Source organism: Actinomycetospora sp. CA-053990 (assembly GCF_050948445.1).
Lineage (GTDB): Bacteria > Actinomycetota > Actinomycetes > Mycobacteriales > Pseudonocardiaceae > Actinomycetospora > Actinomycetospora callitridis.
Map to the genome: position 1 here is coordinate 5,098,141 of NZ_CP192043.1, position 56,304 is coordinate 5,154,444.

At 75.3% G+C, this 56,304-nt stretch carries 53 protein-coding genes, 1 tRNA gene and 2 pseudogenes (2 of these 56 cut by a window edge); 13 read left to right on the forward strand and 43 right to left on the reverse strand.

The genetic code is table 11. The features are described 5' to 3' along the window. Positions 1–483, reverse strand: the start of a protein-coding gene (locus ACQPYN_RS26150; RefSeq protein ID WP_433029328.1) for a winged helix DNA-binding domain-containing protein. 612 nt of this gene lie to the left of the window's left edge; 483 of the gene's 1,095 nt are visible here — the first part of the coding sequence; the start codon lies at positions 481–483; its stop codon lies off the left edge, out of view. Positions 484–542: 59 nt separating this feature from the next. Here ACQPYN_RS26150 and ACQPYN_RS26155 point away from each other — a divergent pair, with 59 nt between their 5' ends. Then, the gene (locus ACQPYN_RS26155; RefSeq protein WP_433029330.1) at positions 543–1,985 is read left to right on the forward strand and encodes a GuaB1 family IMP dehydrogenase-related protein; all 1,443 of its coding nucleotides are present in this window, start codon (positions 543–545) and stop codon (positions 1,983–1,985) included. A gap of 162 nt (positions 1,986–2,147) precedes the next feature. Here the strand turns inward: ACQPYN_RS26155 and ACQPYN_RS26160 are convergent, their stop codons facing one another. From ACQPYN_RS26160 to ACQPYN_RS26170, 3 genes are all read right to left on the reverse strand, one after another. Then, positions 2,148–3,497 (reverse strand): PhoH family protein, encoded by a 1,350-nt coding sequence (locus ACQPYN_RS26160; RefSeq protein ID WP_433029332.1) that lies wholly within the window; start codon positions 3,495–3,497, stop codon positions 2,148–2,150. A gap of 396 nt (positions 3,498–3,893) precedes the next feature. Then, complete coding sequence (locus ACQPYN_RS26165; RefSeq protein WP_433029334.1) at positions 3,894–4,697, reverse strand: hypothetical protein; 804 nt, start codon at positions 4,695–4,697, stop codon at positions 3,894–3,896. Beyond that, the gene (locus ACQPYN_RS26170; RefSeq protein WP_433029336.1) at positions 4,670–5,236 is read right to left on the reverse strand and encodes a hypothetical protein; all 567 of its coding nucleotides are present in this window, start codon (positions 5,234–5,236) and stop codon (positions 4,670–4,672) included. The genes ACQPYN_RS26165 and ACQPYN_RS26170 overlap by 28 nt, the downstream gene beginning before the upstream one ends. Positions 5,237–5,568: 332 nt before the next feature. On the opposite strand from ACQPYN_RS26170, the gene ACQPYN_RS26175 reads away from it, so the two are divergent. Next, complete coding sequence (locus tag ACQPYN_RS26175) at positions 5,569–6,042, forward strand: hypothetical protein (RefSeq protein ID WP_433029338.1); 474 nt, start codon at positions 5,569–5,571, stop codon at positions 6,040–6,042. 122 nt (positions 6,043–6,164) lie between these two features. Here the strand turns inward: ACQPYN_RS26175 and ACQPYN_RS26180 are convergent, their stop codons facing one another. After that, positions 6,165–6,926: an isoprenyl transferase gene (locus tag ACQPYN_RS26180; RefSeq protein ID WP_433039049.1), complete on the reverse strand. Its 762-nt coding sequence runs from the start codon at positions 6,924–6,926 to the stop codon at positions 6,165–6,167. Positions 6,927–7,076: 150 nt separating this feature from the next. Here ACQPYN_RS26180 and trhA point away from each other — a divergent pair, with 150 nt between their 5' ends. Next, positions 7,077–7,763, forward strand: a complete 687-nt coding sequence (gene trhA, locus ACQPYN_RS26185; protein WP_433039051.1) for a PAQR family membrane homeostasis protein TrhA — start codon at positions 7,077–7,079, stop codon at positions 7,761–7,763. A gap of 15 nt (positions 7,764–7,778) precedes the next feature. Here trhA and ACQPYN_RS26190 read toward each other — a convergent pair whose 3' ends face one another. The 4 genes from ACQPYN_RS26190 to mca form a co-directional block, all read right to left on the reverse strand. After that, on the reverse strand, positions 7,779–8,465 hold the full coding sequence (locus ACQPYN_RS26190; RefSeq protein ID WP_433039053.1) for a hypothetical protein: 687 nt from the start codon (positions 8,463–8,465) through the stop codon (positions 7,779–7,781). Between the two features lie 191 nt (positions 8,466–8,656). Continuing rightward, a complete protein-coding gene (locus tag ACQPYN_RS26195; protein WP_433029340.1) occupies positions 8,657–10,681 on the reverse strand; it encodes a thioredoxin domain-containing protein in 2,025 nt (674 codons plus the stop codon). 26 nt (positions 10,682–10,707) lie between these two features. Further along, a complete protein-coding gene (locus ACQPYN_RS26200) occupies positions 10,708–11,028 on the reverse strand; it encodes a hypothetical protein (protein WP_433029342.1) in 321 nt (106 codons plus the stop codon). After that, positions 11,025–11,933, reverse strand: a complete 909-nt coding sequence (gene mca / locus ACQPYN_RS26205; RefSeq protein WP_433029344.1) for a mycothiol conjugate amidase Mca — start codon at positions 11,931–11,933, stop codon at positions 11,025–11,027. Before mca ends, ACQPYN_RS26200 begins: the two co-directional genes overlap by 4 nt. 379 nt (positions 11,934–12,312) lie before the next feature. Between mca and greA the strand changes: the two genes are divergently transcribed. Further along, entirely contained in the window at positions 12,313–12,807 is a 495-nt protein-coding gene (gene greA / locus ACQPYN_RS26210) for a transcription elongation factor GreA (RefSeq protein WP_433029346.1), read from the forward strand. A gap of 3 nt (positions 12,808–12,810) precedes the next feature. Here greA and ACQPYN_RS26215 read toward each other — a convergent pair whose 3' ends face one another. After that, entirely contained in the window at positions 12,811–14,010 is a 1,200-nt protein-coding gene (locus ACQPYN_RS26215) for a threonine ammonia-lyase (RefSeq protein WP_433029348.1), read from the reverse strand. 310 nt (positions 14,011–14,320) lie between these two features. Here ACQPYN_RS26215 and ACQPYN_RS26220 point away from each other — a divergent pair, with 310 nt between their 5' ends. Beyond that, entirely contained in the window at positions 14,321–14,620 is a 300-nt protein-coding gene (locus ACQPYN_RS26220; protein WP_433029350.1) for a hypothetical protein, read from the forward strand. A gap of 41 nt (positions 14,621–14,661) precedes the next feature. Beyond that, positions 14,662–15,105, forward strand: a complete 444-nt coding sequence (locus tag ACQPYN_RS26225) for a PPOX class F420-dependent oxidoreductase (RefSeq protein WP_433029352.1) — start codon at positions 14,662–14,664, stop codon at positions 15,103–15,105. 16 nt (positions 15,106–15,121) lie between these two features. Here the strand turns inward: ACQPYN_RS26225 and ACQPYN_RS26230 are convergent, their stop codons facing one another. Together ACQPYN_RS26230 and ACQPYN_RS26235 are read right to left on the reverse strand one after the other, a co-directional pair. Continuing rightward, positions 15,122–16,267: a cystathionine gamma-synthase gene (locus tag ACQPYN_RS26230; RefSeq protein WP_433039055.1), complete on the reverse strand. Its 1,146-nt coding sequence runs from the start codon at positions 16,265–16,267 to the stop codon at positions 15,122–15,124. A 25-nt stretch (positions 16,268–16,292) separates the two neighbouring features. Further along, on the reverse strand, positions 16,293–17,696 hold the full coding sequence (locus tag ACQPYN_RS26235) for a cystathionine beta-synthase (protein WP_433029354.1): 1,404 nt from the start codon (positions 17,694–17,696) through the stop codon (positions 16,293–16,295). Positions 17,697–17,817: 121 nt separating this feature from the next. On the opposite strand from ACQPYN_RS26235, the gene ACQPYN_RS26240 reads away from it, so the two are divergent. Continuing rightward, positions 17,818–19,062, forward strand: coding sequence for an acetyl-CoA C-acetyltransferase (locus tag ACQPYN_RS26240; RefSeq protein ID WP_433029356.1), 1,245 nt, complete (start codon positions 17,818–17,820; stop codon positions 19,060–19,062). Positions 19,063–19,126: 64 nt separating this feature from the next. Here ACQPYN_RS26240 and ACQPYN_RS26245 read toward each other — a convergent pair whose 3' ends face one another. Continuing rightward, entirely contained in the window at positions 19,127–19,945 is an 819-nt protein-coding gene (locus ACQPYN_RS26245) for a Bax inhibitor-1/YccA family protein (RefSeq protein ID WP_433029358.1), read from the reverse strand. 295 nt (positions 19,946–20,240) lie between these two features. On the opposite strand from ACQPYN_RS26245, the gene ACQPYN_RS26250 reads away from it, so the two are divergent. After that, positions 20,241–20,483: an antitoxin gene (locus ACQPYN_RS26250; RefSeq protein ID WP_433029360.1), complete on the forward strand. Its 243-nt coding sequence runs from the start codon at positions 20,241–20,243 to the stop codon at positions 20,481–20,483. A gap of 91 nt (positions 20,484–20,574) precedes the next feature. Here ACQPYN_RS26250 and ACQPYN_RS26255 read toward each other — a convergent pair whose 3' ends face one another. From ACQPYN_RS26255 to eno, 8 genes and pseudogenes are all read right to left on the reverse strand, one after another. Next, positions 20,575–22,830: a SpoIIE family protein phosphatase gene (locus tag ACQPYN_RS26255; protein WP_433029362.1), complete on the reverse strand. Its 2,256-nt coding sequence runs from the start codon at positions 22,828–22,830 to the stop codon at positions 20,575–20,577. A 148-nt stretch (positions 22,831–22,978) separates the two neighbouring features. Next, positions 22,979–23,839: a PIG-L deacetylase family protein gene (locus tag ACQPYN_RS26260; RefSeq protein WP_433029364.1), complete on the reverse strand. Its 861-nt coding sequence runs from the start codon at positions 23,837–23,839 to the stop codon at positions 22,979–22,981. Between the two features lie 253 nt (positions 23,840–24,092). Continuing rightward, positions 24,093–24,169, reverse strand: a tRNA-Leu gene (locus tag ACQPYN_RS26265). A gap of 114 nt (positions 24,170–24,283) precedes the next feature. Then, entirely contained in the window at positions 24,284–25,042 is a 759-nt protein-coding gene (locus ACQPYN_RS26270) for a uracil-DNA glycosylase (protein ID WP_433039056.1), read from the reverse strand. Positions 25,043–25,698: 656 nt separating this feature from the next. Beyond that, positions 25,699–26,673: an exopolyphosphatase gene (locus tag ACQPYN_RS26275; RefSeq protein ID WP_433029366.1), complete on the reverse strand. Its 975-nt coding sequence runs from the start codon at positions 26,671–26,673 to the stop codon at positions 25,699–25,701. A 442-nt stretch (positions 26,674–27,115) separates the two neighbouring features. Beyond that, on the reverse strand, positions 27,116–27,661 hold the full coding sequence (locus ACQPYN_RS26280) for a DUF501 domain-containing protein (RefSeq protein WP_433029367.1): 546 nt from the start codon (positions 27,659–27,661) through the stop codon (positions 27,116–27,118). A gap of 187 nt (positions 27,662–27,848) precedes the next feature. Beyond that, positions 27,849–28,019 (reverse strand): annotated as a pseudogene (locus ACQPYN_RS26285) (FtsB family cell division protein); the annotation flags it as partial. A gap of 364 nt (positions 28,020–28,383) precedes the next feature. After that, positions 28,384–29,670: a phosphopyruvate hydratase gene (gene eno, locus ACQPYN_RS26290; RefSeq protein WP_274193979.1), complete on the reverse strand. Its 1,287-nt coding sequence runs from the start codon at positions 29,668–29,670 to the stop codon at positions 28,384–28,386. Positions 29,671–29,848: 178 nt separating this feature from the next. Here eno and ACQPYN_RS26295 point away from each other — a divergent pair, with 178 nt between their 5' ends. Then, positions 29,849–30,286 (forward strand): tetratricopeptide repeat protein, encoded by a 438-nt coding sequence (locus ACQPYN_RS26295; RefSeq protein ID WP_433029369.1) that lies wholly within the window; start codon positions 29,849–29,851, stop codon positions 30,284–30,286. On the opposite strand, the gene ACQPYN_RS26300 is transcribed toward ACQPYN_RS26295, so the two are convergent. From ACQPYN_RS26300 to mfd, 7 genes are all read right to left on the reverse strand, one after another. After that, the gene (locus ACQPYN_RS26300; protein ID WP_433029371.1) at positions 30,283–31,206 is read right to left on the reverse strand and encodes a murein transglycosylase; all 924 of its coding nucleotides are present in this window, start codon (positions 31,204–31,206) and stop codon (positions 30,283–30,285) included. The genes ACQPYN_RS26295 and ACQPYN_RS26300 overlap by 4 nt on opposite strands. Before the next feature lie 50 nt (positions 31,207–31,256). Beyond that, positions 31,257–32,501, reverse strand: coding sequence for an iron uptake transporter deferrochelatase/peroxidase subunit (gene efeB, locus ACQPYN_RS26305; RefSeq protein WP_433029373.1), 1,245 nt, complete (start codon positions 32,499–32,501; stop codon positions 31,257–31,259). Positions 32,502–32,588: 87 nt separating this feature from the next. Continuing rightward, positions 32,589–33,728, reverse strand: coding sequence for an iron uptake system protein EfeO (efeO, locus tag ACQPYN_RS26310; protein ID WP_433029375.1), 1,140 nt, complete (start codon positions 33,726–33,728; stop codon positions 32,589–32,591). Between the two features lie 77 nt (positions 33,729–33,805). Then, on the reverse strand, positions 33,806–34,663 hold the full coding sequence (efeU, locus tag ACQPYN_RS26315; RefSeq protein WP_433029377.1) for an iron uptake transporter permease EfeU: 858 nt from the start codon (positions 34,661–34,663) through the stop codon (positions 33,806–33,808). Positions 34,664–34,798: 135 nt separating this feature from the next. Beyond that, positions 34,799–35,698 (reverse strand): MazG family protein, encoded by a 900-nt coding sequence (locus tag ACQPYN_RS26320; protein WP_433029379.1) that lies wholly within the window; start codon positions 35,696–35,698, stop codon positions 34,799–34,801. Continuing rightward, positions 35,695–36,708: a hypothetical protein gene (locus tag ACQPYN_RS26325; RefSeq protein ID WP_433029381.1), complete on the reverse strand. Its 1,014-nt coding sequence runs from the start codon at positions 36,706–36,708 to the stop codon at positions 35,695–35,697. The genes ACQPYN_RS26320 and ACQPYN_RS26325 overlap by 4 nt, the downstream gene beginning before the upstream one ends. Positions 36,709–36,858: 150 nt before the next feature. Further along, a complete protein-coding gene (gene mfd, locus ACQPYN_RS26330) occupies positions 36,859–40,599 on the reverse strand; it encodes a transcription-repair coupling factor (RefSeq protein WP_433029383.1) in 3,741 nt (1,246 codons plus the stop codon). A 424-nt stretch (positions 40,600–41,023) separates the two neighbouring features. Here mfd and ACQPYN_RS26335 point away from each other — a divergent pair, with 424 nt between their 5' ends. Both ACQPYN_RS26335 and ACQPYN_RS26340 read left to right on the forward strand, forming a co-directional pair. Next, positions 41,024–42,286 (forward strand): PQQ-dependent sugar dehydrogenase, encoded by a 1,263-nt coding sequence (locus ACQPYN_RS26335; protein ID WP_433029385.1) that lies wholly within the window; start codon positions 41,024–41,026, stop codon positions 42,284–42,286. Between the two features lie 351 nt (positions 42,287–42,637). Next, a complete protein-coding gene (locus ACQPYN_RS26340) occupies positions 42,638–43,558 on the forward strand; it encodes an endonuclease/exonuclease/phosphatase family protein (RefSeq protein ID WP_433029387.1) in 921 nt (306 codons plus the stop codon). Positions 43,559–43,583: 25 nt separating this feature from the next. Here ACQPYN_RS26340 and ACQPYN_RS26345 read toward each other — a convergent pair whose 3' ends face one another. Together ACQPYN_RS26345 and ACQPYN_RS26350 are read right to left on the reverse strand one after the other, a co-directional pair. Beyond that, complete coding sequence (locus ACQPYN_RS26345) at positions 43,584–44,102, reverse strand: hypothetical protein (RefSeq protein WP_433029389.1); 519 nt, start codon at positions 44,100–44,102, stop codon at positions 43,584–43,586. 335 nt (positions 44,103–44,437) lie between these two features. Beyond that, positions 44,438–45,391, reverse strand: coding sequence for an RDD family protein (locus ACQPYN_RS26350; RefSeq protein WP_433029391.1), 954 nt, complete (start codon positions 45,389–45,391; stop codon positions 44,438–44,440). A 371-nt stretch (positions 45,392–45,762) separates the two neighbouring features. Between ACQPYN_RS26350 and ACQPYN_RS26355 the strand changes: the two genes are divergently transcribed. Further along, positions 45,763–46,287: a hypothetical protein gene (locus ACQPYN_RS26355; protein ID WP_433029393.1), complete on the forward strand. Its 525-nt coding sequence runs from the start codon at positions 45,763–45,765 to the stop codon at positions 46,285–46,287. 22 nt (positions 46,288–46,309) lie between these two features. Here the strand turns inward: ACQPYN_RS26355 and ACQPYN_RS26360 are convergent, their stop codons facing one another. From ACQPYN_RS26360 to atpF, 6 genes are all read right to left on the reverse strand, one after another. Next, positions 46,310–46,690: a hypothetical protein gene (locus ACQPYN_RS26360; protein WP_433029395.1), complete on the reverse strand. Its 381-nt coding sequence runs from the start codon at positions 46,688–46,690 to the stop codon at positions 46,310–46,312. Positions 46,691–46,778: 88 nt separating this feature from the next. After that, positions 46,779–47,516 carry a hypothetical protein gene (locus ACQPYN_RS26365; protein WP_433029397.1) on the reverse strand — a complete coding sequence of 246 codons (738 nt, stop codon included), beginning with the start codon at positions 47,514–47,516 and terminating at the stop codon, positions 46,779–46,781. Between the two features lie 45 nt (positions 47,517–47,561). Beyond that, positions 47,562–48,479, reverse strand: a complete 918-nt coding sequence (locus ACQPYN_RS26370; RefSeq protein ID WP_433029399.1) for a 2-dehydropantoate 2-reductase — start codon at positions 48,477–48,479, stop codon at positions 47,562–47,564. A gap of 37 nt (positions 48,480–48,516) precedes the next feature. Further along, positions 48,517–49,104 (reverse strand): hypothetical protein, encoded by a 588-nt coding sequence (locus ACQPYN_RS26375; RefSeq protein WP_433029401.1) that lies wholly within the window; start codon positions 49,102–49,104, stop codon positions 48,517–48,519. A gap of 234 nt (positions 49,105–49,338) precedes the next feature. Continuing rightward, entirely contained in the window at positions 49,339–49,725 is a 387-nt protein-coding gene (locus ACQPYN_RS26380) for a hypothetical protein (protein WP_433029403.1), read from the reverse strand. 187 nt (positions 49,726–49,912) lie between these two features. Further along, positions 49,913–50,416, reverse strand: coding sequence for a F0F1 ATP synthase subunit B (gene atpF / locus ACQPYN_RS26385; RefSeq protein WP_433029405.1), 504 nt, complete (start codon positions 50,414–50,416; stop codon positions 49,913–49,915). Positions 50,417–50,586: 170 nt separating this feature from the next. Here atpF and ACQPYN_RS26390 point away from each other — a divergent pair, with 170 nt between their 5' ends. Next, entirely contained in the window at positions 50,587–51,045 is a 459-nt protein-coding gene (locus ACQPYN_RS26390) for a universal stress protein (RefSeq protein WP_433029407.1), read from the forward strand. Here the strand turns inward: ACQPYN_RS26390 and ACQPYN_RS26395 are convergent. The 7 genes and pseudogenes from ACQPYN_RS26395 to ACQPYN_RS26425 form a co-directional block, all read right to left on the reverse strand. Beyond that, entirely contained in the window at positions 51,042–51,938 is an 897-nt protein-coding gene (locus ACQPYN_RS26395; RefSeq protein WP_433029409.1) for a hypothetical protein, read from the reverse strand. The two genes, ACQPYN_RS26390 and ACQPYN_RS26395, sit on opposite strands and share 4 nt — an antisense overlap. A gap of 100 nt (positions 51,939–52,038) precedes the next feature. Then, complete coding sequence (locus ACQPYN_RS26400) at positions 52,039–52,446, reverse strand: SRPBCC family protein (protein WP_433029411.1); 408 nt, start codon at positions 52,444–52,446, stop codon at positions 52,039–52,041. Between the two features lie 43 nt (positions 52,447–52,489). Then, positions 52,490–53,767 carry a hypothetical protein gene (locus ACQPYN_RS26405; protein ID WP_433029413.1) on the reverse strand — a complete coding sequence of 426 codons (1,278 nt, stop codon included), beginning with the start codon at positions 53,765–53,767 and terminating at the stop codon, positions 52,490–52,492. 54 nt (positions 53,768–53,821) lie between these two features. Then, entirely contained in the window at positions 53,822–54,076 is a 255-nt protein-coding gene (locus ACQPYN_RS26410) for a hypothetical protein (protein ID WP_433029415.1), read from the reverse strand. A 192-nt stretch (positions 54,077–54,268) separates the two neighbouring features. Next, positions 54,269–54,718: a GMC oxidoreductase gene (locus ACQPYN_RS26415; RefSeq protein WP_433039058.1), complete on the reverse strand. Its 450-nt coding sequence runs from the start codon at positions 54,716–54,718 to the stop codon at positions 54,269–54,271. A gap of 206 nt (positions 54,719–54,924) precedes the next feature. After that, positions 54,925–55,932, reverse strand: a pseudogene (locus ACQPYN_RS26420) (GMC family oxidoreductase); the annotation flags it as partial. After that, positions 55,829–56,304: the final stretch of an LCP family protein gene (locus tag ACQPYN_RS26425; RefSeq protein WP_433029417.1), read on the reverse strand. It continues 595 nt past the right edge of the window; the window shows 476 of its 1,071 coding nt (coding positions 596–1,071); its start codon lies off the right edge, out of view; its stop codon occupies positions 55,829–55,831. The pseudogene ACQPYN_RS26420 and the gene ACQPYN_RS26425, both read right to left, overlap by 104 nt.

The window sequence follows — 56,304 nt, forward strand, 5'->3', positions numbered from 1 at the left end:
GACGAGCACGCTCACCGCCTCGCCGAGCACGCGCGGCGGCACGTCCGGCCACCGCTCGGCGAGCACGCGGCCGGCGGCGGGCAGCGTGCTCGGGTCCTGCGCGAGGAGCTCCCGCCCGGCCTCGGCCAGTGCCGCGAGGTCGACCCCGGCGAGCTCCGCGCGGTACACCCCGAGCAGGCGCTGGAGCAGCATCGCGTCGTGGCGCGACCGCCAGGCCACCGCGTCGTCGGCCGTCACGAGGTGGACGGTGCGGCGCATGAGGTGCGTGCGCACGACCCGGCGCTCGACGAGCAAGGTCGAGAGCTCCGCCGGGTCGAACCCCTGCAGCCGCGACCACAGCCCGGTGAACGGCTCCTGCGGCTCCTGGGCCTGCAGCCCGCCGAGGTGCGCGACCGCGTCGAGCGCCGGGAGGTCGGCGCGGGCGAGCAGGAACTGCCGGGCGAGCGCCGCCCGGTTCAGCGCGCGGGTCCCGAGGACGGTCACGCACGTCAGCCTCCCAGCCGCCCCCGACCGCCGCCCGTGACCGCGTAGCCTCGTGACACGTGCACTTCCTCGACGGCGAGCGCCCGCCCCACGACCTGACCTACGACGACGTCTTCCTCGTCCCGACGCGGTCCGACGTGGCCTCGCGCTTCGACGTCGACCTCTCGGTGGCCGACCCGTCGGGTGCCACGATCCCGGTCGTCGCCGCGAACATGACCTCGGTCAGCGGCCGCCGGATGGCCGAGACGCTGGCGCGCCGCGGCGGCCTCGCCGTCATCCCGCAGGACGTCGACCCGGCGGCGGTCGCCGACATCGTCGCGGGGGTCAAGTCGCGGCACACCGTGTGGGACACCCCTGTGGTGCTGCACCCCGGCGACGCGGTGGCGGACGCGCTCAACCTCGTCTCGAAGCGCGCGCACCGCACGGTGGCCGTGGTCGACGACGCGGGGCGCCCGGTCGGGGTGGTCGGGGAGTCGGCGTGCCACGGGGTCGACCGCTTCACCCGCCTCGCCGACGTCCTCTCCCCCGCGGTGTCCCTGCCGGTCGGCACTGCGCCGCGGGCGGTGTTCGACGCGCTGCAGGACCCGGCGTACGCGGGGGCGCCCGCCCTGGGTGTCGACGACGACGGTCGCCTCGCCGGCATCCTCACGCGCACCGGCGCGCTGCGCGCCGAGGTCTACCGGCCCGCGGTGGACGCCGACGGGCGGCTGCGGATCGCCGCCGCGCTCGGGGTCAACGGTGACGTGGCGACCCGCGTCAAGGAGCTGGGCGCGGCCGGCGTCGACGTGCTCGTCGTGGACACGGCGCACGGCCACCAGGAGAAGATGCTCGCCGCGCTGGCCGCCGCCCGCGAGGCCGCGCCGGACGCCGTGATCGCCGCCGGGAACGTCGTCACCCCCGAGGGCACGCGCGACCTGATCGCGGCGGGCGCGGACATCGTCAAGGTCGGGGTCGGCCCCGGAGCGATGTGCACGACGCGGATGGCGACGGGCGTCGGGCGCCCGCAGTTCTCCGCGGTCACCGTGTGCGCGGCCGCGGCGCGGGCCGCCGGCGGGCACGTCTGGGCCGACGGTGGGGTGCGCCACCCCCGCGACGTCGCGCTCGCCCTCGCCGCCGGCGCCTCGGCGGTCATGGTGGGCTCGTGGTTCGCGGGCACCTACGAGTCGCCCGGCGACCTGCTGCGCGACGAGCACGGCGCGGCGTACAAGGAGTCGTTCGGCATGGCGTCGAAGCGCGCCGTCACCGCCCGCACCCGCGGCGACTCGGCGTTCGACCGCGCCCGCAAGGGGCTGTTCGAGGAGGGCATCTCGTCCTCGCGCATGCAGCTCGACCCCCAGCGCCCGGGCGTGGAGGACCTGCTCGACAGCATCTGCGCGGGCGTGCGCTCGGCCTGCACCTACACCGGCGCCGCGTCGCTCGAGGAGTTCCACGAGCGCGCGACGCTCGGGGTGCAGTCCGCGTCCGGCTTCGCGGAGGGACACCCCCTGCCCAGTGGCTGGTAGACCGCGCGCCGTGTCGCGCGAAGGGCACCTTCGGCCGGATAGAGCGGCGAGGGTTCCCCTTCGCCGAGCACGGTGATCGTCACGCGGTACGCGCGAGGGGCACCGTCAGCCGGATAGAGCGGCCGACGGTGCCCTTCGCGCGAGAACGCGGACCGGGGCCGACTAGAGCCGCTCACCCTCCAGCATCTCGGTGACCAGCGCCGCGATCGGCGAGCGCTCGGAGCGGGTCAGCGTGACGTGGGCGAACAGCGGGTGGCCCTTGAGCTTCTCGATCACGGCGGCGATGCCGTCGTGGCGGCCCACCCGCAGGTTGTCGCGCTGGGCGACGTCGTGGGTGAGGACGACGCGCGAGTTGGTGCCCAGGCGCGAGAGCACCGTGAGCAGCACGTTGCGCTCCAGCGACTGGGCCTCGTCGACGATGACGAAGGCGTCGTGCAGCGACCGGCCGCGGATGTGGGTCAGCGGCAGGACCTCGAGCATCCCGCGCTCGATGACCTCCTCGACCACGTTGGAGGACACCAGCGCGCCGAGGGTGTCGAACACCGCCTGCGCCCAGGGCGCCATCTTCTCGTTCTCGCCGCCCGGCAGGTAGCCGAGGTCCTGGCCGCCGACGGCGTAGACCGGGCGGAAGACGACGACCTTGCGGTGCTGCTGGCGCTCGAGGACCGCCTCGAGTCCGGCGCACAGGGCCAGCGCCGACTTGCCGGTGCCCGCCCGGCCGCCCATGGAGACGATGCCGATGTCGGGGTCGGTGAGCAGGTCGATCGCGATGCGCTGCTCCGCCGAGCGGCCGTGCAGGCCGAAGACGTCGCGGTCACCGCGCACGACACGGACCTGCTTGTCCGGGGTGACCCGCCCGAGCGCGGACGAGCCCCCGCCGAGCAGCCGCAGCCCGGTGTGGCACGGCAGCTCGCGGGCCTCCTCGACGTCGGCGACACCGTCGGCGAAGAGGGAGGACACCTCGTCCGGGGTCGCGGCGACCTCGGCGGTACCCGTCCAGCCCGTCGTCGTGACGTCCTGGCCGTGGTACTCGTCGGCGGGCAGGCCCACCGAGGCCGCCTTGACCCGCAGCGGCATGTCCTTCGTGACGAGGGTGACCGGGTGCGACTCGGCCGCGAGGTTGAGCGCGCAGGCGAGGATCCGGGAGTCGTTCTCCGCCGTCCGGAACCCGGCCGGCAGCACCGACGGGTCGGAGTGGTTGAGCTCGACCCGCAGCGTCCCTCCCTCCGGCGTCATGGGGATCGGCTCGTCGAGACGGCCGTGACGGATGCGGAGGTCGTCGAGCAGACGCAGTGCCTCCCGCGCGAACCAGCCCAGCTCGGAGTGGTGGCGCTTGCCCTCGAGCTCGGAGATGACGACGAGCGGGAGGACCACCTCGTGCTCGGCGAACCGCGTGGGGGCCCACGGGTCCGAGAGGAGCACGGAGGTGTCGAGGACGTAACAGCGCGCGCCGTCGGCGGCCCCGGAGGGACCGGTGACGGGGGTGCTGGCGGTGGTGCTGGCGGTGCTCACGGAAGCGGGACGCTCGGCTGGTGCTGCGCTCACGACGACTCCCTCGAGCGGCCACGGCACCCGCGACCACTGTGTTCCTCGGCGGAACGGGTCGGCTAGTCCGGCGGCTCGACGGCGCGGTGGCGCGGCCCGGGGGCCGTCCTGCGCCATCGCGGGGCAGAACCGGGTGCCGGCCCTCCCCCGGGATCGGACCAGGGCGGTCGCGTCGCGCCGACCGCGAGCCCCGACGCCGTGCTGGCGCTGGTGCCGCGAGCGGTGGACGTCCCCGTCCCGCTCCGATCTGCCACTACCGGCCTCCCCGGACGCCCCGCATCCGGTGCGGGTCCGTCGGCGCGGACGCTACCGCCGGTAGCCGGTCGCTGTCGCGCGCCGAGCGTGACGAGTTGGTGACGTGGCTCACCGATTTCCCGGCGGCAGGCCTCGCCCGCCGACCGTTCGGCGCAGCCAGGGCGGCCAGGCGGCACGTCGCGGCGCAGGACGGGGCGCGGGCGTCGGGGGTCCGCCGCGCAGTTGCTCGGGGGCGGGCGGGTCGTCGAGGACGTGGGCGAGACGCGCTGTGACCGGATCCGGGCCGGACCCGGCGAGCCAGGGCCGCAGCAGCCGCGCGCCCTCGACGTAGGTGGTCGTGTGGGTGCGCCATCGCGGGTGCGCCAGGAACTCCAGCATCCGGCGCGCCCGGGCCTCGTCGACGAGCAGCCAGCGACGCAGGTGCGCGACGACCTCGGCGTCGGGCCGGTGCTCGGCGTGCAGCATGAGGGCGGCGTCCTGGCGCACCGGCGCCAGGCGGGCCATGACCTCCTCGACGGCCTCGCCGAGCGCGGCGCGCTCGAGGTCGGTCGGCACCCCCGCCGCCGCGAGCACCTCGGCGTTCCAGCGCCCCCAGCCCGGTCCGACCACCGCCTCGAGCCCGAGCTCGGCGGCGCCCTCGGCCACGAGGCTCTGCGGGGTGCGCGCGAGGAACACCTCGCGCTCGGGCCGTCCCCCGCCCGCCGCCCGGGCGGCCGCGACGCGGCAGTGCTCGGTGTGGTGGCCCGGGTAGGCCTCGTGGGCCACGAGCAGCGGCAGGTGGGTCACCCGGTGCCCGATGCCGCCGTTCACCGTGATCGTCGAGCGCCGCGGGCCCACCCAGCGGCTGAACCCGCTCCACGGGGCGGTGTCGACGACCTCGAGCGTCACGTCCTCGCCCGGCGGCAGCCCCACGGTGGCCGCGGTGCGCTCGCGCAGGGCCCGGACCGCGGCGGCGAGGGCGGTCTCCAGGTACTCGGGGGCGAGGCGATCGCCGTCGCGGAAGGCCGCCAGGCGCTCGGGGAGGGCGCCGGACCCCCGAGCAGCGCGTCGAGGTCCCGGTGGGCCTCGCGGTAGCGGTCGGGCTCGCCGCGGCCGATGCGCACGCCGTAGCTGCGCTCCACCTCGTCGACGAAGCCGATCTCGCGGCCGCCGGCCCGCTCCGCGAGCACCCGGCACGCGCGCAGCTGGGCGTCGAGGAACGCGGACCGGGCAGCGCAGCGGGAGCCCCCGCTGGGCAGCGCCTCGCGCAGGCGGCCCGTCTCCCGGGCGAGGTCGTCGGGGCGGGGCGCCGGCTCGGCCGCGACCCGCGCCGCCTCCGCGGGGTCGCCGAGATGGGCGTCGAGCACCCCGGGCACGACCCGGTCCAGGCGCAGCGCGAGGCGGACATAGGCCCTCGCGAGCCCGTCGAGACCCGCGCTCCCCGCCCCGTCGACGTCCGGGTCCGCGACCACCGGACGAGGCTACGCCGCGTGGCCGCGGGAGGCCTCGTCCGTCGGGTGCCGGGTCTTGATACGACAGGCGGGTGTCGAGGGCCGCGACGCACCGCCACTGAATGCCCTGCCGGCCGCGGAATGCGCGGCGGACGTGACCGGCGAATCACCCGGTCATCCCACTCAAGTCGCAGTCGGAATTGTCAATCACTCGATGGGGGTTCCGAGCTGGAAATGGCCTGCTCGGGGCGGCTAGCTTTTAGCCCATCAGCCGCACCGTCCGTGGGGCTGGAAGCCATTCGACGGGGACCCCGAATTCCCGCCGATGCCAACGAACGAAACTGGAGCACTGGATGCTGAAGAAGGCGGGAATCGTCGTCCTGGGCGCGACGGCGGGCATGCTCTCCCTCGCTCCGCTGGCCTCCGCCGGCGAGGCGCCCTCCCACGGCGGTGACCACGGCAACCACGGCCACCACCACGACCACGACGGCGACCGCGGCCACCGCGGTGGCGGTGGGGACTGCGACAAGACCGCGATCTCCTCGGGCAACCGGCTCGTCAGCCTCGACAACCTGGCGTCGAACCTCGACGCCGACAACATCAACGTCCTCTCGCAGGACAACTCGCGTGACAGCGACTGCGGCGACGGTGGCGGCCGCGGCGGGCACGACGGGCACGACGGGCACGGCCACGGCGGGCACGGCCGCGACGGCGGCGGCGACCGCACCGCGATCTCCTCGGGCGACCGTCTGATCAGCGCCGACAACATCCTGGCCAACGCCAGCCTGGACAACATCAACGTCCTCAGCACGGACAACTCGCGCTAGTCCACACGTCCGCGGACGATCCGTGCCCATCGGGGGATGGCACGGGTCGTCCGCGGTCGGGGGAACACGGGAACGGCCCCGGGAGCACTGCTCCCGGGGCCGTTCTCGCGCGCGCTCGCTGATCAGCCGCCCCAGCGACGATTCCGTCGGGAATAGTCGCGCAGGGCCCGCAGGAAATCGATGTGACGGAACTGCGGCCACAGGGCCTCGGTGAAATAGAATTCCGAGTACACGGACTGCCACATGAGGAACCCCGAGAGCCGCTGCTCACCGGAGGTGCGGATCACGAGGTCGGGATCCGGCTGGCCCGACGTGTAGAGGTGCTCGGCGATGTGGTCGACGTCGAGCACCTCGGCGAGCTCCTCGATCGACGTGCCGGCCTCGGCGTGGCGCAGCAGGAGCTTGCGCACGGCGTCGGCGATCTCCTGCCGCCCGCCGTAGCCGATGGCGACGTTGACCTCCATGCCATCGCGGCCCGCCGTGCCGTCCGCGGCCGCCTCGATGCGCTCGGCCAGCGGCCGGGGCAGGGCGTCGGGGTTGCCGACCACCCGCAGGCGCCACCGGCGGTCCGGGGCCGCGAGACCCTCCACCGCCGAGGCGATGATCTCGAGCAGCTGGTCGAGCTCCGCGGTCGGCCGGTCGAGGTTGTCGGTGGAGAGCAGGAACAGGGTGACGACCTCGACGCCGGCCTCCTGGCTCCAGTCCAGGAGCTCGACGATCTTGGCTGCTCCGACGCGGTGGCCGTCGCTGGGATCGGCCAGTCCCGCCTCCCGCGCCCACCGGCGGTTGCCGTCGAGGATGACCCCGATGTGACGCGGCGGCGCGCTCGTGGCTCCACGACGGCGCAGCCGCCGCTCGTAGAGCGAGTAGGCGACCTGGCGCAGATCGTCCCGGAGTGTCACGGCGGCCCACGGTAGTCGGTGCGCCCGGCGGCGTTGAGGCCCGTGACCGAGCGGTGACGGCCCGGGGACGGCCTCGCGACAGCACCGCGAACGCCGTCACACCGGCCTGGATCTCCAGGTTCCGGCCCTATCCTGGAGCCCGTGACCGTCACCGACCCCGATGCCGACCTGGTCCCGGTCAAGCCGCGGCTGCGCGGCTGGTTGCACCTGTGGTCGTTCGTGGTCGCGGTCGCGGCCGGGATCGTGCTGGTGTCCCTGGCCGGCGCGACCGTGTCGGCGGAGGCGGCCGTCGCCGTGGCCGTCTACTCGCTGACGGTGTGCGGCGTGTTCGGGGTCAGCGCGCTCTACCACCGGCGGACGTGGCACACGGAGCGCGCGCGGACGGTCATGAAGCGCCTCGACCACGCGATGATCTTCGTCTTCATCGCGGGCACCTACACGCCGTTCGCCGTGCTCGCCCTGCCCGAGCGCACCGGCCTGATCGTGCTGGCCGTCGTGTGGGCGGGCGCGCTGGGCGGCGTCGTCCTCAAGATCGCGTGGCCGCACGCCCCGCGGTGGGTCGGGGTGCCGTTCTACCTGGCCCTCGGCTGGGTCGCGGTCTTCGTGATCCCCGACCTGCTCCACCGCGGAGGCGTGGCGGCGCTCGTCCTGCTGCTCGTCGGCGGGGCGTTCTACAGCCTGGGCGCCGTCTTCTACGCCCTGCGCCGCCCCGTCGGCTGGCCGGACACCTTCGGCTTCCACGAGTTCTTCCACGCCGCGACGGTCATCGCCGCGGCCTGCCACTACGTGGCGATCTGGCTGGTGCTCTACGCGGGCTAGCGCGCCGCGCGGGTCCTAGCCCTGCGGGGGGATCGGGTCCCCGCCGCCGCCGTCGGGGTCCGGGCGGTCGTCCACGCCGCCGGCTCCCGGCGTCGCGGTGTCCTCGTCGTCGAGCACCGGGCCGCGGGTCCGCAGCTCGTCGACCGCGCTCATCGCGCCGCGCAGGTCGTCCAGCCACGTGCTGGCGTGCTCGCCGACCAGGGCCACCGCCCAGGCCAGCGCGTCCGACCGCGAGCGGGCCACGCCGGCGTCGACCAGCGTGTCGAGCACCAGGCGCTCGGACTGGCGCAGCCGCGTCATCACCGGCACCGAGAGGGTCGTGAACAGCTCCTCGACCTCGCCGATCCGCGCGCCCCAGGCCACCTTGCGCCCGTAGCGGTGCTCGGCCTGGCGCGCGACCTCCATGCGCTCCTCGCGGGTCTCCTCGCGGAACCGCTCGATGCGCCCGTGCGACGCCGCGGCGCGCGCGGCCTCGTCGGCGTCCGCGTCCAGGTTCGGCGCCGCCAGCTCACCGACCACGAGGATCTCCTCGCGGTCGACCGTCACGGTCGGCGTGCCCGCGAACCATCCGTCCGGGAGCCGGCCCGCGAGCCAGCCCGCGAGGTCGTCGGTGCCGGGCAGGTCCGTCGGGACCCGTCCGCCGCCGCGCCGTCCCGGACCGCCGCGCCCCGGCCGGCCCCGATGTCCTCCGCGTCCCACCATCATGACGCTCCTCCTCCACGTTCTTGCTGTGCTTACAGCATTACACAGCAACGCCGGAGTGGGTGCGTCGACGTGTTCGCCGGTGGCGAAGCGGGCCCGACGGCGTGATCAACGGGGACTTCGCGCGCGTAGAAGCAGCGAACAGCGCGTTCGCTGCAGAAACCGCGGGCCCCGGAGACCCCGGGCGCGCGTCAGCGGGCGAGCGCGGCGGCGAGGTCGTCGGCCGCGGTGCGGGGGCGGTCGCAGACGAAGCCGCGGCAGACGTAGGCGGCGGGCTCGCCGTCGACCAGGGGACGGTCGGCGAGCAGGGGCACGCCGTCGGCGTCGGGCTCGCCCGCGACGACCACCGAGCCGCCGGGGGCGTGGCGCCGGGCGGTGTCGGCGAGCCGGACACGCCCGGGGGCGTCCGCGGCCACCACGGCGACCTGGAGCGGCCCGTGGGCGGCGGCCTCGGCGACGCCCAGCCAGGAGCCGGCGAACCGCGAGTGCCGGGACAGCAGGGTGCCCACGGCGTCCACCGCGGCGTCGGCGAGCTCGCGGTAGCGCGCGGAGGCCTCCGGCTCGACGAGCACCGAGGCCGTGAGCAGCGCCCCCGCCAGCAGCGAGGACCCGCACGGCGTGGCGCCGTCGGTGATCTCGCGGGGGCGGGTCACGAGCGCCTCGGCGTCGTCGGCGGTGTCCCAGAAGCGGCCGGTGTACGCCCCGTCCTCGCCGACCTCGGCGAAGTGCGTCAGCGTCGTCTCGAGCAGCGACCGGGCCTCGTCGAGCCACCGCGCCTCGCCCGTGGCCTGGTGCAGCGCGAGCAGGGCCTCGACGAGGGCGGCGTGGTCCTCGAGCACCGCGGGGGCGTCGCCGACCTCGCCGTCCCGCGAGGTCCGGCGCAACCGCCCGTCGACGACGTGGGTGCGCAGCAGGAGCGCGACCGCGCGTCGCGCGGCGGCCAGCCACTCGCTGCGCCCGAGGGCCGCCGACGCCTCGACCAGCGCGGTGACGGCCAGCGCGTTCCACCCGGCCACGACCTTGTCGTCGCGCTCGGGCTGCGGGCGGCCGGCACGGGCGGCCAGCAGGGACCGGCGGACCGCCTGCCAGCGCCCCGGGTCGTCGGGATCGACGGGCATCCGCAGCGTGGAGCGGCCGTGCTCGAACGTGCCGACGGCCGTGACCCCGAGCAGCTCCGCGGCCCACACCCCGTCCTCGGCGCCCAGGACCTCGACGAGCTCGGCGGGGCTCCACACGTAGGTCGAGCCCTCCTCCCCCGCGGCGTCCGCGTCGAGCGCCGAGGCGAAGCCGCCCTGGGCGGTGCGCAGGTCGCGCAGCAGGAAGGCGGCCGTCATGTCGGTGACACGGGCGGCGGACGGGGACCCCGTCAGCCGGGCCAGGTGCGCGTAGACGCGCAGCAGCTGGGCGTTGTCGTAGAGCATCTTCTCGAAGTGCGGCACGGTCCACGTCGCGTCGACCGAGTAGCGGGCGAACCCGCCCGCGAGCTGGTCGAACAGCCCGCCGCGGGCCATCGCCTCGGCGGTGATGTCGGTCATCGCGAGGGCGTCGGAGCTGCCCGTGCGCTCGTGGTGGCGCAGCAGGAACTCCAGCACCGCCGACGGCGGGAACTTCGGCGCGCCCCCGAACCCGCCGTGCTGCTCGTCGAAGTCGCCGGTCAGCGCGACGACGGCCTCGGCGAGGGTGTCGGCGTCGACACCGGCGGGCGGCAGCGACCGGGACACCGACGCGAGACGCGCGGTGATCGCGCGGGCGGCGTCGCGCACCCGCTCGCCCTCGTCGCTCCACGCCCGCACCACGGCCCCGAGCAGCTGGGTGAACGACGGCATGCCCCCGTGCGGGCTCGCCGGGTAGTAGGTGCCGCAGTGGAACGGGTCGCCGTCGGGCGTGAGGAAGCAGGTCATCGGCCAGCCGCCCTGGCCGGTCATGGCCTGGGTGGCCTCCATGTAGACCGCGTCGACGTCCGGGCGCTCCTCGCGATCGACCTTGATCGCCACGAAGTGCGCGTTGACGTACGCCGCCACCTCGGCATCGGAGAACGACTCGTGCGCCATGACGTGGCACCAGTGGCACGCGGCGTACCCCACCGAGAGCAGGACCGGCACCTCGCGACGGCGCGCCTCGGCGAACGCCCCGGACGACCAGGGCTGCCAGTCGATGGGGTTGTCGGCGTGTTGGCGCAGGTAGGGGCTGGTGGAGCCGGCGAGCCGGTTGGCCATGACGGGATCCTCGCAGCCGCCGGGGATCAGGACGAACCGGTCCCCGGCGGATCCGCGGTCCGGTCGGTGCGCGGCGCCGTCGGCGCCACCGGGTCGTCGGGGTCCGCTGGACCGTCGTCGCCCTCGCGCGACTCGGGCGGCTCCGGGTCGAACGACGGCGGCACCTTGCGCAGCTGCTTGTTCATCGAGCGGATGAGCAGGGCCGTCGCCAGCCCGAGCAGCAGGATGACCACCAGCGCGATCGGCGACGTCTTGCCGAACTCCTCGCCGCGCTCGGACCCCGGCGGCGCGCCGGGCGGCGGCGCCGCCAGCGGCAGCACCGTCCACCACACGGCGAGGGGTGTCATGCGCCGACCCGCTCCCGGACGCCCGCGAACAGGTCGTCCCCGGGCTGCTCGTTGGTCTCCTCGGTGTCCACCAGGGAGCGTGCCAGCTCGTAGTCCTCGGTGGGCCACACACGCTGCTGCAGCTCCAGCGGCATCTGGAACCAGCGGCCGTTCGGGTCGATCTGCGTGGCGTGCGCCCGCAGCGCGTCGTCGCGGACTGCGAAGTACTCCGCGCACGTGACGCGCGTGGTCACCCGCTGGCCCGGGTCGGGCCGCGAGTCGTCCCAGCGGTCGAGCCACTCCGCCCACGGCGACTCGAGGCCCGCCTCGAGCAGGGCCTCGTGGAAGGCCTGGATGCGGGCCTTGGAGAAGCCGTGCGAGTAGTAGACCTTCAGCGGCTGCCACGGCTCACCCGCGAGCGGGAAGCGCTCCGGGTCGCCCGCGGCCTCGAACGCGGCCATCGAGACCTCGTGGCAGCGGATGTGGTCCGGGTGCGGGTAGCCGCCGTTCTCGTCGTAGGTGACGACGACGTGCGGCCGGAACTCGCGCATGACCCGCACGAGCGCCTCGGTGGGCACCTCGAGGGGCTCGAGCGCGAAGCAGCCCGGCGGCAGCGGGGGCTTCGGGTCGCCCTCGGGCAGCCCGGAGTCGACGAAACCGAGCCAGCGGTGCGACACACCCAGGATCGCCGCGGCCTTCGCCATCTCGGCACGCCGCGTGCCCGGCATGTCCGCGTTGACCTCGGGGGTGTCCATCGCCGGGTTGAGGATGCTGCCGGCCTCGCCACCCGTGCAGGTGACGACCATGACCTCCACGCCCTCGGCGACGTAGCGGGCACAGGAGGCGGCGCCCTTGCTGGCCTCGTCGTCGGGGTGGGCGTGCACCGTCATCAGCCGCAGCGGCTGGTCGGTAGGGAGTGCGCTCATCGTCTGTCCGGAGCCGTCCTCGTGCGTCGTTCTGGTGACCACCGTGGTGCAACACCCCGGTCGCCCCCCATCATCCCGGCCACCCCCGACAGCCCCGCCCGCGGACCCCGCGCCACCCCCTCTTGACAGAGAAAGCGCAGGTGGGCAAGGCCCTTCACGCGCACCCGATCCGCAGCGCGGCATCCTCGGACGGGTTCCGAGCGGCGCCCATCGTGTTACCGTGTGGCGACACGGCCCGCATGCCGCGGGTCGTGTTTTTCCGTCTGTGGCCCCCGGGCCGCGGCACCGTCCACCCTGGCGCGGTGCCAGCAAGGCCCGTGAGGAGAACAGGCCACCGACCCGCGTCGCGCGGGCCCGGACCTCCGAGGAGTTGATCACCGTGACCGAGACGCAGACGCAGGTGACCTGGCTGACCCAGGACGCCCACGACCGGCTGAAGGCCGAGCTCGACGACCTCGTCGCCCAGCGTCCGGTGATCGCGCAGAAGATCAACGCTGCGCGCGAGGAGGGCGACCTCAAGGAGAACGGCGGCTACCACGCCGCCCGCGAGGAGCAGGGCGTGATGGAGGCCCGCATCCGCCACCTCCAGGAGCTCCTGCACACCGCGAAGGTCGGCGAGACGCCCACCGAGAGCGGCACCGCCGTCCCGGGCACGGTGCTCACCGTCCGCTTCGAGGGCGACGACGACACCGAGACGTTCCTGCTCGGCTCGCGCGAGGAGGGCGCCCACGGCGACCTCGAGGTCTACTCGCCCAACTCCCCGCTCGGTTCGGCGCTGCTCGGCGCCAAGGCCGGCGAGACCGTGAGCTACGACCTGCCCGACGGCGGGTCGATGGAGGTCACGCTGGTCTCCGCGGAGCCCTACAGCTCCTGAGTCTCACTCCGGCGCCACCTCGTACCCGGCGCCGGCCAGGTCGTCCAGGATCGCCGCCGCGTGCTCGTGGCCCCGCGCCTCGAGCGTGAGGGCCACGTCCACCGCACCCAGCGACCTCCCGGACCCCATCAGGCGGCGGTGCTCGACGTCGACGACGTTGCCCCCGGCCGCCCCCACCCGCCGCAGCACGTCGGCGAGGTAGCCGGGGCGGTCGGGCAGGCGCACGCGCAGCGACGCGTAGCGCCCGGCCGCCACGAGGCCGCGGCGCACGAGGTCGACGAGCATCAGCGGGTCGGCGTTGCCGCCGGACACCACCGCCACCACCGGGGCCGCCCAGCGCCCGGGGTACTCCGCGATCGCGGCGACGGCCGCCGCCCCGGCCGGCTCGACGAGCAGCTTCTCCCGCTCGAGGCTGCGCAGGACCCCGCGGGCGAGGGCCTCCTCGTCGACGGTCACGATCTCGTCGACCAGGGCCGCGACGTGGGCGAACGTGACGTCGCCGGGCCGCGGGACCGCGATCCCGTCCGCGATCGTCGCGCCGGTGACCGTCACCGGTGCCCCGGCCGCCAGCGACGGGGGCCAGGCGGCCAGGCCCGCCGCCTGGGCGCCGACGACGTGCACCCCGCGGTCGGCCACGGCGGCGGCGATCCCGGAGATCAGCCCACCACCGCCGGTGCACACGACGATGGTGGCGACGTCCGGCACCTGCTCGAGGATCTCGAGCCCGACCGTGCCTTGCCCCGCGACGATGTCGGGGTGGTCGAAGGGGTGGATCAGCACCGCGCCGGTGCGCTCGGCGAACGCCGCCGCGGCCTCGAGCGTCTCGGCGAACGTGTCGACGAGCTGCACGTCGGCGCCGTAGCCCCGCGTGGCGGCGAGCTTCGGCAGCGGCGCCCCGGCGGGCATGAACACCGTGGCCCGTGTGTCGAGCAGGCGGGCGGCCAGCGCCACGCCCTGCGCGTGGTTGCCGGCGCTCGCGGCGACGACCCCCGGCGCGCGGCCCTCCGGCCCGAGGCGCTCGATGCGCCGGTAGGCACCGCGAATCTTGAAGCTGCCCGTGCGCTGGAGGTTCTCGCACTTGAGCGAGACGGGTCCGCCGGCGAAGCCCGAGAGCACCCGCGAGGGCGCGACCGGGGTGGTGCGCACGATCCCGGTCAGCGCGACCCGGGCGGCCTCGACGTCCGCGCGCTCGACCAGCTCCACGCCGACCGATCCTGCCTCCTCGCCGCGACCGCCGTCCGGGTGGTCCGCCCGCCGGTAGGCGAACGGCGGACGGGCGGTGGCGGGGCGGTGGCGAGCCCCGGCCCGTCGGCGACGGTCGAACCGTCGACCGGTCGTCGCCGAACGCCCGTCGCCGATCGCCCGATCGTGCGAGCGCCTCACGCCCGCCACGCACGTCGGTAGCCTCGTGGGGGCGGCGTGAGGAATCCGCTCCAGGGGGTGAGACGGCATGGCGATCGATCCGGTCGGCCCGGCGCCGGGAACCTCACGGCCTCCCCACACGTTCTCCGACGTGTCGGCCTCCGCCCCTACGGCTCCCCTCGCGACGGCTGCGGCGCCCGCCGCCGCGGCGGATGGCGCGCCCGCCGACGGCACGCGCGCGTCACGGGTGGCCCGCGCGCTGCCCCTGCTGCTCGCCGCGCTGCTCGCGGTGGCGGCCTTCGGCACCGTCGGCAGCGCCGGGTGCGACGACCCGGGCACCTACGTCAGCACCCCGGACGGCATCGCCCTCGTCGGGGGCTGCGTGAAGCCCGGCGACATCGACCCGATGACCGACCCCTCGATGCACGACCCGGCCTCGCGCCGCGGGTAGGAGCGGCTGACGATCCCGGCCCGCGGGGCCAGGATCGGGGCATGACCGCCCCTTCGTCAGACCTGCCGTTCGACCCGCGCGCCCTGCTCGCCGGGAGCCGTCTGGGCGTCCTCGCCACGATCAAGGCCGACGGCCGTCCGCAGCTCTCGCCCGTCATGCCGTTCTACGACCGCGAGGCGGGCACCCTCACCGTCTCGATGACCGAGGGACGCGCCAAGACCGCGAACCTGCGCCGCGACCCCCGCGCCGCGCTGGAGGTCACGAGCGCCGACGGCCGGTCGTGGGCCACCGCCGAGGGGACGGTGACGCTCGTCGGCCCGGGCACCGACCCGCACGGCCCGGAGGTCGAGGCCCTCGTCGCGTACTACCGCGCGGCGGCCGGTGACCACCCCGACTGGGACGACTACCGCGCGACGATGGTGGCCGACCGCCGCGTGCTCATGACGATGAGCGTCGACCACGTCTACGGCGACGCCCTGGGCTGAGCCTCGAGGACAGCCTCTACGACAGCGAGTCGAGCGCCTGGCGGACGTCGTCGACGAGGTCGTCGGCGTCCTCCAGCCCGACCGACAGGCGCACGAGGTCGGCGGGCACCTCGAGCAGCGAGCCCGCCGCCGAGGCGTGGGTCATCGCGCCGGGGTGCTCGACGAGCGACTCCACGCCGCCCAGGGACTCCGCGAGCGTGAACACCCGGGTCGCGGCGCAGAAGTCGCGGGCGGCCTGCTCGCCGCCGGCGATGCGGGCCGAGATCATCCCCCCGAAACGGCGCATCTGCTTGGCGGCCACCTCGTGCCCCGGGTGGTCGGCACGGCCCGGGTAGAGGACCGAGACGACCGCCGGGTGGGCGGCGAGGACGTCGGCGACGCGCTCGGCGTTGTCGCTGTGGCGCTCCATGCGCACGGCGAGGGTCTTGAGGCCGCGCTGGGTGAGGAAGCAGTCGAACGGGCCGGGCACCGCGCCCATGCCGTTCTGCATGCGCCCGAGCGTGGCGTCGAGCTCGGTGTCGTCGGTGACGAGCGCGCCGCCGACGACGTCGGAGTGCCCGCCGAGGTACTTCGTCGTCGAGTGCACGACCGCGTGCGCGCCGAGCGTGAGCGGGGCCTGCAGGTAGGGCGAGGCGAAGGTGTTGTCGACGACCAGCATCAGGTCGTGCTCGCGGGCCAGGGCGCCGAGCGCCGCGATGTCGGCGATGCCGAGCAGCGGGTTGGTCGGCGTCTCACACCAGAGGATCTTGGTGTTCGGGCGGATCGCCGCCCGCACGGCGTCGACGTCGGCGGTGTCGACCGCGGTGTACTCGACGCCCCAGTCGCAGTAGACCGTCGAGATCAGCCGGTAGGTGCCGCCGTAGGCGTCGAGCGGCATGAGCACGTGGTCGCCGGGGCGCAGCACGCCGCGCAGCAGCGCGTCCTCGGCCGCCATGCCCGACGCGAACGCCCGGGCGTGCCGGCCGCCCTCGAGCGAGGCCAGCGTCGTCTCCAGCGCGGTGCGCGTGGGGTTGCCGGTGCGCGCGTACTCGTAGCCCGAGCGCAGCCCACCGACGCCGTCCTGGGCGAAGGTGGACGTCGCGAAGATGGGGACGACGACCGAGCCCGTGGTCGGGTCGGGCTCCTGGCCGTCGTGCAGGGCGCGGGTCGAGAAACCGTTCACCTCGTCCACCCTAGGCACCCCGGGTTCACGCCGGCCCACCCATGTCGTAACGGCTGCCCGTGGCGAGGAACGCCAGGATGTCGGCGCGGGTGACGATGCCGGCGGGACGGCCGTCCACGAGCACCAGCGCCCCGTCGCCCCCGCGCAGCGCCTCCATCGCCTTCGACAGCGGCTCGGTGCTCCCCAGGCTCGGCAGCGGCTTCGAGAGGTGGTCCTCGACGGGGTCGGTCAGCGACGCCCGGTTGTTGAAGAGGTTGTCGAGCAGGTCGCGCACGGTCACGGCGCCGCGCACCTCGGCCGCCATGACCGGCGGCTCGGCCTTGACGATCGGCATCTGCGAGACGCCGAACTCCCGCATGATCGACACGGCGTCGGCGACGGTCTCGTTGGGATGGCCGTGGACGAGGTCGGGGATGGAGCCGTCCTTGCGACGCAGGATGTCGCCGACCGTCCACTCGGTGGTGTCGGGGGTGAGGAACCCGTAGGACGACATCCACCCGTCGTTGAACACCGTCGACAGGTAGCCGCGACCACCGTCGGGCAGGAGCACGACGATGACGTCGTCGGGGCCGGCCTCCGCGGCGACCTTCGCGGCCGCGCACACGGCCATCCCGCACGAGCCGCCGACCAGCAGCGCCTCCTCGCGGGCGAGGCGCCGCGTCATGTGGAAGGAGTCGGCGTCGGGGACGGCGACGATCTCGTCGGGGACCCCGCGGTCGTACGTCGTCGGCCAGAAGTCCTCGCCGACACCCTCGACGAGGTAGGGCCGCCCGTCGCCGCCGGAGTACACCGAGCCCACGGGGTCGGCGCCGACGATGCGCACCCGCCCGTCGGAGACGTCCTTGAGGTAGTGACCGGTGCCCGAGATCGTGCCGCCGGTGCCGACGCCGGCGACGAAGTGCGTGATGCGCCCGTCGGTCTGGTCCCAGATCTCCGGACCGGTCGACTCGACGTGCGACGCCGGGTTGGCGAGGTTGGCGTACTGGTTGGGCTTCCAGCCGCCGTCGGTGTCGCGGGCGAGCCGGTCGGAGACCGAGTAGTACGACTCCGGGCTCTCGGGCTCCACGGCGGCGGGACAGACGACGACCTCGGCGCCGTACGCGCGCAACGCGTCCTGCTTCGCCACGCTCACCTTGTCGGGCACGACGAAGATGCAGTGGTAGCCGCGCTGCTGGGCGATGATCGCCAGGCCGATGCCGGTGTTGCCCGATGTCGGCTCGACGATGGTGCCGCCCGGCTTCAGCTCGCCCGACGCCTCGGCGGCGTCGATCATCTTCTCGGCGATGCGGTCCTTCACGCTGCCGCCGGGGTTGAAGTACTCGACCTTCGCGAGCACCAGGGGCGCGTCGGGCCCCGTCGGGACGACGTGGTTGAGACGCACCAGCGGCGTGTGGCCGATGAGGTCCGCGACGTGCTCCGCGTAGCGCATGACACCCATCCTCCGGCTTTGCCGCCCGGAGCGCGCCCCACCCCCTCGGACGTGCGCCGGATCACCTCGCCGGGCGCCGACGGCGAAGCCCGCCCTGGTGCGCGGTCGTAGGGTCGGCGCCATGGTCGCCCCAGGCCGCGAGGCCGTCATCGTGTCCGCCGTCCGCTCGCCGATCGGCCGCGCCCGCAAGGGCTCGCTGGCCGGGATGCGCCCCGACGACCTCACCGCGCAGGTGGTGCGCGCCGCGCTCGACGCCGTGCCCGCGCTCGACCCGACCGAGGTCGAGGACCTCCTGCTCGGCTGCGGCCTGCCCGGCGGCGAGCAGGGCCACAACCTCGCGCGCATCGTCGCCGTCCAGCTCGGGATGGACACCCTGCCCGGCGCGACGATCACGCGGTACTGCTCGTCGTCGGTGCAGACCGCACGCATGGCCGCGCACGCCATCCGCGCCGGCGAGGGCGACGTCTTCCTCGCCGCCGGCGTCGAGACCGTCTCGCGCTTCGACAAGGGCAGCTCCGACAACCTGCCCGGCACGCACAACCCGCTGTTCGCCGACGCCGAGGCCCGCACGGCCGAGGTGGCCGCGGCCGGCGCCACCGAGTGGCACGACCCGCGCGCCGACGGCCTGCTCCCGGACGCGTACATCGCGATGGGGCAGACCGCGGAGAACGTCGCGCTGGCCGAGGGCGTGACGCGCGAGGAGATGGACCGCTTCGCTGCGCGCTCGCAGCAGCGGGCGGGCGCCGGGCAGCAGAACGGCTTCTGGGCCCGCGAGATCACCCCGGTGACGCTGCCCGACGGCTCGGTGATGGAGCACGACGACAGCCCCCGGCCGAGCACCACGTACGAGGCGCTCGCCGACCTCAAGCCGGTCTTCCGTCCCGACGGGCGCATCACCGCCGGCAACGCCTGCCCGCTCAACGACGGCGCCGCCGCGCTCGTGGTGATGTCCGCGGAGCGCGCCGAGGCGCTGGGGATCACCCCGCTCGCGCGCATCGTCTCCACCGCCGTCAGCGCGCTCTCGCCCGAGATCATGGGCCTCGGCCCGATCGAGGCGTCGGCGCGGGCGCTGGCCCGGGCCGGGCTCGGGATCGCCGACGTCGACCTCGTCGAGATCAACGAGGCCTTCGCCGCCCAGGTCCTCCCCTCGGCGCGGGGCCTGGGGATGTCCGACGACGACATCGAGGAGAAGCTCAACGTGCACGGCGGCTCGATCGCCGTCGGCCACCCGTTCGGCATGACCGGCGCGCGCATCGCCACGACGCTGATCAACGGCCTGCGCACCCGCGACGCCACGCTCGGCCTCGAGACCATGTGCGTCGGCGGCGGGCAGGGCATGGCGATGGTGCTCGAGCGCCTGAACTGAGCCCGGACGTGCGACGGCCCCTCCCGGATGGTTCGGGAGGGGCCGTCGTCGTCGGTGTCGCGCGCTACTGCCGGAAGTAGCTCAGCAGCTGCAGGATCTCGATGTAGAGCCAGACCAGCGTGGTCATGAAGCCGAAGGCCAGGTACCACGCGAACCGCGCGGGGACGCCGGCCTTGACCGCCTGGTCGGCCTGGTCGAAGTCGAGCAGCAGCATGAAGGCGCCGATGCCGATGCAGACCAGGCTGAAGATGATCGCCAGCGGGCCGCCCGAGCGCAGGCCCAGGCCGCCGTCGACGAAGAAGCTGATCAGCAGGTTCGCGACCATGAGGATCAGGACGCCGATGGCGGCGCCGATGACCATCTTGGTCAGGCGGGGCGTCACCCGGATGGCGCCGGTCTTGTAGACGACCAGCATGCCGATGAAGACGCCCAGCACACCGAGGATCGCCTGGAAGCCGATGCCGGCGTACTGGCTGCTCGAACTCTCGAGGAGCCCGGTCAGCGATCCGAGGGCGACACCCTCGGCGAGGGAGTAGCCCAGGACGAGCGCCTTGTTGGTGCTCTGCTTGAAGATGATGATCAGGGCGAGGACGAGTCCGACGACGAGTCCACCGATGATCCCGATGAACCCGAGGCCGACCACGGCACTCGCGATACCGACGGCGATGGCGAGGACGGCGTTGAGCGCCGTCTTCTGGACGACGTCGTCGACGGTGAGCGGACGGTCGTCGGCCGCCGCCGTCGGCATCGGGCTGCCGCCCCCGCCGAACATGCCGCCTGCGCCGGCCATGCCGGCCGGGGCCTGACCCGCCGAGCCGAACCGCGCATACCCACCCGGTGAGGTGGGCAGGTTGCGGAACGCCGGGTTGCTGCTGGTGCGCACCTCTCGTCCTCCTCCTACGCGAAGCCGGCTCCGACGGCGGGATGCCGCCTGCCGGTTCACCGCGGACTGTCGTCCACCTGGTGCAACGACGGGATGCGGGCTTCGGTTCCCGCTCGGTAAACAGAACTTTACCGGATGCGGTCACCACGCACCGTGTCCGCTTCCGCCCGAGATGGGGGGCGGCTCCCAGTCTAGGTCCCCGTTCGGAGGTATGAGCCCCCGCGGGAGGTGTCATGCTGCGAGGGCGGGGCACTCTCGGGCCGAAGCCCCGCAGTCGGCAGGAAGGGGTGTCGGGATGGATCTCGGCAAGATGGCGGACAAGGCCAAGGACTGGGCCGGGAAGAACCCGGACAAGGCGGACGGCTACGTCGACAAGGGTACCGACGCCGTCGGCGAGAAGTTCGGCCACGAGCAGCAGGTCGACCAGTTCGGCGAGAAGGCCAAGGACTACCTGCACGGCGGCCAGGAGCAGCCGCCCCCGCCGGAGGGACAGGGCCCGCCGCCGCCCCCGCCCGGCGAGGAGCCCCCGCGTCCCTGACGCGGACTCCCCCGATCCACACCTCGGCCCGGCCCGTCGCTGACGGCGCCGGGCCGTCGTGCGTCCGGGTGCCCCGCGGTGCGTCAGCCCGTCAGGCCGCGGCGGGCCCGTCCGCGGCGTCGATGCGGATGGCCAGCAGCACCGCGTCGTCGCGGAGCCCGTCGACCCCGAGCACGCCGAGCAGGCGGTCGCAGAGCTCCTCGACCGGGATGTCCGGCGGCTGGGCGGCGAGGGTGTCGGCGATCAGCTGGGTGCGCTCGTCCGGGTCGGTGCCGGGCGCCTCGATGAGCCCGTCGGTGTGCAGGAGGAACACGTCCCCCGCCCCGCAGGCCACCACCGTCTCCTCGCGGGGGACCTCCCGCGTGGCGCCGATCATCGGCGACAGGTTGCCGGTGAGCAGCTCCACCCGGCCGTCGGCCCGCCGCAGCAGCGGCGGCGGGTGCCCGGCGTTGGCGTAGCGCATCGTCCAGCCGCCGCCGTCCCCGCGCTCGAGCCGGGCGTAGACCGCGGTGGCCATCGCGGCCATGCCGAGGCCCTTGATGACGTCGTTGCAGCGGTCGACCACCTCGGCCGGGCCGAGGCCCTCCCAGGCGTAGGAGCGCAGCACCCCGCGGAGCTCACCCATCGCCGCCGCGGCCCGCAGGTCGTGGCCGACGACGTCGCCGACCGCGAGGCCGACCGCGCCGTCGGGCAGCGGGAGCATGTCGTACCAGTCGCCGCCGACCTGGGCGCCGTCCGTCGCCGCGAGGTAGCGCGAGGCCACCGTCATGCCCGTCATCGGCGGCACCGCGGGCAGCAGGCTGCGCTGCAGGGTCTCGGCCGCGGCGTGCTCGCGGGCGTAGAGCCGGGCGTTGTCGACCGCGAGGCCGGCGCGCGCCGCGAGGTCGGCGGCCAGGTAGAGGTCGCGCTGGGAGTAGCGACGGCCGTAGGGCAGCTCCGTGCCCAGGGTCAGCGCGCCGAGCACCTGTCCGCGGGCCCGCAGCGGGACGACGACGGCCGAGCGCGGCCGCAGCGCCTCGTACCGCCCGAGCAGCTCGGGCTGCTCGGCGAGGCCGGCGGGACGGACCGGGAGCTCGGGCAGCAAGGAGGGCGTGCCGCTGCCGAGCGCCTGCCCGACGGGGTCGCGCCCGTCCTCGGTGGGGCTGATCCACCGGCCCAGCCCGCGGACGTCGTCGACCTTCGACTCGTCGCGGTGGTTGACCGCGGCGCGGCGCACCGACGAGTTGCCGTCGGCCTCCTCGAGCAGGTCGACGCAGCAGAAGTCGGCCATCGCCGGGACGACGATCCGGGCGAGCGCCTCGGCGACACCGGTGGTGTCGAGGCTCGCGGACATCGCCGAGGTCGACTCGGTGAGCAGGCGGAGCTGCTCGCGGGTCTCCTCCGCGGCGGCGAGCGCGGCACGGCGCTCGTTCTCCACCATGACGCGCTCGGTGACGTCGGACTGGACGCCCACGAAGTTGACGACGCGACCCTGGCCGTCGAGCACCGGGGTGATCGACACCTGGTTCCAGAACGCCGTGCCGTCGCGCCGGTAGTTGAGCAGCACCTCGGTGATCGGGCGCTCCTCGGCCAGCGCGGTGCGGATCCGCGAGATCGAGGCGGGGTCGGTGTTCGGGCCCTGCAGGAAGCGGCAGTTGCGCCCGAGGACCTCGTCGAGCTCGTAGCCCGTGAGCCGGGAGAACGCCGGGTTGACCCACACCAGCGGGTTCTGCTCGCGCGACGGGTCCGAGATCGTGAACGACAGCTCCGTCGCCACCACGGCGCGGTCGCGCACCATCTCGAGGTGGCGCTGCGCCCCGGCGCCCGAGAGCTGGAGGAAGACCACCAGCGCGAGCCGGCGCTCGTCGGCGTTCACCGCCTCCGAGAGCGGGAAGCCGGTGACCCAGAGCAGCCGGCCCTCGGCCTCCTCGCGCTCCTCGTCGCTGGCCACGGAGCCGCGGCGTGCGGCGTCGGAGACGGCGACCGGCTCGCCCGAGACGGGGATGCCCTGGGCGACCCGCGACAGCGGCGACGCGGTGTCGCGCATCGGGCGGCCGGACAGGTCGGTCAGGCCGGCGGCCTCGCTCCAGGCGTCGACGTCGATCGGCAGCGACGCCCGGCCACCGGTGAGTCCCGCGGCGGAGTCGTTGGCGTAGGTGACGAGCCCCTCGCCGAGGTCGATGAGCGCGACGGCGGCCGGGGCGGTGTGCAGCACCTGCGGGAGGTCGGGCTCACGGACGCCGCCCCCGTTGACGACGGCGTCCCGCACCTGCTGGGCCTGGGCGGCGTAGTCCGGCTCGACCTCGGTGGACGACCCGCGGTAGTCGGTCGCCACCTCACCGTGGTCGTCCTTCGTCCAGCCCGTCACCTGGCGCAGCCTATCGGCCACCACCGGCCGTCGATCGGCGGATGACACCCATGAAGACGTCCGGGCCCGGACCGAAGCGTCCGGACAGGTGACGCCACGGGGGACACGGTGGGTGTCGGAGCACCCGAGAGGAGGAGGGGGAACCTGCTCACACCAGGAAGACCTCACGGGGACCGGGGGCCGAGCCGTCGGGCAGCTCGCGATCGCGTCCGGGACGGCCACCGAACGCCGCGCTGGCCGCGAGCTTACGGGCCTGGACCGTCTCCGACAGCGCGAGCTGGCGCGCACGCCGCCACGGCACCTCGGCGGACTCCGGCCCGGCCCAGCTCCACGCCTGGTCCAGCCACCGCACGAGCCGCACGCGGTAGGCGGCGCACACGATCTCCGCGGCGCGCCCGGCCGCCTCGTGGTCGTCGTCGCCGTCCCCGGACCACGGGGCGAGCACGCACAGTCCGTGCGGATCCTCGACGAAGCCGACGATCTCGCTGAGCGCCCCGACCACATCGGCCTCGCAGCGCGACAGCCCGGCGTCGGGGAGCCCGAGGCGGTGCCGGCGGACCTCGGCGACGCCCAGGGCGCGGTACGCGTCGGCGAGCGCGACCTCCTCGGGGTCGCCTGCGGGCTCCTCGCCGTCGCCGTCCTCCGGCGCGATCCCCTCGAGGCGCGCCAGCACCATGTCGAGGGTGTCGGGGTCGCCGAGGTCGTCCGGGCGCACGACGACGTCGGCACCGAGGTCGCCGGGATCGGGGACCGCGATGCCCTCGGGCGGGGTGCACGTGCGGCCGGGACCGTCCGTGAGCGCGAGCACGTCGACCGAGGCGTGCCGCGCGGCGAGGCGGCGCAGCAGGCCGCCGGCGGCGCGGATCTCGTCACGCGGGTGCGGCGCGACGACGATGAGGCGGCGGCACGCCCGCAGCGTCAGCGGGCGCAGCCCCTCGAGCTCGCGCCACGGCGGACGCGCGCCCTGCGGCGCGGGGATCCGCCCCGACAGGTCCCCCGGGTCAGCCACGGCGCCTCACCTCCCTGCAGGGAAGTCTCGCTGATCTTCTCGCCCGTTCGGAGCAGCTTTCCGGGGGTGGGCGTCGAGCGGTTCGTCCCGGGCGCCCGAGCGGTCGATCACCGCGAGCCGCAGCACCGGGCCGACCGCTCTCCGCGCTGCCGCTGCGACGGGCGGGTGACACGCGGTCGACCGGCCGGGGTGTCGACGGTGACGGGCAGGCGACGAGCCGGGGAGACGGGTGACGATCCGGTCGGCGATCAGGTGGTGCCCTCGGTGGGGTTCGAACCCACACTGCGGCGATTTTAAGTCGCCTGCCTCTGCCGATTGGGCTACGAGGGCTCGGAGTCGCGGCAAGCCGATTCTGTCGCTCACGCTCCTCCGTCGCGTGACCTACAGACCTGCGGCGCCACGTCCGGTGGTCACCTCCGTGGGCTTCTCACCGACCTGGGAAGCCTAGCTTTCCGGTCGCTGTGGGGTGGTCGGTTCCAGGCCGGCGGCGCGGGCGGCGCCGGCGAGCACGTCCTCGAGCATCGCCGGGGTGAGCCGTCCGGTGAAGGTGTTCTGCTGGCTGACGTGGTAGCTCCCGAACACCTCGAGCGGGGCCGCCTCGCCGGGTGCGGCCGGCGCGAGCGTCACGTGCGCCCCGTGCCCGAAGGCCGGCCGGGGACGCGGCACCACCCAGCCCGGGTGCCCGCCCGCGGGGTCCGGGGTGGCCAGCACGGGGAGCAGCGCCTGCCACCCGAACCCGCCGAGCACGACGACCGCGCGCACGGTGTCGCGCAGCAGGGCGAGCTCGCGGGCGAGCCACGGCCGGCAGCGGTCGCGCTCGTCCGGCGTGGGCTTGTTCTCGGGCGGGGCGCAGCGCACGGGCGCGGTGATCCGGACGCCGTAGAGCTCGAGGCCGTCGCCGATCGCGACCGACGTCGGCTGGGAGGCGAGACCGACGGCGTGCAGCGCGGCGTAGAGGACGTCGCCGCTGCGGTCGCCGGTGAACATGCGCCCGGTGCGGTTGGCGCCGTGGGCCGCGGGGGCGAGGCCCACGATCAGCAGCCGGGCGTCCACCGCACCGAACCCGGGCACCGGGCGGCCCCAGTAGGTCTCGTCGCGGAACGCGGCCCGCTTGGTGACCGCGACCTCCTCCCGCCACGCCACCAGCCGGGGGCAGGCCCGGCACTCCGACACCGCCGCGTCGAGCGCCGGGAGGTCGGACACGCGTGCGGGGTCAGCGGGGTCAGCGGGGTCAGTGGTGCCAGGCACCCCAGGCCTCCCGGGCCGCGAGCACGGCCACGACCGCCGAGACGGTCGGCGCGGCCAGCGAGGGTGCCACCGCCGTGCTCGCGAGGAGATCGACGCCGGACGCCGCGACCAGCACGGCGCACAGCGCCACGACCAGCCCGGTCGGCGCGGCGGGGCGGACGCGCGGATCGCGGTCGGCGCCCTGCGCCCGGGCGGTCCGCGCGTCGGCGGCGACGAGCAGCGGCAGCGCGACCGCGGCCGCGAGGCCGAGCAGTCCGCCGACCAGCGTCTCCCGGGCCGGCCGGGTGTCAGGGCGTCGGCGACGGCGTCCACCGCGCTGTAGACCGCGAGGACCACGAACGACACCGTCATCGCCCGCACGGCCCGGCGCTCGCGGACCGCGGGGTCGCCCGCGAACTGCCAGCGCACCGGCAGGGCGGCGGCCAGCGAGATCGCGAGGTGCGCGGCGAGGGCCGCCACGCTCGGCAGGGTGGGCCCGTTGCCCGCGATCCACGCGGCCACCGCGAGGACGATCGTGTGGACGACGGTGACGGCCACCAGCGCCCGGACGCGCCGGGCGAGAACGAGCGCGGCGAGCGGCAGGACGCCCGGCGGGTCGGCCGGCCGGGCTGTCACCACCGGGCCGCCAGCGCCCGGGCGATCCCGTCGAGGATGTCGTGCTCGGAGACCACGAGCTCGGTGACGTCGGTGCGCTCGGCGAGCTCCTCGGCGAGCACCCGCATCACCAGCGACCCACCGCCGATGACGTCGACCCGCCCCGGGTGCATCGGGCCCAGCGCCGCGCGCTCCTCGCGGGGCATCGCCTCGAGCCGGCGCGCGGTGGCGATGACGTCGTCCAGCCCGAGGCGCGAGAGGTGGATGCGGTCGGCGTCGTAGGTCCGCAGGTCCATGCCCACGGCGGCGAGCGTCGTGGCGGTGCCGGCGACGGCCACCCAGGTCTGGACGTCGGCGACGGCCACCTCGGCGAACGCGGGCGCCAGCGTCGCGCGGGTGAACTCCTCGGCCTCGGTGATCTGTTCGGCGGTCGGGGGGTCGTCGTGCAGGAACTTCTCCGTCAGCCGCACGCAGCCCACGTCCGTCGACCGGGCCGCCGTGACGTCCGCGCGCACCGCGTCCCACGTACCGGTGACGATCTCGGTGGACCCGCCCCCGACGTCGGCGACGACGAACGGGCCCTCGTCCGGGTCGAGGTCGGCCACCGCGCCCGCGAACGAGAGGCGGGCCTCCTCGTCGCCGGTGATGACGTCGGCGTCGACCCCGACGATCTCGCGGACCGCGCCGAAGAACTCCTCGCGGTTCTCGGCGTCCCGGGTGGCCGAGGTGGCGCAGACGCGCACGGTGTCGGGCCCCACGGCGACGCCGTGGCGCCGCAGCATCTCGGAGTAGGCGGCGAGCGCCTCGCGGGTCCGCGTCAGCGACTCCGGCGCGAGCCGGCCGGTGGCGTCGACGCCCTGGCCGAGCCGGTTGATGCGCATCTCGCGGTGCACGTCCTTGAGCCAGGCCGAGCCGTCCTCGCGGACGGTGACGTCGGCGACCAGCAGCCGGATCGAGTTCGTTCCGCAGTCGACGGCCGCGACGCGTGGCATGGACGCCCCCTGCACGTGGTGCTCCCCCGGGCCGCTCGCCCGGGCTCGGGTGTCGACGCTACTGAGGACGAGGCCGTTCCGCCGGGGGCGGGGTCGTCGGGATCTCCCCGGGCCCGGGCCTCCGGTCCGGTCGCCGGGCGCCCCGGCGGGAGGGGGCGCCCGGCGGCCGGGCTGCGGGAGGGCCTGCGGGGTCGCCGTGCGGCGTCCCGGCGCGGGCCCGGTACCCGGTCGTACGACGGGCCGTCCGCACCGTCGCACTGCACCGGTCGGGGGAACCGGTAGGACCATCCTGGGGTGCGACGCGCGTGTCTATCAAACCGAGAGGGGGCTCGTGACCGGGCCGGGGTGCGGGTCCACCCGGCCGGGATCCCCGCGCCACGGTGCGTGCCGGTGATCGGGACGGATCGGCCCCGGGTCCGTCGCCCGGTGGAGCGCCGCGACGTCAGCCCGTCGGGGGTGTCTCGGATCCGCCCGAGCCGTCGGCGGACGGGCCGACGCACGGTCCGGCGTGCCACCACGCGTCGAGGCGCTCGAGGGCCTCGTCGCCGGACGGGTTCACCCCCGGCCCGCGGGCCAGGGTGTGGGCGACGTGGACGTGCAGGCACTTGACGCGCGTCGGCATGCCGCCGGCGCTGACGTCGGTGCCCAGCGGCTCGATCGCGTCGCGCTCGGCGAGGTAGTCCGCGTGGGCCTTCGCGTAGCGCGCGGCGAAGTCGGGGTCGGACTCGAGGCGCTCGGTCTGCTCGCGCATCAGCCCGTCGGCCTCGAGCGTGCCGATCCGCGAGGTCAGCCGCGGGCAGGTCGCGTAGTAGAGCGTCGGGAACGGGGTGCCGTCCTCGAGGCGCGGCGCGGTCTCGACGACGTCGGGCAGGCCGCACGGGCAGCGGTGCGCGACCCGGCGCAGACCCCGGGGACGCCGGCCGATCTGCCCGGTCACGGCGTCGACGTCGTGCGGCGTCGGCCCGCCGTCGGGGGCGCTGTGGCTCACGGGGCCGTGCCGAGGGTCGTGCGGGCGACGCGGGCGTACCAGGGCAGGTCGGCCTCGGCGGGCGGCAGCTCGGCCCCCGATCCGGCGTCGCGGGGTCGCGCGGGGCGTTCGCGTCGCCGGGCAGCTCGACGCGGTAGGGCACCTCGCCCGGGCGGGCGTAGCCGAGACGCTCGCGGGCCAGCGCCTCGATGTGCGCCGGGTCGCGCAACGCCGAGCGCTCGTCGGTCAGGGTGCCGACGTCACGGGCCAGGCGCTCCTGCTCGGCCGCCACGGCGGCGATCTCGTGGCGCTGGGTCACGTAGTTGCGCAGGGGCACCGCCACGGTCAGGGCCAGCGCACACACCACGACGGCGAGCACGGCGGCCCGGCGGGCGGTCGAGAGCCCCAGCGCGCCCCGGTCGCGGCGGCGGCGCGGCGCGCCCGTGCGGCGGCGGCCGCGGGACCGGAGGGGACGCGCAGCGGGTGGCGACGGCGCACGACGCGCTGCGGGTCGCGGCGGGGCCCCTGACGGGCCCGCGTGCGCCCACGGGACGACGACGCGGCCCCCGCGCCCCGGGTGCCCGACGTGCCCCGGGTACCCGACGACACGGCGCCCCGCCCGGTGCGGCGTCCCCGACCCCGGCCGGCCGACCCCGATCCCGACCCGCCCGACCCCGCACCGCCCGACGACCCCGTGGGGCCGTCGGCGGCGCGGTCGTGGCGGTCGGGCGCGGCCACCCGGCTCAGGCGTCCGGGTCGAAGCGCGGGAAGGCCAGGTCGCCGGCGTAGCGCGCGGCGTCGCCGAGGGCCTCCTCGATGCGCAGCAGCTGGTTGTACTTCGCGACGCGCTCGGAGCGGGCCGTCGCACCGGTCTTGATCTGGCCGCAGTTGGTGGCCACCGCGAGGTCCGCGATCGTCGTGTCCTCGGTCTCGCCGGAGCGGTGGCTCATCATGCAGCGGTAGCCGTACTGCTGGGCGAGCGCGACGGCGTCGAGGGTCTCCGAGAGCGTGCCGATCTGGTTGACCTTGACCAGCAGGGCGTTCGCGGCGCGGCGCTCGATGCCCTCCTCGAGACGCTCGATGTTGGTGACGAACAGGTCGTCGCCGACGATCTGGACGCGGTCGCCGACGTCGCCGGTGAGCTTGGTCCAGCCGTCCCAGTCGTTCTCCGAGAGCGGGTCCTCGATCGAGACCAGCGGGTAGGCGTCGAGCAGCTCGCCGTAGTACGAGCTCATCTGCGCGGCGCTGCGGGTCTCGCCCTCGAAGCGGTACACGCCGTCGGAGAAGAACTCGCTGGCCGCGACGTCCAGGGCCAGCACGATGTCGCGGCCGGGCGTGTAGCCCGCCTCGCGGATCGCGGAGACGATGAGGTCCAGCGCCTCGCGGTTGTGCGGCAGCGACGGCGCGAACCCGCCCTCGTCGCCCAGGCCCGTCGAGAGGCCCTTGCCCTTGAGCACCTTCTTCAGCGCCTGGTAGACCTCCGCACCCCAGCGCAGGGCCTCGCGGAACGACTCGGCGCCGATCGGCGCGATCATGAACTCCTGGATGTCCACCCCGGAGTCGGCGTGGGCGCCACCGTTGAGGATGTTCATCATCGGCACCGGCAGCACGTGGGCGTTCGGGCCGCCGACGTAGCGGAAGAGGTCGAGCTCGGCCGACTCGGCGGCGGCGCGGGCGACGGCCAGCGACACGCCCAGCAGCGCGTTGGCGCCGAGACGCGACTTGTCCGGCGTGCCGTCGAGGTCGATGAGCTTCTGGTCGACGACGCGCTGCTCGGCGGCGTCGATGCCGACCAGGCCGGGCCCGATCTCGTCGAGCACCCCGGCGACGGCGCGCTCGACGCCCTTGCCCAGGTAGCGGGAGTCGTCGCCGTCGCGCAGCTCGACCGCCTCGTGCTCGCCGGTGGAGGCCCCGGAGGGCACGGCGGCGCGGGTCAGCGTGCCGTCGTCGAGCGCCACCTCGACCTCGACCGTGGGTGTGCCCCGCGAGTCGAGGATCTCTCGTGCGCCGACCTGCTCGATGACCGCCACGGACCGTGCCTCCGAACGCCTCAGATGAACGCTGTATCGCCTCGCCGCGCCCCGGGGCACGGCACGTCGTCCGCATCGTAGACGCCGTGCCCGGGCTCCCCGAGACGCCACGCTCGGGGACGTCCGAGAGCGGATCGGTCCCTCGCGCGGCGCCGGGACGCGGCCTACGGTGGCAGGGATGTCCGCTGCGCAGCACGACCCCGCCGACCTGGAGGGCACCCCGGGGGTGTCGGCGGTGGAGGCGTTCCGCCGCGCCGAGGACCTCCTCGAGCGACGCCGGCCGCTCGACGCCCTCAAGGCCCTGGCCCCGCTGCTCGCCGACGAGCCGGAGGCGGCCTCGGTGCACCTGCTGGCCGCCCGCGCCTACCTGGCCTCCGCGCAGTTCCGGCGCGCCGAGGAGGGCTTCCTGCGCGTGCTCGAGCTCGACCCGGCCGACCACTACGCGCGCTTCGCCCTCGGACGCACGCTGCAGCGTCAGAGCCGGCTCGTCGAGGCCCGCACCCAGCTGCGCATGGCCGCGGCGATGGACCCGAGGCCCGAGTACCAGGAGGCCCTGGGCGAGGTCAGCGCGAACATCGCCGTCCGCTCCGATCGAGCGGGCGGCAGCAACCCCTAGGCCTGGCTCGCCGAGGCGTACGAGTCGGCGGCGGCGTAGACGCGGCGGCCGTACTCGTCGGAGTTGTTGTACGACAGCACCGCGGCCCGCCAGCCGGGGCCGGTGGCGAGGTCGCGGCCGCCGGCGCAGAGGTAGCGGCCCGCGGCCAGGGCGGCGTCGAAGATGTTGTTCGGGTCGGCCACGCCGTCGCCGTTGCCGTCGGAACGCCACTTCGCCCAGGTCGACGGGATGAACTGCAGCGGGCCGACGGCGCGGTCGAGCGCGGCGTCGCCGTCGAGGACGCCGCCGTCGGAGTCCCCGATGGTGCGGTTGCCGCCGGTGCCGTCGAGGGGGACGCCGACGACGCGCGGGGTGACGTCGCCGTTGTCGGCGATCGAGGCGCCCCGGTAGCGGCCGTGGTTGGACTCGATGCGCGCGAGGCCCGCGACCGTGACCCACGAGAGGTTGCAGTCCGGCTGTTCCTGCTTCACCGCGAGGTCGGCCTGGCCGTAGGCCTGCAGGGCGCGGGCGGGGACGTCGACGCGGCCGGCGATGTCGGTCGCCCAGCCGGACACGGTGCGCGCACCGCCCGCGGGCGCCTGCGACGGGGCGCCGCCGGGCACGAGCGAGGTGGGCGGCGCGAGCGCGTCGGGCTGCGCGACGGTGCCGAGCTGCACGGGGGCGGGAGCGACCTCGAGGGCCGGGATCTCCTCGGCGCCCGCGTCCTCGCGCCCGAACTGGTTGCGCTGGCTCACGACGACCACCGTCGCGACGACGGCCAGGAGCAGCAGCACCACGAGACCGAGACGGCCGATGAGCGCGAGCCTCCGCCGCGGCGGGGGCGGGGTCCCGCCCTCGTCCACGCCACTGCGCACCGTCGACCGGCGGGGCCCCGGGGCACGATCGCGGGACCCCGGTGAGGGGTCGGTGGGTGCGCTCATCGCCGTGGAGATTACGGGGCGGTAGGTGACGGGTTCCCCCGACCCGGTCGTCACCCCTCGAGCAGCGACTGCCCCCAGTAGGCGCCCTCGCCGAGCCCCGGCGGGACCGCGAACACCGCCGACCCGGTGTGCCGGATGTACTCCATCATCTTGTCGTTGCGGGCGAGCCGGCTCTGCATCGGCACGAACTGGCGCCGGGGGTCCTGCATGAACGCGAGGAAGAACAGGCCCGCGTTGAGGTGGCCCAGCCCGTCGCTGCCGTCGACGAAGTTGTAGCCGCGGCGCAGGATGCGCGCGCCGCCGTTGTTCTGCGCCGAGGCGAGGCGGATGTGCGCGTCCTCGAGGATCGGGGAGCCGGGGCCCAGGTTCGGGATGTCGAACTCGCGGGCCTGCCCGATGGGGGCGCCCTCCCCCTTGGTGCGGCCGGTGAGCGACTCCTGCTCGGCCAGCGAGGTGCGGTCCCAGGTCTCGACGTACATCCGGATGCGGCGTGCCACGAGGTACGTGCCGCCGGTCAGCCACGCGGGGCCCTGCGCCGGCGGCACCCAGACCTGCTCGTCGAGCGCGGCGGTGTCCTCGGCCTTGAGGTTGTGGGTGCCGTCCTTGAAGCCGAAGAGGTTGCGGTGGGTCTGCTGGCTCGTGGACGTCGACGACGTCCGCCCGAACCCGAGCTGCGACCAGCGCACCGATGTCGTCCCGAAGCCGGTGCGCACGAGGTTGCGCACCGCGTGCACCGCGACCTGCGGATCGTTCGAGCACGCCTGCAGGCACAGGTCGCCGCCGGAGAGCGCCGGGTCGAGGGTGTCGAGCTGGAACGGCGGGAGGTCGGCGAGCTCCGGCGGACGCGGGATGCCGAGCTTGTCCAGCAGGCTCCCGCCGATCCCGAAGGTGATCGTCAGCGCGGACGCCGGCAGGCCGAGCGCCTCGCCGGTGTCGCTCGGCGGGGCCTCCGGGTTCCGGTTCACCGCGCCGCCGGGCGCGGCCTCGGCGCCGGCGGTCATGCGCTCCGCGGCCGTCGTCCACCGCCGCAGCAGGCTGATGACCGCCGCACGGTCGACGGTGGTCAGGTCGAGCGCGACGAAGTGCAGCCGGTCCTGCGCCGGCGTGATGATCCCGGCCTGGTGCACGCCGCGGAACGGCACGACGCCGCCGGACGGGTCGGGCGGCGGGTCGGCCTCCGCGGCGGAGTAGCCCGCCACGGCACCGACCCCGGCCAGGGCCGCCCCGGCGCCGGTCCATCCCAGGAGCCGGCGCCGGGACATGCCCGGCCGGGGTTCGTCGGTGGTGCCCGTCATCGGGTACGGCCCGTCATGCCGCCATGGTCAGCTCGCGGCGATCGTGCCGCCACGTCACGGACGTCACTGCGGACCTCACTGCGGACCTCACTGCCCGGACACCACCGCGGCGACCTGGCTGACGGGCTCGCCGAGGGCGTCGACCGCCTGGGTCATGCGCTGCTTGTCCTGCTCGGTGAGCTGCGTGTAGAGCACGTAGCCGTCACCGGCCCGGTACTGCTCGAGGAGCCGGTCGACGTCGGCGAAGCGGGCGTCGAGCACCGGGCCCAGGGCAGGGTCACGCTGGTCGAGCGCCGGGCGCAGCGCGGCGACCGCGGCCTGCGAGCCGTCCACGTTGGCGCGGAAGTCCCACAGGTCGGTGTGCGAGTAGCGGTCCTCCTCGCCGGTGATCTTGCCGGTGGCGACCTCGTCGAGGAGCTCCTTCGCGCCGTTGGCCAGCTGCACGGGGGTGAGCTGGACGGTCGCGGAGCGGGTCTGCAGCTCGCGCATGTCGGCCATGAGCGTGTCGCCGATCGCCGCCGAGTCCGGCTGCAGGCCCGTGACCCACAGGTCCTTCTCGAGGCGGTGGTACCCGGTGAACGCGACGCCCGGGTCGCGCTCGTCGTCCTCGCGGCCGTCGACGCGCGGGTCGATGTCGCCGAACGACTCCGCCACCGGCTCGATGCGCTCCCAGTAGGTGCGCGACACCGGGAAGAGCGCCTGGGCGGCGGGGACGTCGCCCCGCTTGACCGCGTCGACGAACTCCTGGGTCTTCGCGATCCCCGCCTCGATCTGCGAGTTGGTGTAGCGCTGGTACCCGGCGACCGCGGCGCCGAGTACGGCGTCCTGGCTGGTCGAGCCGGGCACGGTGCCGGTGACGTTGAACGGCGCGCGGATGCCGTCGCCGACCATGCCCGGCTTGCAGGCGGTCGTGTACTGGCCGCCCTGGGGCACCTCGACGAGCAGCTGGCGGGAGAGGCCGGGGCCGATGTTCTCGACCTCGCCGACGATCCGGTCGCCCGTGCCGTAGACGTAGAACTCCGTGACCTTCGAGCCGGTGTTCTGGATCGAGAACGCGACGTTGCCTGCGGGCGCCTCGGTCGCGGAGATGTCGCAGGTGGTGTCCGACGCCGTGACCTGGATCGGCCCATCCTCGCCACCACCCTGGGGCGCGGTGCTCGTGCACGCGGACAGCGCGATCATCGCCAGTGCCGCACCGGTGACGGCGGCGAGGGGCCTGCGGGACATCGTTCTCCTCCGGGATGCGCGCGTCGGGGCGCGCGGGGTCGTGCGAGCGGGATGGGGCGGGGTCGTCGGGGGGGAGATCAGGCGGGAGAGTCGGCCGTGGTCTCGGAGGTGGCCTGCGGCGCGGCGCCGGAGACGGGCTTGCGGGCGGGACGCAGGAAGAGCGTCAGCACGATCGCGACGTAGAGCACCCAGACCACGGCCTCGGCCACGGTGGTCTGCGGCGAGAAGTTGAAGATGCCCTTGAGCAGCACGCCGTACCAGGAGTCGGCCGGGATCGCGGCGCTCACGTCGAAGGCGAGGGTGTTGAGCCCGGGGAGGATCCCGGCCTCCTGGAGGTCGTGGACGCCGTAGGCGAGGATGCCCGCCGCGACGAAGATCAGCAGGACACCGGTGACGGTGAAGAACTTGCCCAGGTTCAGCGTGATGGCGCCGCGGTAGATCAGGTAGGCGAGCACGATCGCGATCGCGATGCCCGTGAGGAACCCGATCAGCGGCCCGGTGGTCTCCCCGGCCGCCTGGGCCGCGGCGAAGAAGAACACCGCGGTCTCGAGGCCCTCACGCCCCACGGCGAGCGCGGCCATGAGGACGACGGCGAGCGACCCCATGGCGATCGCCTTCTCCAGGCCGCCCTGCAGCTCGGCGGCGATCGTCCGCCCGACCCGGCGCATCCAGAAGATCATCCAGGTGACGAAGCCGACGGCGACGATCGACAGCGAGCCGCCGAGCGTCTCCTGGGCCTCGAACGTCAGCGCCTGCTGCGACAGCGTCAGGCCGAGGGTGACGGCGACGCTGATCAGCACCGCGATCCCGACCCCGAGCCACACCTTCGGCAGCTCCCGGCGACGATCCGTGCGCACGAGGAACGCCACGAGGATGCTGACCACGAGGGACGCCTCCAGGCCCTCGCGCAGCCCGATCAGGGCGTTCCCCAGCATGGCGTCCTCTCAGCTCACCCTTACCTACTGTGAGGTGAGGCTAGCCTCGGTGAGCGACGTGAGGGAAGACGTCGGAAACAGCGATCACACGACGTGACCGTATTGTCCGGATTCTGACGCAGGGCTGATGCTGGCTCAGGCCGGCCAGTGGCGGGCCCAGGCCTCCGCGTCGAGGGCGGCGGGGTCCTCCCCCGCGGCGCGCGCCGCGTCCTCGGCGGCCCGGACCCGGCGGGCGAGCTCGTCGGCGGCCGTCCGCAGTGCCCCCTCGGGATCCGCGGGCCCGGCGGCGATGTCCGCGTAGAGCGGATCGTCCGATGCCGCGGCCAGGAGGTCGTCGGGCACACCCGCCCGGCGGGCCCGCGAGAGGTACTTCGCGACGAGCGCGGCCGCGGGCTGGGCGCGCGCGACGCCCTCCAGCGCCGACGCCCGGCGCTTCTCGACCGCCTTGAGCTCCTCCCAGCGCACCTGCTGCTCCGCTGCGCCGGTGATCACCTCACCGTCACCGAAGACGTGCGGGTGCCGCCCGACCAGCTTGGCGACGAGCTCCTGCGCCACCTCGTCGATCCCGAACGGCGCGCTCGGGTCCTCCTGGGCGATCCGCGCGTGGAAGAGGACCTGGAGCAGCACGTCGCCCAGCTCCTCCCGCACGGCCTCGCGGTCGTCGTCGGCGACGGCGTCGTAGAGCTCGTAGGTCTCCTCGACGAGGTAGCGCAGCAGCGACTCCGGTGTCTGCGCGGCGTCCCAGGGGCAGCCGCCGGGCGAGCGCAGGCGGTCCATGACGCGCACGGCCTCGAGGAGCGCGGCGCCGGGCCGGTCCCCGGTCCCCGGGACGAGCTCGACCACCACGCCCTCGGCCCGGGGCGTGTCCGCCCCGACCGCGCCGAGGTCGCGCGCGAACGCCTCCGCCAGCTCGGCGGGCAGGTCGGGGTGCAGGCGTACCTGGTCGGCCGCGGCGACCGTGCGCACCGCCGACGTGGGCAGGACCGCGCCGAGCCGGGGGTCGACGGCGACGGTCGTGGTGGTGCCGGTGCTCACGGGGCCGGGCTGCGCACCGGGGTGATGACGCCCGCGGCCGCCGGGTCCTCGACCACGTCGAGCTGCGTCGGGTCCCAGGTGCCGTAGCGGGGGCTCACCGTCACCCCTTCCTCGAGCGCCAGCGGCTGGAGCATGCGCAGGCCGAACCCGAACATCGTGTCCTCGTCGACCGCACCGGCCGGGGTGACACCCGCTCCGGGCGGCGGGGCATCGAGGGTGCGCTCGCGCACGTGGATGACCGTCCACGGGCCCTGCGCCGGGTCCTGCTGCTGGCCGGTCTGCGAGCTCGACGAGCCGCTCGGTGTGATCGCGACGGTGCCCGCGGGCAGCCCGAAGAGCACCGACGAGGCCGACGACCGGAGCTCGGCACCCTGGTTCTGGCCCGGACGCAGCGCGAGCCCGCTCGCTCCCGCCCCGCCGGGCGCGCCGGCGAAGAGACGGTCGGCGCGCGTCGGGTCGGCGGCGACCTGCGCGGCCAGGGCCTCCGCCGACGCCCGGTCCGGCGTGGCGGCGTAGTCGATGGTGACCGCCAGGCGGTCGAAGACCCGGCGGCCGATCTCGGCGGCGGCGACCTGGTCGCCCACGAGCTCGCGGATCGTCGCGGGGTCGAAGCCGCTGCCCTGCGCGGCCGCCTCCGCCCCGCCGACCCGGGCGAGCTCCGCGTCCACCCGCTGCGGCGGCACGACGATCCCGTCGCGACGCGACTGCTCGGCGATCAGCTCGTGCAGCACCCGGACCGTCACCAGCCGGCGCGACTCCTGGGCCAGCAGCTGCGGCGGGATCGGCGCGCCGGGCGCGATGCCCTGCTGCGCTCCCTGCTGGTCCACCGCGACCCGCAGGTCCGGCACCGCGGTGCGCAGCCGGCCCTGGATGTCGTCGATCGTGATGACCTGGTCGCCGACGACGGCCGCGGCGTCCACCCGGGACGGCCCCGTCCCGCACCCGGCCAGCACGACGAGACCGAGGAGCACCGACGTGACGATCGGCAGCAGGCGACGCACGGTGGTCACCTTCTCACCCGCCCGGACGCGTGCCCCCGGCCGCCCCGTCCTTCCCGGGAGCCGGGTGCCCCGCGCGCACCGGAGATCAGCAGGGGGAAAAGCACCTCGCGACCCCTCCTCGAGGTGCTTCTCGGCCTGGTGATCTCCAGCGCGGGGCCGTCAGGTCGCCGCGGCCGCCGCCGGCGCCGGGAAGAGCTGGGTGAACAACTGCTCGCACCAGGCCAGCAGGGCCAGGTCGCGCAGGGCCGGGGCGCCCATCTTCACCGGACCCCGCCCGTCCTGGCCCTCGACGGGCCGGGGCAGCGAGAGGGTGCGCGACGCCGCCTTGTACTGGGCCCGCGGGTAGAGGCGCTTGAGGCGCATCTGCGCGGAGTCGGGCAGGTCGACCGGCGCGAGCCGGATCTGGTTGCCCTGGCCCGCGACCTCGGTGATCCCGTGGCGCCGGCAGACCTGCCGGAACGCGGCGACGGCCAGCAGGTTCGTCACCGGCACCGGGGGCTCGCCGTAGCGGTCGACGAGCTCCTCGCGGACGGCGTCGAGGGCCGCGTCGTCGCCCGCCTCGGCGATCTTGCGGTAGACGTCGAGGCGCAGACGCTCGGTGTCGACGTAGTCGTGCGGCACGTGGGCGTCGATCGGGAGGTCGACGCGCACCTCCGCCAGCGGCTCGTCGCCGTCGCCTGCGGCGTCGGTGTGCGCCTTGAACGCCTCGACGGCCTCGCCGACGAGGCGCACGTAGAGGTCGAACCCGACGCCCGCGATGTGCCCGGACTGCTCGGCGCCGAGGATGTTGCCCGCCCCGCGGATCTCGAGGTCCTTCATCGCGACCGCGGTGCCGGCGCCCAGCTCGGAGTGCTGGGCGATGGTGGCGAGGCGGTCGTGCGCGGTCTCGGTGAGCGGCTGGTCGGCCGGGTAGAGGAAGTAGGCGTAGCCCCGCTCGCGACCACGCCCGACGCGACCGCGCAGCTGGTGGAGCTGGGAGAGCCCCAGGGTGTCCGCCCGCTCGACGATCAGGGTGTTGGCGTTGGAGATGTCCAGGCCGTTCTCGACGATCGTCGTACAGACCAGGACGTCGTGCTCGCGCTCCCAGAACTCGTTGACGGTGCGCTCGAGGCGCTCCTCGGGCATCTGGCCGTGCGCGGTGACGATGCGCGCCTCGGGGACGAGCTGGCGCAGCTTGGCCGCGGCGTCGTCGATCGACTGCACGCGGTTGTGGATGTAGAAGACCTGCCCGTCGCGCAGCAGCTCGCGCCGGATCGCGGCGGCGATCTGCTTGGGCTCCTGGGCGCCCACGTAGGTCAGCGTCGGGTGCCGCTCCTCGGGCGGGGTGAGGATCGTCGACATCTCGCGGATGCCGGCGAGGCTCATCTCCAGGGTGCGCGGGATCGGCGTCGCCGACATCGAGAGCATGTCGACGTGGGCGCGCAGCCCGGTGATGTGCTCCTTGTGCTCGACGCCGAAGCGCTGCTCCTCGTCGATGATCACCAGCCCGAGGTCCTTCCAGGACACCCCGGTCTGCAGGAGCCGGTGGGTGCCGACGACGACGTCGACGCTGCCGTCGGCGAGTCCCCGGAGGATCCCGTCGACCTCCTTGGCCGGCGTGAACCGCGAGAGCCCCTTCACCGTGATCGGGAAGTTGCGCATCCGGTCGGTGAACGTCTGCAGGTGCTGCTGGGCGAGCAGCGTCGTCGGCACGAGCACCGCGACCTGCTTGCCGTCCTGCACCGCCTTGAACGCCGCGCGCACCCCGATCTCGGTCTTGCCGTAGCCGACGTCACCGGAGATGACGCGGTCCATCGGGACCGCCTTCTCCATGTCGGCCTTGACCTCGTCGATCGCCGACGCCTGGTCGGGCGTCTCGGTGAACGGGAACGCGTCCTCCATCTCCCGCTGCCACGGGGTGTCGGGCGCGAACGCGTGCCCGGGCGCGGACTGGCGCGCCGCGTAGAGCTGGACCAGCGACGCCGCGATGTCGCGGACCGCCTTGCGCGCCTTCGACTTCGTCTTCGACCAGTCGGAGCCGCCGAGCTTGTTCAGCGTCGGCAGCTCGCCGCCGACGTAGCGGCTGACCTGGTCGAGCTGGTCGGTGGGGACGAACAGCCGGTCCGACGCCTGCCCGCGCTTCGAGCTCGCGTACTCCAGCACCAGGTACTCGCGCGTGGTGCGCGCCGGGCCGGTGCCGGTGGTCCGCTGGGTCATCTCGACGAACTTGCCGATGCCGTGCTGGGCGTGGACGACGTAGTCGCCCGTCTGGAGCGTGAGGGGGTCGACGGCGTTGCGCCGCTTGACCGGCGCCCGCTTGACGACGCCGTCGCCGCTCGAGCGGCTGCCCGTGAGGTCGGACTCGGTGACGATCACCAGCGGCGTCCCGCCGGCCGTGACGCCGTCGGCCAGCGACCCGCGCGCGATCGTGACCACGCCGGGCTGCGGGGCGCCGAGCAGGCCCTCGTCCGCGAGGACCACCGGCACCTCGTGCTCGCGCAGCTGCTCGGCGGCGCGCTGGGCCGTGCCGGCGGCGGGCACGACGACGACGCCGATCCCGCCGGACGCCGCCAGCCCCCGCAGGTCGGCGGCCGCGCGGGCGATGTCGCCGCGGTAGGCCTCGACGGCGGTGAACCCGGGCCGCAGCACGCGCGCGCCCTCACGGGTGTGGGAGTCGTCCTCGACGTCGGGGTCGGTCGCGAGGCTCGACAGCGTCCACCAGGGCCGGCCGGCCTTCGCGGCGACGGCGCGCACGTCGCCGAGGTCGCGGTAGGCCGAGGCACCGAGGTCGATCGGGGCGCGGCCGTCGGCGCCGTCCGCGGCCGCGAGCCACGACGCCTCGAGGAACTCCTGGCCGGTGCGCACGAGATCGGCGGCGCGGGTGATCACGCGCTCGGGGTGGCAGACCAGCACGTGCCCGCCGCTGGGCAGCAGCTCGGGCACCAGGGCGAGCTCGGGCGTCTCCCCCTCCCCGGAGAGCAGGGCGGGGATCAGCGACTCCATGCCCTCGGACGGGATGCCCTCCGCGACCCGGCTGAGCAGCTCGGCGAGGGCCTTGTCCTTGGTGTGCTCGGCGGCGAGCTCCGCGGCGCGGGCGCGCACGGTGTCGGTGAGCAGCAGCTCGCGGCACGGCGGGGCGACGACCTCGGCCGGGCGGGCGTCGGGGCCGTCCCCGGGCAGGGAACGCTGGTCCGCGACGGAGAAGCAGCGCAGCTCGGAGACCTCGTCGCCCCAGAACTCCACGCGCACCGGCGCCGAGGCCGTGGGCGGGAAGAGGTCGACGATGCCGCCGCGCACCGCGAACTCGCCGCGCTTCTCCACCATCTCGACGCGGGCGTACGCGAGGTCGACGAGGCGGGCGGTGAGCGCCTCGAGCTCGTACTCGGTGCCCTCGGCCAGGCGCACCGGCTCGAGGTCGCCGAGCCCGGGCACGACGGGCTGGATGAGGCTGCGGGTGGCGGTCACGACGACGCGCAGCGGGACGTCCGGGGTGTCCGGCGCCTCGGGGTGGGCCAGCCGGCGCATCACGGAGACGCGGCGGCCGACGGTGTCGGCGCGCGGGGAGAGCCGCTCGTGGGGCAGCGTCTCCCAACTCGGCAGGAGGGCGACCTCGTCGGGGGAGAGCAGCTCGCCCACCGCGGTGGTCAGCTCCTCGGCCTCGCGCTCGGTGGCGGTGACCACGAGGACCGGGGCGCCGGCCCCGCCGACCTCGCCGCCCTCGCCCGGCGCGGCGGCGAGCGCCGCGGCGAGGAAGGGCCGCAGCCCCGTCGGGCCCTCGACGGCGACGTCCCGTCCGGCGGCCGCGACGACGTCCTGCAGCCCGGGGTCGGCGAGCGCCGCGGGCAGCAGGGCGGCCAGGGGCGCAGCGTGGGCGTCGACGGACGGCGGGGAGGAGACGGCAGGAGACGCGGCGGGCGACAAGCTTCTTCGGACCCTTCGACGGACCGTCGGGCGCGAGCGCAGGAGCGGGCGCGCCGGGGAGGACTCCAGGGTACGTGCGCGCCCCGACGGCCGAGCAGGATGGCCTGTGACGGCCACCGCGTCCGGCGGGGGCGGATCTCCGGCCGGTTCGGGTCGGAGTCGCCGGCTCCCCGCGGCCGACGACTCCTCGACGGACCCGACCTCCGTGCGTGCCCCCCGGATCGCACGGACGGTGCGGCGCCGCGCCAAAAAGTACCGTGCGGTCCGTTCGTGTTCAACAGGCATGCCCTCGTTCGACGGGGCGACGACCAGCGCCACCCGTTCGCCGACCCCGTGCCGCCGACCGGCCCAGATTCCCCACCGACGGGCTCACCCGATCGGGCCCCCACGGGAATCGGACGCGTCACGCGGCATCATCGTGACCGTGACCTCCAGCCGATCACGCCCGGCGCGGGCCCTGCTCACCCTCACGGCGCTCCTCGCCGTGAGCCTCGCCGCGTGCAGTGAGGGTCCGGACCGGACGAGCGCGGCACCCGCGTCCGGCGGCGGTGCCGGGGCCGCCGCACCGCCGTCGACGCCGGCCGGACCGACCGGCACCGCGCTGCGGGTCGAGACCGTGGCCGGCGACTTCGCCAACCCCTGGGACGTCGCGTTCGTCGGCGGCGACCGGATGCTGGTGACCCAGCGGGACGGGTCGCTGTCGCTCGTCACCGGCCTCGGCCCCGGGGCCCGCGTCACGCCCGTCGCCGCCGACCTCGCCTCGGTCTACGCGCGCGGCGAGGGCGGCCTCATGGGGATCGCCGCGGCGCCGGACGTCGCCACCTCCGGGTCGTTCGTGACCTGCCAGACCCACCAGGAGGGCGGCCGACCGGTCGACGTTCGCGTCGTGTCCTGGCGCCTCTCGCCCGACGGGACGCGGGCCGACCGCGTGCAGGACCCGCTGGTCGGCGGCCTGCCGGTGAACCCGTCGGGGCGCCACTCGGGGTGCCGGCCCACCTTCGCCCCCGACGGCATGCTGCTCGTCGGCACCGGCGACACCGCCCGCGCCACGATCCCGCAGGACCGCGGCTCGCTCGGCGGCAAGGTGCTGCGCATCGACCCCGCCACCGGCGGCCCCGCGCCGGGCAACCCGTTCGCCGCCTCCGGCAGCGCCGCGGAGCGCCTCGTCTCGGGCTACGGGCACCGCAACGTGCAGGCCGTCGCCATCCAGCCCGGCACCGGGCGTGGCTGGAGCGCCGAGCACGGCCCCGACATCGACGACGAGGTGAACGTCGTCATCCCCGGCTCGAACTACGGCTGGGACCCGGCCCAGGGCGGCGAGAGCCCCGGCGGATACGACGAGTCGGTGCCGATGACCGACCTCGACCGCTACCCGGACGCCGTCCCCGCCGCGTGGAGCTCGGGCGACCCCACCGAGGCGATCAGCGGCGCGGCGTTCCTCGACGGGCCGGCGTGGGGAGACATGGCGGGTCTGCTCGCCGTGTCCGCGCAGAAGGGCGAGAAGCTCTACTTCATGCGCCCCGGCACCGGTGCCGACGAGAACCGCATCGTCGAGGTCACCGTGCCGCCGGAGCTCGACGGCGAGTTCGGCCGCCTGCGCGGCGCACGGCTCGGTCCCGACGGCGCCCTGTACCTGACCAGCGACAACGGCTCCGACGACGTCCTCCTGCGCGTGACCCGCGCGTGACCGGTCGGAACGACCCCGGGCGCCCCGCGCCCGGGGGCCCACCGGCCGGTCCGGGGTACGGCGGAGGCTGGGCACCGCCGCCCGCTCCCGGCCGGCCGCCGGGACCACCGGGTCCGCCGGGACCACACCGTCCCTACGGCCCGCCCCCGGCCGCGGTCCGGGCCCGACGCCCCCGCCGACCCGTCAGATGTCCACACCGGCGGCACCCCGCACCTCCGGCGACGCCCCGACCCCCGGCCGCGCCACGGAGCCGGCGCGCGAGCGCTCTCGACCCCGCCGCACACCCCGTCTCCCCCGCGCGGGGGCGGCGCGATCGCCGCCGCCGTCGTGCTCGGGGTGCCCGCGGCCGTCGTGACCTTCTCCGACCTGCTCGGGATCGACGACCGCACGCCGTTCGTCCAGACGATCGCCTTCCGGCCGCAGCTCGCCGCCGGGATCACGGTGTTCGCCCTGCTCGTGGGGCTCCTGGCCCGCCGGGCGTGGCCGGTGGCCGCCGCCTTCGGCCTGATCGGCGTGGTGGGGCTCGCGATGGTCCTGCCGCGCGCGATCGGCTCGTCGGAAGCGGGCGCCACCGGCGGCCCGGAGCTGACCGTCCTCACCGCCAGCGCCTACCTCAGCCGCGCCGACCCGGACGCGCTCGCCGCGCTCATCACCTCGCGGACCCCCGACGTCGTCGTCCTGCCCGAGGCCCGCGGCGCCCTGCGCGACCGCCTCCAGCAGGCCCTCGTCGACACCTCGGGGGGCGAGGAGGGCACGAGCGGCTACCGCGTCTTCGCCGCCGACGCCCGGCGCGACGACAGCCCGATGACCGTGTTCGTGCGCCGCGAGCTCGGCCGTCCGACGGCGACGCCGAACCGCGACACCGAGTTCCCCTCGCTCATCCTCGACTTCGACGACGTCGACGGGCAGCCGGTGCGCGTCGTCGCGACCCACCCCCAGTCGCCGAAGCCCGGCGACACCAACGCCTGGAAGCGGGACGTCGAGGCGCTGTCCCGGTGGTGCACCGGCGACCGGCCGACGGTCGTCGCCGGGGACCTCAACGCCACGCTCGACCACGCGGAGCTCCGCGACGCCGTCGACGGCTGCACGGACGCGGCGAGCGACGTCGGCGAAGGCTTGACGGGCACGTGGCCCTCGGCGGCCCCGAGGCTCCTCGGGGTCCAGATCGACCACGTGCTCACCTCCGGCGGGCCGGCGGCCCGCGAGGTCGAGATCGTGGACGTCGAGGGCAGCGACCACCGCGGCGTGCTCGCGCGCGTGGGCCTCGGCTGAGGTCCCTCCCGGCGACCCCGGCGCCTCAGTTCCGGCGGGCCCCGCCCTCCGGCACGCGCCCGGGACGCACACCGCCGACGAGCGGGCGGCGCGCCGGCGGGTCCACCCGCCGCTGCGCGGGCATGCCCGCGACGTGCTCGTCCTCGAGCCCGCGGCGCCAGGCCTCCTCGAGCGCGGTGCGGGCGCCCTCGCGGACGACGGTGAGCATGTCGCGCATGGAGGCGCCGAGCGCCGGCGGCACCAGCGGCGAGGCGGCCAGCTTCGCGAGCGGCTCCAGGCGGGCGACCGCGTCGCGCAGCATCGCCGAGGCGGCCACCGGGCCGTCCGGCGGCTGGGCGACGATGCGGTCGCCGAGCGACGCCTGCCACTGCCGCACCCGCTCGGCGAAGGCCGTCGAGAGCCGCTCCAGCAGGCGCGCCTCCACGTACGACCCGAAGCCCCCGCGCACCGGGCCGAGGCCCTCGGTCGACGGGTCCTCGCCGCGGCGGAACGCCTCGAGCCAGCTGACCCAGGCGGCGTATCCACCGCGTGCCGGGGCGCTCATCGTCGCCACCCACCGGGTCGGGAATGTGTCGAGCTCACGTCGTGCTGCCTCCGTCACGTACGGTCACGCCGGACCGGCCGGCGCGGCGTCGGACGCACTGTCTTGCGTCCGACTGTGGCCCGGAAGTCGCTCTGCGGACCGAGTCCGTTTCGCCTGGCGGCACGAATGGTCCAGGTTCGCCCGGCCGGAGCAGTGCCGGCCTTGTCAGCGCCCGTGACGCCTCCGTCCCGTGCCCGATCGGGGCGGAACGCTCCCCCGTGTCGCTGCTGGACGCATCTCCGGCCCGGGTGTATCAGGCCGGTCGTCCGTGGTCGTTCTGTGCCGGACTCCGTGCCTCAGGCCCGGACGACCAGCGTCTTCGCCACCATGTCGCCGACGCGCTGGTGGCGGGCCGAGGTCGACATGACGATCAGGCCGAGGATGCCGGCGAAGAGCCCGTCGACGATGAGCAGCAGCCACCGGATCACGCACTGCCCGAGGGTCGGCACGCCGCCGTCCTCCTCGCGGACGATGCGCAGGTTCAGCCATCCCATCGCCGGGGTCTGGCCCTGGTGGGTGGACGGCCAGTACGCGTGCACGACGAACGCGGACGCCAGGCCGACGATGACGACGAAGACGTAGCCGATGCCGACGATCGTGAGCGCCGCGTTCGGGTCGGCCGACGCCCCGGCGATCCCGGCCACGATGAACAGCAGGACGAACGTCGGCACGGCGGAGAGCAGCCCGTCGAGGATGTACTGCCCGACGCGGGAGCCGATGACGTCGGTGGGGTCGCCGCCCGGCACGCCGCCGTACCCCGGCTGCTGCCCGTAGCCGGGCTGGCCGTACTGGGGCTGGCCGTACTGGCCCTGGCCGTACTGGGGCTGGCCGTACTGCTGCTGGCCATAGCCGGGCTGCTGGCCGTACCCGGCGTCGGGCTGGGCGAACGGCTGGCCGTACTGCTGCTGGCCGTACTGCTGCTGGCCGTACTGCTGCTGGCCGTAGCCCGGCTGCTGGCCGTACTGCTGCTGGTCGTACTGCGGCTGGCCCCCGTAGCCGGGCTGGGCGCCGTAGCCGGGCTGGCCGCCGTACCCGGGCTGGCCGCCGTACCCGGGCTGGGCGCCGTACCCCGGCTGCTGCCCGTACTGCGGCTGGCCGTGGCCGGGCTGGCCCTGCGGACCGCCTTGCTGAACCGGGTCCTGCGACCCGGGAGCGGCCGCCGAGGGGTCACTGAAGCCGGACTGCTGGCTGTATCCCCCCGGAGTCGCCCCGAAACCTGACTGCTGCTGGTACTCGTCGGGGTTGCTCACGCTCTGTTCTCCCGAAGTCGTCGTCGAGGGCGTTCCGTACCCCGATGGCTGCTGACCGTGATGTCCGGGAGACCGTCAATCCGTGTTCGGACGGTCTCCCGGGCCCCGCTCACCGCCCGCGCACCGGGCCACTGCGCCCATGGGGCGGCAGCATGCCAGCGCGTGGTCACCCAGGGCAGTGCTGGTGGGGCCGTCAGGGGCTGTGTGTCACCCGCACGGGCCGAAGGGTGCGCTCACGGTACGCGCCCGAGCTCGGATCACCCCATTGCCCGCTACGCCTCGCCCGGCCGGAGCATGACACCCGAGGGGGCTCGCGCGTTGGGTGTAGGTCAGGTCACGACATCGCAACATCCCGGGAGGAGGTCACGACGATGACCATCCCACCCCGACCGCCCGTACCGGCCCGGTCGACGGCGCTCGCCGACGTGCCCGCCCCGCGGCAGGCGCCCGTGGGGCACGCCGCGGACACGCGCGGACCCGTCGAGGGCACCGTGCTCGCCGGCCTCGCGTGGATCGTCCGCGAGATCACCCACGTCCCCGGCGTGCTGCGGCTGCGCCACGGCCGCCTGAGCTTCGAGTCGACGCGCGGCGTGCTCTTCGACGCCACGGCCTCCGACCTGGGCCTCGAGCTCGGCCGGTCGCCCCGCGCCGGCATGCACGTCACCGTCGGCTCCGAGCGCCTCCGCGTCTGCGTCGTGCGGCCCCCGGGCTGTGTCGACCCGTGCCGCGACCTCGTCGATCGTGCCGTCGACCCCGACGACGACGACGACGCGCCGGTGACCTCCGGTGGCCACGACGCCTGGACCTCCTGGCGTCCCCTGCTCGCTCCGCCGACGCCTGCCGTGGCGCGGCCGCGGGCCCGGGTGCGCCGCGCGTTCACCTTCGCCCCGTCCTGAGCAGGGGAGCCGGCCGCGGGCCCTACCGTCCGGCGCGGGTGCTCGAGTGCGCCGGCGCCGGAGCACCGTCGGCACCGTCGGCGCTCTCGTTGCCCTCGCCGACCTGACCGCCGACGTCCTCGAGGTCCTCGTCGTCGTCGTCGGCCCAGCCGTGCCGCCGCCGTGGACCGGCCGGCGCCGGTGCGCCCTCGCCGTCCCGGGGTGACGGCTCCTGCGACGACGGGCCCTGGGGCGACCGACCCTCCGACGGTCGGCCGTCCCGGTGGTGCCCGCCGCCCGCGGTGCCGTTCCCGGGCGGCCCGGCCGCGACGGGATCGGGCGGGAGCGGGTCCACCGGCCCGGGCGGACGCGGTACACGCGCACCCGGCGGCAGCACCGAGGGCATGCCGGGAGGCCGGCCCACCGGAGCACCGTTCGGCGGCGGCCCGGGGGCACGCCACCAGGGCCGTGTCCAGCCGGGACGGGACCGGCCGGGACGGGACCGCCCGGCATCACCGGTGGCGGACCGAACGGGCCGCCGGGCATCGGCGGCGGCGGACCGGGCCGACGGGGGCCATGCCGGGATGCTGGCCGGGCGGCGGCCCGGGCCGGCGGCGGACCGGCCACGGGACGCCGGCGCCGATGGCGTCGACCAGCGGCCGCACCGCCTCGTGCAGGAGGCGCGCGGACTCCGCGTGCTCGGCCGCCGCGCCCTGGATCGGGTCCGGGATCGCGTCGTCCTCGGAGTCGACCGGCGCGCCCTGGCCGCGCTCCGCGAGCGCCGCGGCGACGAGGGCGTGGGCGCGCTCGCGGGGGTCGACGGGCAGGGCGGCGTGGTCGGCGGGGTCGATGCTGCCGAGCAGGCGGGCGAACTCGCGCACGGTGAACGTGCTGCGCAGCGCGCGGGGTTCCAGCTCGAGCACGGCCGAGCGGTGCGACCGGCTGACGGTGAGGACGAGGTCGGCGAGCTCCACGTCCCGGGCCGGCAGCTGGCGGGCGCGGAAGGCGGCGACGTCGGGGTGCGTGGCCAGCGGCCCGAGCTGGGCGCGCGAGAGCGGGTGCATCTCGGAGCCGACGACGGCCCCGGTGCCGCCGCTGGCGACGTCGAACCACGACGCCCAGCGCGGCCCGAGCCGCATCTCCAGCAGCGCGCGGGTGTGGAAGCGCGCGAACGGCGACCGGCAGATGTTCCCGGTGCAGACGAACAGGAGCCGGAAACGCCGCGGTGCCCCGTCACCCCGACCGTCCATACGTCCGATCGTCGCAGTCCGTGGCCCTCCGCGCGAGCCGTCAGATCACGCGACGCCCGTGTCGCCCGTGTCGTGTAGCGCGTCGTTTCCGGTGCGCACACCCCTGAGGAGGGCCAGGACGGCGGCGTTCAGGGGCGTGGGCACCCCCGTCCGGAGGCCGGTCGCGACCACCGCCCCGGTGAGGTACTCGTGCTCGAGCGGGCGTCCCGCGAGGCGGTCGTAGAGCATCGAGGTGCCCAGTCCCGGCGGCATCCCGTCGTAGTGGGCGACGAGGGCGTCGATGTCGGCATCGGTGAGCGCGGCGCCGGCCGAGCCGCCCACCGCCATCACCTCGCGGGCGAGCCCGACCACGAGGTCCCGGGTCGCCGGCTCGGCCAGCACCTCGTTGCGCCGCCCGGTGAGCGCGGTGACCGGGTTGGCGACGGCGTTGCTCAGGAGCTTGCGCCACGCGACGGTCGTGAAGTCGTCCGTGGGCGCGATCTCGAGGTCGGAGCCCTCGTAGAGCGCCGCGAGACCGTCCGCCGCCGCGCCGGCCGGCACCGTCAGCCGCCCGTAGCCGTGGTGCACCACCCGCCCGGGCGCGACGGCCTCCGCGCCGAGCACGACCGACGCCGGGAGCACGGTGGCACCGGGGTGGACCAGGCCGTCGACCCGCTCGGCCTGGTCGATGCCGTTCTGGGCGACCACGACGACGGTGCGGGGGCCCGTCAGCGCCGCGAGCCACCCCGCGGCCGACGCGGTGTCCTGGGCCTTGGTGGCGAGCAGGACCCAGTCGGTGGGCCCGACCGCGGCGGGGTCGACGGCGACGGTCGCCGGCACCGTGCGCTCGACGCCGTCGCGGGTGACCGTGAGGACGTCGAACGGGGTGCGCACGCAGACCGTCACGTCGTGGCCCTGCTCGGCGGTCAGCGCCGCCAGCGCACCGCCGATGCCCCCGGCTCCGACCACCGCCACCCGCGCCACGGCCCGATCATGCCCGGCCTGCCGGGCGGGCGCCGCGTCAGCGACGGCGGGTGAACGACTCCAGGTCCAGCACCATCTTCGCGACGCGCAGCGAGGTGACGACGCCGTCGACCTCCACCGCGGGGCCGCCGCGGTCCTCGCGGTCGAGGCGCTCGAGCAGGGCCTCCGCCGCGGTCAGGTGCGTCGCGGCGAGCTCGGACGCCCCGGTGAGCGCCTCGTCGTCGACCCGCAGCTCGGCCGACCAGCCCTCGTCGGGGATCCCGGCCGCGGCGAGCTCGACGGCGCGCACGAGCGTGCGGCGTTCCGGGGCCCGGGTGTCGTCCTCGAGGTCGGCGAGCTCGCTGAGCAGCTTCTCCACGGCCTTGACGAGGTCGGCCGACGGTGCGCCGGCGCCGCGCCCGAAGACCGGCGGCGGGACGACGCCCTCGGGGCTGCGGGGCGCCGGGATCGACGGGCGCTCGGGCTCGAGACGCGCGCGGGCCTCGCGCAGGCGGGCGGTCAGACGTCCCCCGGAGGAGTCGACGGGCACGGCCGTCGGTCCCGCGAGGGGCCCGGCGGCGGGCCGGGCCTCGGGGGCCGGGCCGTCGTCGGCGGGGGACGCGGGGGTCGCGGCGTCGGTCGACAACTGCGCTCCTTCAGGGGCGTGGACATGTCACCGTCGGGCGCCCGTTGGCGTCGATCGGTGACACAGGGGTCACCCGGTGGATCGTCCCCGCCAGGGTGACTCGTTGCGGACCGGCGACGGAACAGCCCGTTCGGGGGATCTCCTTCACCCTATAGGCCTCCGACCAGCACGAACGGAGGCCGATAGGGGCCATCGACTAGTCCGTCCGGACGCCGACGACTCGAGGCGAGTGGATCATCCCCATCGTCGTGCGGGGCTGCGCGGCCCCGACGGGACGCCGCGGTCGGTGCGCGCCATGAGCGCACGCCGGGTCTCCAGCGCGGAGCCCGCGCTCCCGCGGCGGTTGACGAACAGCACGCCGGCGACGGCCAGGCCGTTGAGCGAACCGAGGGCGAGCATCCCGACCTCGAGCACGCGCTCGTCGTCGAACGTCCCGCCCGGGTCCGGCGCGTCGAGCTGTCCGCCGTAGGGCGCCGGCACCGCAGGGACGGGATCCGCGGCGGACGCGGGCGCCGAGCCCAGCAGGAGGCCCCCGGCGAGGAACGCCAGAGCGAGGACGCCCAGGGTCAGGAGTAGTGCGGCGCCTCGACGACCGCCGGTACGCCCTGCTCGCTCGCCCATGTGCCGCCCCGTCCGCCCGGTGTGCCGTCGGGCGGACATCGGGGCGGTACGGGCGGGTCGTTACCGACACGACGCCGGTTCGTGTGCGACACGCCACAATCGTGACCTGGCCGTGATCCAGGAGGCGCCCGGCGTCCTGTTCGTCCGGTTTCCGCAGCTCAGCGAGCCGCGACGACCGGACGCGCGCTCAGACCCGCTCGCCGAGGTAGTCGTCGACGGTCTGGCGGTACTCGTCCTCGCCGACCTCGCGACCGAGGAGGCTGCCGGCGAGGCGACGCGCGAGGCGCGAGATGTCGGGCTGGAGGTCCGAGCTGACCGACGAGCGCTGGGTGGCCAGCTCCTCGCGGCCCTGCGCGACCAGGCGGGCGGCCTCCTCGCGGGCGTTCGCGAGGACCTCGTCGCTGCGGCGCTGACCCTCCTCGCGCGCGGCATCGCGGATGCGGGTGGCCTCCTCGCGGGCCTCGCCGATGCGGGTGCGGTACTCGGACTGCACCCGGCGGGCCTCGGCGCGGGCCTGCTCGGCGCGCTCGAAGCCGCCCTCGATGCGGTCGTGGCGCTCGGCGTAGACCTTCTCGAGGCGGGGCAGCAGCACCTTGCTCATGACGAGGAACAGCGCGCCGAACGCGATCAGCCCGATCACGATCTCGTGCCAGATCGGGGTGAGCACGAAGTAGCCGCTCGCCATGGTCATCGTCGGCTGCACCGCCTGTCGGTCGTCGTCGGGCGTCGTCGGAGGTCACGGCACCACGCGCCGACGGGGTCCGCCGGTCGGGCGCTCGCGCACAGTCTGTCCGATCTCTTCCGGGGAGGCGACCCCGGGTCGCGCGGCGCACACGCTCGGGAGCGTCCTAGGGTGCCGCCGTGGGTGACTACAAGCTGGTGGCGGTGGGCACGGACGGCTCCTCCTCGGCCACGTCGGCCGTCACGCGGGCCGCGCAGATCGCCGCGGACGCGGGCGCCAAGCTCCTCATCGTCTGTGCGTACGAGAGGTCGGGTCGCAGCAACGACCGCGACCGGGCCGAGGCCGAGCGCGCGCTCGGCGACGAGGCCTACAAGATCATCGGGGCGAACCCCGCCGAGGAGAAGCTGCGCGACGCCCGCGACGTGGCCCGGCGCGCCGGCGCCGAGGAGGTCAACACCGTCGCCGTCGAGGGCGAGCCGGTGCAGGCCATCTGCGACAAGGTCGAGCTGCACCACGCCGACCTCGTCGTGGTGGGCAACAAGGGCCTGGCGAGCTTCGCGGGGCGCCTGCTCGGGTCGGTGCCCGCGGAGGTCTCGCGCCGCTCCCCCACCGACGTGCTGATCGTGCACACGACCTAGCGCGCGGGCGCGGCCTCCTCGAGGACCGGGGCGGCTCCGGCCTGCTCGGACGGCGACGAGCGCCGCGGCACCGGGGTGGCGGCCGTCGGCGGGGTGGCCCACGTCCCGGGCACCGTGCAGTACGGCGCGGCGCCGTGGCGCCCGAGCAGCTCGGACAGCGGAGCGTCGGCGAGGACGTCGGCCAGCGCGTGCTCGAAGCAGCGCCGCGTGCCCCGGTCGCGGGGACGGGCCAGCGCCTCGGCGAGACGGCGGGTGAGTCGCTCGGAGTCGGCCAGGAAGCCGGTGAGCGAGAGGCGGCCGCGGCCGAGCTCGCGACGGCAGCGGCCCGCGACCGTGTCGCCCTCGCCGACCACGCACACCTCGACGTCGACATCGCCCGGCTCGAGCACGGCACCGGCCGGCCCGGCGCTGTCGGGCGCCGACATGGCTGCCCGGAAGACGGCGTTGGTGACGCTGTCGGACGGGTCGCGCACGAGCGCGGCGAGCAGGTTCCAGCCCCCGCGGCTCTCGAGGACGTCGCGCAGCCCGCGCACGTCGACGGTCAGGCGACGCACCCGCACCGCCCCGTCCCGGGCGAGCAGCTGCTCGACGGAGTCGGGCCGCGTGCCCTCGGGCCCCTCGTCGGGGACGACGAGGTGCAGCCGCGGGACGGCCGGGCTGCCCGGGACCTGGGGGTCGATGCCGCAGACCGCGACCTCGGGCGCCGGCGCGCGGACCGCCTCACGGCTCGGGGTGTCCAGGTACTCCATCCCCGCCATGACCTCCGGCCCGGGGACCTGCCGGCGGGTGGTGCCCGCCGCGAGTCCGGAGGTGGTGGTGGAGGCCGGCGAGGTGGTGGTCCTGCGCCTGGGGGCCGTGGTGGTGGCTCGACGACGGACGAACGGGATGCGCACGGGCGTTCCGCTCCCTTGAGGTCGGGAGCCACCAAGGATGCCAGAGGAGGGTGACGGTCGCCACGTCGCACGATTCAGTCGTGCACGTCACCGAGATCGTCTAGCGGGCCGGCTCGGTGCCGGAGCCGTCGAGGATGCGCTTGAGGTCGGCGAGCGTCTGCTCGAGGCCGGCGCGGATGCCCGGGCCGTCGGCGCGCTCGGTGTGCAGCGTGACCGTCACCCGGGACTCGACGTCGCCGATCCCGGTCACGAACAGCTCGCCGTGGTAGCCGCTGGTGTGCTCGGCACCCCAGCGCAGGCTCCGCGCGTCGGCGTCGGCGTGCATCCAGGCCGTGCCCTCGTAGCGCTCGCCCTCGACGTTCGCGGTCACGGCGACCTCCTCGGGTCCCGTGCTGGAGGCCTTCTCGAGGCCGCTGAAGTACTCGGGGAGGTGCGAGACGTCGGCGAGGTAGTCGAAGACCTCCTCGGGAGGACGGCGGACGTCGGCACTGTGCTCGTAGTCACCCATGGCCGGGGCTACCCCGGTCTGCCATCTCCTAGCCCCGGGCCCCTCAGCGCACCGCGGGCGTGATCGTCGCGCCGCCGCCGAACCCGGCCACCCCGGACGCCTCCGCCCCGAGGCCGAGGTAGGCGTTGACCAGCACCGGGGCGGCACCGGGGCGGGTGTCGCGGTCGGTGCCGGTGCGCGCGTCCAGCACGACCGGGCCGTTCACCGTCGTGCCGTAGACCGCGCCGTGCCAGGCCGTCGTCAGGCGTGGGGAGACCCGGTTGGCGCCGGCGTCGGGCAGCTCCCACAGCGGGGCGGCGGTCGTGGCGTCGACGGCGAACACGCGGGTGTCACCGCCGCAGACGGTGGTGGCCGCCTCGTCCCACACGCAGCGCGGCGGCGTGTACGAGCTGCCGACGTCGACGGTGCGCACCTCGGCGCCCCGCGCGTCGACGAAGCGCAACGACGCCGAGGGCGCGGCGAGCGTCGTCGCCGCCGTGCGCCCGGAGACGACGGCGAGCCCCGGGCCCGCGGGGGTGATCTCCGGGGCGCGCAGGACCTCGCCCCCGAGGCCGCTGGGGACGTCGGGGCGGCGGAGGCCGGTGACGGCGTCGAGGGCGACGACAGCGGACGCGGCGTAGGCGCGACTCGCGCCCGGCGCGGTCGCGACGCCGAGCGCGGTGCCGCCGGCGGGACCGTCGGCGAGCACGGCGTCGACGGCGACCCCGTCGGCGCTCCAGAGCACGCGCTGCGTCGTGAGGTCGACGCCGAGGGCGGTGCGCTGGCTGTCGGTGCTGGCGGTCAGGACGGCGACGCCCGCGACGACGCCGGCGACGGTCATCGCGACGGCCGGCGGGCGCTCCGTCCACGGCAGGACGGTCGCCGCGTTCCACCGCAGCGCGCCGGTGCCCGCGTCGAACGCGAGGAGGTCGACCGAGAGGCCGGGCGGCGTGGTGCCCGAGCCGGGCACCACGCTCGCCCCGCCGACGAGCACGGCCCCGTCCGGGGTGGCGACGGGCCGGCCCGCGACGAAGCGGTCGGGCGGCGCGGCCGGGCCCGGGATCGCGGCGCCGGTGGAGTCGGCGTGCACGAGGCGCCCGCCGTCGGTGGCCCAGATCGTGGTGCCGACCAGCGCCGCCGGCAGGTCGTCGGCGTCGCGGCCGAACACCCGCGAGCCGGAGCCGCCGAACAGCGTCCCGGTGGGTGCCGCGAACCCGAGGGGCGGGTCGAAGGCCGGCGGCGGAGCGCTCTCGCCGGCGTCCGGAGCACCGCAGCCGGCGAGCAGCAGGGCGGCCGCGAGGGTCCCGGCCACCGAGGCGAGCAGGCGGCGCCGGAGGGACACGGCGGCAGCGTGTCATGCGCCGCCCGTGACGGCCCCGGCACACCCCGGCGCGGACTACTCGCTCGGGACCGCGTCCTCCGACGAGCGGCGCGGGGCCGCCACGGGCAGCGGGCCGGTGGCCTGGGCGAGGCGGCGCTGGGCGCGGGAGATGCGGGCGGCGAGCTCGGCGGCCGCGGCCTGCTCGGCCTTCTGCGCCTTGCGCTCGGAGCGCGAGAGGCGCGGTGCCGGGTCGGCGGCAGCGGGGGCAGCGGCGGGAGCATCGGCCGGGCCTGCGGCGGGGGCGTCGACACGGCGGCGCAGGAACGACATCGGGTTCTCCTCGATCACCTCGGAGGGAGGTCTCGCAGGAAGTGTCGTCGCGGGCACGCAGGACGTGACACTGATCCACCCCATCGTGTCGCAGCTGTGACCGTGTCCGGTGAAAGATCAGGATGCACCCGTCCTGACCGGCACGAACCGGTCATCCCGCACCGTGATCACGGCCCTCGCGGCAGCCCTCCGTCAGGTCCGCGATCCCGCGATGAGGTCGGCCGCGCGCTCGCCCAGCACCAGGGCCGTGGCGGCCGGTCCCCGTCGCGGCACGGTGGGCAGCACCGAGGTGTCGACCACCCGCAGGCCCGCCAGCCCGTGCACCCGCAGCTCGGGGTCGACGACGGCGCCGGGGTCGTCGGCGAGGCCGAGCCGGGCGCTGCCGCACAGGTGGGCCGACGTCCCGAGGTGCGCGCGGATCCACGCGTCGAGCCCCCGGTCGTCGAGCCCGCGCTCCGCGCCGAGCGTGAACCCGGCGGCCGCGAGCAGGTCGCCCCGCGGCGCACCGCGCAGCGCATCCGGGCGCGGTCGCGCTCCGAGGCGAGGTAGTGGTGCTCGAGGCGGGGCGGCGCCGTGGGGTCGGGCCCGAACGTCATGGTCCCCCGGCTCTCGGGGGCCTGGAGCGCGCACATGAGGTGGCACGCGCCGCCCGGGGCGAAGGGGCGGGCGAACAGCAGGATCTCGAGGTCGCCGGCCGGGTCGTCGCCCCCGTCGAGGTGGACCGCGGCCTGCGCGGTGGGCGCCTCGGGGTGCAGGCCGCCGTCGTCGGTGAAGGCCAGGTAGACGTTCGGGTGGTCGGTGTAGCCCTGCCCGACGCCCGGGCGCTCGTGACGCACCGGCAGGCCGGCGGCGCGCAGGGCGTCGGGCGGGCCGATGCCCGAGACCGCCAGCAGCTGCGGGGTGAGCACCGAGCCGGCCGAGAGCACCACCTCGCCGGCCTCGATGCGCTCGCCGCCCACGGCCTCGACGCCGACGGCCCGGTCGCCGTCGAGCAGCACCCGGGCGACGGTGACGTCGCCGCGCACCGTGAGGTTGGGCCGCGCGAGGTGCGGGATCACGTAGGCCATCGCCGCGTTGACCCGCACGCCGCGGCGGACGTTGCCCGGCACCAGGCCCGCGCCGGGCGGCTGGTCGCCGTTCTTGTCCGGTTCGGTGGGCACGCCGATCCGGGCGGCCGCCGCGAGGAAGCGCTCGGTGACGGGCGCGCGCATCTCGCCCGCCGGCCGCACGACCGGCACCGGGCCTGCGTCGCCGTGCAGGGGCCCGCGCACGTCCTGGTCGTGCTCGCCGCGGATGTAGTACGGCAGCGTCTCGTCGTACGACCAGCCCGGCCAGGAGTCGAGGTCGGCCCGGGTCGCGCGGACGTGGTTGGCCCCGTTGACCGCGCTCGACCCGCCCAGGAGCCGTCCCCGACCGACCCGCGTGGACCGCTCCGGCGTCAGGTCGACGCCGACGTCCCAGGTGTGCGGGCCGTCGGGGTCGGCGGCGGCGAGCGAGGCGACGTCGCGGACCTCGGCCGGGAACGCGGCGGCGTCGATGATCGCCGCCCCCGACTCGAGCAGCAGCACCCGGCGGGCAGGGTCCTCGCTCAGGCGCCCGGCCAGCGCACAGCCGGCCGAGCCCCCGCCGACGATCACCACGTCCCAGCTCACGCGCCCACCCCCGCGCCCGTCGCACGCCTGATCCCGGTGATCAACGCGGACTTCGTGCGCATAGAAGCAGCGAGATACCCGTTCGCTGCAACCGGGAACGTCAGCGCGGGGTGTCCGAGAGTTGTTCCTGCGGGCGGGCGGCGGCCCACTGCGGCACGGCGTCGGTGTTGACCGCGAACCACAGGTCACGGCCTGCGCCCTCATCGAGGTAGACGACCGACTGCCCGCCCTCGTCGCCGGTCCCGGTGACGGGCACGGTGAGGAACGAGATCGACGAGTTGCGCAGGTCGCGCATGCCGAACGCGAGCTGGGCGAGCCCGGTGTTGGACAGCGAGTCGTCCACGCCGACGTGGCGGGTGACCGTGTCGACCGCCGCGTACGCGGTCGGCGGGCTGGAGAGCGTCCCGGACGAGAGCGTCTTCTGCACGAACGCGCGCAGCGCGGCCTGCTGGCGACGGACGCGGTCGAGGTCACCGCCGGGCAGGCTCTTGCGCTCGCGGACGTAGACGAGGGCCTGCTCGCCGTTGAGGTGCTGCGGACCGGCGGGGACGACGACGCCGTCGCGCTCGGTCTCCT

Bases quoted from the DNA above. Each gene is read 5' to 3' on its own strand.
- ACQPYN_RS26175 (WP_433029338.1), top strand. From the start codon at position 5,569: ATGCTGAAGAAGGCGGGAATCGTCGTCCTGGGCGCGACGGCGGGCATG.
- ACQPYN_RS26190 (WP_433039053.1), bottom strand. From the start codon at position 8,465: ATGGTGGGACGCGGAGGACATCGGGGCCGGCCGGGGCGCGGCGGTCCG.
- ACQPYN_RS26195 (WP_433029340.1), bottom strand. From the start codon at position 10,681: ATGGCCAACCGGCTCGCCGGCTCCACCAGCCCCTACCTGCGCCAACAC.
- ACQPYN_RS26200 (WP_433029342.1), bottom strand. From the start codon at position 11,028: ATGACACCCCTCGCCGTGTGGTGGACGGTGCTGCCGCTGGCGGCGCCG.
- mca (WP_433029344.1), bottom strand. From the start codon at position 11,933: ATGAGCGCACTCCCTACCGACCAGCCGCTGCGGCTGATGACGGTGCAC.
- ACQPYN_RS26225 (WP_433029352.1), top strand. From the start codon at position 14,662: ATGACCGCCCCTTCGTCAGACCTGCCGTTCGACCCGCGCGCCCTGCTC.
- ACQPYN_RS26235 (WP_433029354.1), bottom strand. From the start codon at position 17,696: ATGCGCTACGCGGAGCACGTCGCGGACCTCATCGGCCACACGCCGCTG.
- ACQPYN_RS26240 (WP_433029356.1), top strand. From the start codon at position 17,818: ATGGTCGCCCCAGGCCGCGAGGCCGTCATCGTGTCCGCCGTCCGCTCG.
- ACQPYN_RS26250 (WP_433029360.1), top strand. From the start codon at position 20,241: ATGGATCTCGGCAAGATGGCGGACAAGGCCAAGGACTGGGCCGGGAAG.
- ACQPYN_RS26275 (WP_433029366.1), bottom strand. From the start codon at position 26,673: ATGCCACGCGTCGCGGCCGTCGACTGCGGAACGAACTCGATCCGGCTG.
- ACQPYN_RS26295 (WP_433029369.1), top strand. From the start codon at position 29,849: ATGTCCGCTGCGCAGCACGACCCCGCCGACCTGGAGGGCACCCCGGGG.
- ACQPYN_RS26300 (WP_433029371.1), bottom strand. From the start codon at position 31,206: ATGAGCGCACCCACCGACCCCTCACCGGGGTCCCGCGATCGTGCCCCG.
- efeB (WP_433029373.1), bottom strand. From the start codon at position 32,501: ATGACGGGCACCACCGACGAACCCCGGCCGGGCATGTCCCGGCGCCGG.
- efeO (WP_433029375.1), bottom strand. From the start codon at position 33,728: ATGTCCCGCAGGCCCCTCGCCGCCGTCACCGGTGCGGCACTGGCGATG.
- efeU (WP_433029377.1), bottom strand. From the start codon at position 34,663: ATGCTGGGGAACGCCCTGATCGGGCTGCGCGAGGGCCTGGAGGCGTCC.
- ACQPYN_RS26345 (WP_433029389.1), bottom strand. From the start codon at position 44,102: ATGAGCGCCCCGGCACGCGGTGGATACGCCGCCTGGGTCAGCTGGCTC.
- ACQPYN_RS26355 (WP_433029393.1), top strand. From the start codon at position 45,763: ATGACCATCCCACCCCGACCGCCCGTACCGGCCCGGTCGACGGCGCTC.
- ACQPYN_RS26365 (WP_433029397.1), bottom strand. From the start codon at position 47,516: ATGGACGGTCGGGGTGACGGGGCACCGCGGCGTTTCCGGCTCCTGTTC.
- ACQPYN_RS26380 (WP_433029403.1), bottom strand. From the start codon at position 49,725: ATGGGCGAGCGAGCAGGGCGTACCGGCGGTCGTCGAGGCGCCGCACTA.
- atpF (WP_433029405.1), bottom strand. From the start codon at position 50,416: ATGACCATGGCGAGCGGCTACTTCGTGCTCACCCCGATCTGGCACGAG.
- ACQPYN_RS26400 (WP_433029411.1), bottom strand. From the start codon at position 52,446: ATGGGTGACTACGAGCACAGTGCCGACGTCCGCCGTCCTCCCGAGGAG.
- ACQPYN_RS26410 (WP_433029415.1), bottom strand. From the start codon at position 54,076: ATGTCGTTCCTGCGCCGCCGTGTCGACGCCCCCGCCGCAGGCCCGGCC.